The following is a 57,671-nucleotide window of genomic DNA, read 5'->3' on the forward strand; positions in this document are numbered from 1 at the left end:
AGCCAAGGAGTTGCGGATACGAATTGTCTTCCTAAGACCGCTTGGCCTCCGACTTCAAAGAAGTTTTCCTTGGCAGAAAGGATAACTTCTTTGCGGGTCTGGCGGCGTTTACTGGAAAACTCACTGTCGGCAAAAGTCAGTTGCTGGCTCATCCGGTTACTCATTCTGGGTTCAGGTTACAACACGATGATCTCACATCTCGGACTTATTCGCACCTTCCTTAGATTAAGTTGAGGGGGAGGGGAAGAGCTTCAACGGCAGGGGAATAGGTGCCTTTGCTGGGTAAGGATACAGTTGATTGCCGGTTAAGTAGCAATCTATTGAAGTGCGCTTGCCGCTGGGCATGCTTAGAGGTGAAGAGGATAACAGCCGTTCAAACATAATTGTGACAGTAATCACTTTATAAACGCAGAAGTTGTCAAATGGCTACATTTTTGAATAAAGCCAATTGTTAAAACTACATTATGTTGTTACATTTTAGCAGGTTAACTCATCATGGATGATTAAAATTTGAACCAATTGGTGATGCGCAGTGCAGATGATGCACAACTTATGACTGATATAGTGATCCGCTGGGAGCAGGCACCCAAACAGGTTGAAGCTCAGTTATACCAGTTTGCCTACCAGAAATTTCGAAATGTCGCGTCTGAGGTCCGGACCAAGTCTTTGGCTGAGTTTGATGACAATACCTGGCTGAGGATCTCGTGTAACACGACGTCACTCGTCCATGATGCCTTTATTCGTGTAGCGCAAAGCAGGGATGTCACAATTGGAAACAGTAGAGAGCTCTTCATGCTGTTTTCACAGGTCATCTATTCAATTCTGATTGATAATCTGCGCAAGTCTCAGGCAAAAAAAAGACAAATTGAAACTGCTGTTGAGCCACAAACCTTGTCTGCTTTCCAACAATTGTTTGAAATTGAGCACGTGCTAAAAAAACTGTCGCTTGACTATCCTAGGCAAGTGTCTGTTTTTATATACAAATATGTTTGTTTGAGTTCATTGAAAGAGATTTCCAGCATGTTGGGCATTTCTGAATCTTCGGTCGACAAGGACCTCTCTTTCATCAAGAAATGCTTGTCTGTACACCTTAACGATTAAGCGGGATGGAACCTGGATGTCTTCTCTTTACGCACATTATTCACGCCTGCTGGAACTTACCGCTGCTGAACAAGAGAGCTATCTGCAAACACTGAAGCAAGATGACAACGACTTGTATCAGCGCCTGCGTATTATGCTTGATATACAGGAGCTTAATGCAACTCAATTATTTAAGGCTGGTCTTGAACAGGCTTCACAGGGAATGGCCGATGTGCTCAGTGAAGGGGATATAATCGGTAAGTACCAAGTCATCCGCCGGATAGCCCAAGGTGGCATGGGGCATGTTTATCTTGGCGAACGTCAGGATGGTACCTATTCCCAAGTGGTAGCCATTAAGGCGGTGTCCCTGTCTCTAATTTCGTCCGAGGCTGGCTCAGTATTCAATTATGAAGCTCAGGCCTTAGCTTCTCTTAATCATCCAAATGTGGTGACTATACTTGATGCCGGTCAGGATAGTCGCGGGGTTGCCTATGTGGTGATGCCCTACATCAATGGTGAGTCCATCACCGAATACTGCAACAAGCTGGATTCAGCCGCTGAAAAAATCAGGGTGTTTATTCAAGTATTGGATGGCATTGTGCACTCTCATGCCAATCAGGTGCTACATCGAGACATCAAGCCCGATAATCTTTTGGTCGACGCTGAAGGGCGGGTGCATGTCATTGATTTTGGCATCTCAAAGCTGATGGGCGGACAGGGTAGCCTCAGCCATTCTTATCTCAATGCGATGTCGTTTGATTATGCTTCTCCCGAACAAAAATCCGGAGAGAGAATTACTGTTGCATCCGATATCTATAGTTTGGGCAAGGTGCTTAAGGTGTTACTGCCCGGTGATGCGATAATCGGCTTGATCGCCGCCAAAGCATCTGCCGATCGTGTTGAAGACAGGTATCAAACGGTGGCAGAGTTCAAGACAGAACTGCTCAACTATCTTAATTGCCTTCCAATTCTTGCTAATCCCAGCCGGTCCTACAATGCGGGTTTATGGTTTAAGCGGTATCGGTTTGCGGTGGCCATGACCGTAGGACTTGGGATTGCCGCTTCTGTTACTGGTTACCATTACTACGGGGTTAAGTTGGAGTCAGTGCAGCAGGCGCAGCTGGCTGACAGTAACTTGAAGTTGGCTGAGGCTATGCTTGCTCAGGTTGACGTGAAAGTAGTGAGTGAAATCGAACGACAACGTGCATTGGTGGCGTCAGCAAGTCAGGTTCAGCTTGAGCTGCTTCCTAAGGCACAAGCTGTGCGCTTCACGCTTTCATTGACGGAAGCTAATAAAGTAATTGGTGATTACACCAATGCCAGGGTTGAGAATGAAAAGCTTCTTAAGCTTACAGCAGGGCTGCCCGAGTATGCCATTGAGCATTTGATAGCATCAAAAATCCAATTGGAATTGGATATTCTGGACAATCACCACAAGGACGCAGATAAGCGGCTGACAGCGTTAATTGAAATGGCTTCGGCGCTGCCTGATGCCCGTGATGCCAGATTATTTGCATTAGTGGATTGGGAAATTGGTACAGCCCCTTTGTCAAACCAACAATACCATCAGCTGTTTGCATTAGTGATACCGCATTTAGAGCCGAATGATATAAATCAGGCCATGCTGTTGCAGCAGGTTAACATCATCTCTGCATCTGATGTACTTGACCAGGATAAGTTACAGCAGATGGAGGCGCTGCTCGACAAGAGTGAAAGCAATATCGCGGCCGTGTCGGCCAAACGCTGGGCAAGTGTGTTGCACGATTGGTATATTATGTCCAATCTTCAAGGAAAACAGTCTGTTGAAAGTCTAAATAATCGCATCGTCAGCAATACTGGGCTGTTAAACTCGCTATACGATAACAAACACCCATCGGTCTATGTGCTGGCGATTTTGGCCAAGCAATCCGCTTCTGTTAATCGATTTAAGCTCGGCGATATCATTGATGAAATTTACACGAGCGTCGATCCCGATTCGCTACCGGCTGTGTATCGGACCAACTACTTCATCATCGAGCTGACAAACGCAATCAACGAGAGAAGGTTCGCCAATGCCTATCAGGTAATGGTAACCGTGTCTCCTGAGTTATCGAGTTACGGTGAAAACGCGCTGAATTACTATTTGCAGTTTTCGGTGTTCGCGAATGCCTTCGACAAGCAAGGTCTATATTTGGCGCAGTTGCAACTATTGAGGGAGCATTATAAGGCTAAAGGCAATATCGGGCATGCCGGTTACTTCTCCTACTCTCTGTGTAGCAGCTCAGCCAAACAATTCGCACCGAATGAACAGGACATACAGACTGGGGTAGCGGCATGTGATGACGCTATTGAGTTTTATAAAAAGCACTACGGTGAAACCAGCAATTTTTATGTTCTGTCGCTGCTTTCCAAGCTCCATAATCACATCAAACTTGGTGATATGGATAAAGTGCGGCAGCTTACCGAAGAGTTGAATAAAAAGTCAGGTTCTGCCTATCCGGCAACTCAGGTGAGCTATCTTAAAATCATGACGTTGGCACATTTGGCCTTGGGGGAATGGGACGTCGCAGATAGGTTGATAAGCCAGCTTGCAGGTCTTAGTAATGTCAGTACTTATGATTTGCTGTTGGTAAAGCTTGAGCGTCTACAGTCCGCTGGTGATAGTTTTGATCTGAAAACTGAAATCGGTAATGTTGGTGCGTTGAACTGTGATGGGCTTACAAAGGATCAGTTGTACCGGTTTAAGAAGTACACCAGCGATGGAGAGTTTGACGCAATGGATCTCTGCCCTGGCTCGCTGAAGTGGGATGATATTGTTAAATCCGAGGATGAAGCACTCAAAATCTACAGTTCCGCAGAGGCGTTTATTCCGTACCTCTAACGGTGTTAAACGGCGTTGATTGCCGTTGACTTTTATGGGTTAAAAAGTTCAGTCAACGGCAAAAATCTTTCCGAAGATGGTTTTTAATATTCTTTAATAACAACAGGTTAAAGAGTAAGAAATGATGGGTTATGTTCGGAATATTTAAATAAGCATTTGAAATATAACATTTTTTCAAGGGATTTAAAACCCATGGACTCCAGGGATACGTTACCGGCCAGTACCATGAGGTCAGCCCAAGAGATCTGGCTGCCATACTTTTGTTTAATTGGCCAAAGTAGGCGGCGTGCCTTGTCGAGACTGACGTTATCAGGCCAACTGTTGAGAGGTTCAAAACGTTGCTGACCACCACTGGCACCGCCGCGACCGTCAAAGATGCGATAAACACCGGCACTGGCCAGGCCATACGGATAAAGAAAGGGCCATAGTGACCATAGTCGGCGGGCCACCAGTCCTGGGAAGTGGTTAACGTAGTTTTGATATCGGCTTTGACGGCGTCCAAATCCAAAGAGCCAAAGGCCTTGGCATAATCATAATCGGCGCCGTAGGGATTGGATTCAGCGCCGTGCTGGCGCAGTGGCGATAGATCCAGTTGCTGCGGCCACCAGTAGGCGTTGGTTGTTGCGGCCTGAGGCTGAACAGCCGATTGCGACTGCGCCGCTTGGGTAGCGGCTGCGCCAAAAACCATGGCAACAGACAGCGCCACCGCGGTCAGAGATGGGATACTTGATTTCATGTTGGAAGTCCTCTTCCTTGGTGAAGGGCGTGGGATAAGCCACTTTCTCGATTCAAGTGCCGCGAATGCTTGCGCCTTTGGTTAGCGCGCCTTAACAAACGGGCACAGTTAAACAGCGACGAATATGGCCTGTCGCTGTTCATTCCAAGGTAGTGAGGAAACCTATTCTCGACTAACGATTAAATCAGATTGTCGTAATCTAAAAAGAAGCAAACACTAATTTAGGGCGTGGCATTCTGTCGTTGTCCAACTATTCTCTGACGGCTCACTAACCAGTTGAAATTACAGCCATTTCTGCCATCTAAAAAACACAAACCTGCTACTAAACCATTCTGCTTAACCACTCTCTAAGTCAAAGATTGGAAGTCAGTAGTTGCATGAGTTTTCAAGCCCAGTGTTGAGCGTTAAAAGACTTGGCCTGTCTGTCTTTGGCTGAGAGTAATGGCTCACCCAGTGCGGTATTCAGCGGCCAGTCTATCGCTAAGTCAGCATCGTTCCAGACAATGGCACCTTCATCGCCGGGCTGATAATAATCACTGCACTTGTATATCACCTCGGCCGGTCCCTTGGTCACGTAAAAACCATGGGCAAAACCCGGTGGGATCCACAGCTGACAGCGGTTCTGTGCCGATAAATGCAAACCGTGCCACTGCCCAAAGGTGGGAGATTGGGGACGAATATCGACGGCGACATCGTAGATCTCACCGCTGATAACCCGAATTAGCTTACCTTGGGGATATTGGCGCTGAAAATGAAGTCCCCTAAGCACTCCCACGCCAGAACAGCTGTGATTCTCCTGCACCAGAGCAACTGGAGCTTGGCCGCTATCCATCAAGGCTTTTTCAAAGACAGAGGCTCGAAAGCACTCCATAAAATAGCCCCGATTATCATTGAAGATCTCGGGCGTAAACAATATCAGGCCGGATAAAGGGAGAGATTGAGCTTTCATCAAGAGACACAAAAAACGATAATTGGAGGGATTGTAGCAGGAGTCGCAGTCATAGGACGATAGCCTTTCGATTGCATCGCGTAAACAAGCCGGTTACGTGACTGAATAGGCTCTGAACCATAACCCAGATGGTGTGACAAAAGCCTTACACCCGGCAAATCAGCTGTGCTAGCCTGAAGGCCAACTTAGGTAACTTAAGGGAATAAACCATGAACAAGTCCACTATTTTTGCGCTGCTGATGACAAGTGGTATGGCGCTGGGTCTGGCTGCTTGCCAAGATCAGGACAGCCAATCTCCAGGGACAAACGGCCCAGCAGAAACCGCTACGGCCCCGGCTGAACAAACAGCCCAAATACCTATGGGTGATACCAGTCAAAACTCGCTGGACTGGGACGGAAGCTATAAAGGACTGCTTCCCTGTGCAAATTGCTCAGGGATAGAAACTACGCTAACGCTCAAAGAAGATAACAGCTATCGCCTGCAGCAAGTGTATCAAGGTAAGGACGAGAGCATATTCAGCGAAACCGACAAGTTCACCTGGGATGCCAGCGGCAGCAAAATCACCCTGGAGGATGGCAGTAAATATCTGGTAGGGGAAAATCAGCTGTTTATGCTGGACAGAGAAGGCAACCGCATCACCGGCAGCCTGGCTGATAACTACAGGTTAAATAAAGAGAACTAAATACGCCGCATGAACACTGCAAAATGATGAGATAAATCCATAGCGCGTTTCAGATCTGAAGCGCGCTATGGCTCTTTTATTAATAAAAGGCTTTATACCAATCGGCAAAGGCTTTGACCCCTTCACGGATCCCAACTCTAGGCTTATAAGCCACGGCACTATATAGATCTTCGGTATCAGCCCAAGTGGCCTGGACATCACCATCTTGCATAGGCAACATAATTTTTTCGGCTTTTTGCCCGAGCGCAGCTTCAAGCTCACTGATAAAATCCAATAAGCGAACCGGGCTGCCATTACCTATGTTATAAACACGATATGGCGCACTGCTGGTTGCCGGGGTCCCCTGTTCTACCGTCCAATCACTCTGCCGCGTAGGCACTTTATCTGCCACTCTGATGATGCCTTCGACGATATCATCGATAAAGGTAAAATCGCGGCTCATATTCCCCTGATTGAACACCTTGATAGGCCTGCCAGAGGTAATGGCATCTGCGAACAGCATAGGCGCCATATCCGGGCGTCCCCGTGGGCCATAGACAGTGAAAAACCTCAGTCCTGTTGCGGGCAAGCCATAAAGGTGCGCATAGCTATGTGCCATCATCTCATTAGCTTTCTTGGTCGCCGCGTAAAAAGACACCGGATGGTCGACCGAATCAGTCGTCGCGAACGGCATCTTCTTGTTGAGACCATAAACCGAGCTGGAAGAGGCATATACCAGATGTTCTATGCCATGATGACGGCAGCCTTCCAATATAGTAAGCATACCGATAATATTGCTGTCCGCATAAGCATAAGGGTTTTCAATTGAATAGCGAACACCGGCCTGAGCCCCCAAATGGATGACCCGCTTAAAACCACCTTTGGCAAAGAGTTCAGCCATGGCCTCCCTGTCGGCCAAATCAAGCTTTTGAAATTGGAAATGGTTAAAATCAGCCAGCTTTTGCAATCTGGCCTGTTTTAAACTGATATCGTAGTAATCATTGAGATTATCGATACCCACAACTTCGAATCCCGCTTCACACAAACGTTCGCAGACACGGGCACCGATGAAACCGGCTGCGCCGGTAACCAAATATTTCATACCGATCTTCTCATTTAACTTTCCGTTTACGCAAGCCGCTTTCAATCATTACCAAACAGATCCCGGGTATAAACTTTATCCGCAACATCTTTTAGTTCATCAACCATACGGTTGGAAATAATGACATCTGAAACTTTTTTAAATTCATTAACATCGCGTATCACCCTAGAGCGGAAAAACTCATCACTTTCCAGCACAGGTTCATACACCACCACTTCAATCCCTTTGGCCTTAATTCGTTTCATCACGCCTTGCACTGCCGAAGCGCGGAAATTATCAGATCCGGACTTCATAATCAGTCGGTATACGCCAACTACTTTGGGTCTTTTGGCAATGACGGAATCGGCAATAAAGTCCTTACGGGTTCGGTTGGCATCAACAATTGCCGCTATCAGGTTGTTGGGAACCTGGTTGTAGTTAGCCAGTAGTTGTTTGGTATCTTTAGGCAAACAGTAGCCACCGTAACCAAATGAAGGATTGTTATAATGACCGCCAATACGGGGATCCAAACACACCCCCTCTATTATCTGCTTTGGATCCAGGCCATTGGTTTCCGCATAAGAGTCAAGTTCATTGAAATATGCGACTCGCATAGCTAAATATGTATTGGCAAAGAGCTTAATGGCTTCAGCCTCCGTACTACCGGTAAAGAGTACGGGAATATCTGGCTTTAACGCTGCGTCAACAAGCAATTGAGCAAATCGTTCGGCTCTCTCTGAGCGTTCACCAACAATAATTCGAGAAGGATAAAGGTTATCGTACAAAGCCTTACCTTCTCGCAAGAACTCAGGTGAGAATATGATATTGGCCGTACCATGCCTGTTTCGCAATGCTCTGGTAAAACCAACAGGCACAGTAGATTTAATGATGATACAAGCGGCAGAATTAACCGCTATCACATCTTTTGCCACGGCTTCTACCGTGCTGGTGTCGAAGTAATTGGTCTTGGGATCGTAATCCGTTGGCGTAGCAATAATCACATAATCTGCGCCCCGATAGACCTCTTTGTCCGTTGTGGCAGTTAACTGCAACTTATTGCTCACCAAGTATTGCTCAATAAGCTCATCGGCTATGGGCGAGCGACCGGCATTGACCATTGCCACTCTTTCTGATGAGATGTCCAACGCCCACACCTGATTATGTTGTGCCAGCAAAACTGAGTTTGACAGGCCAACATAACCGGTTCCAACAACTACTATCTTCATTTTTTTCCCCCACTGCTTACGCTGTACGCTAACTTAACACAGTGATGAAACCAGAGATATACGCCAGTTTAGCCCCCAAAGAAGATTAGATTGTTGGTTGCTTTGCTAATTATTGACAAACGCCGTCCACTGAGGCCATAGCACAGCAGGGAGAACCGAACCATAGCGCAGTAATGAGCACGTACTTTGCCATAACGAGAAGAAAAATCTCCCAATTACAGGGTTGGAGCTTAAAGCACGGAACTCATCATTGTTGTCAGTATGTAAAAACTGCTCAGACCGAAGACAAAGCTTTCATGCAGTTGTTTCAGCGCAGCGGCAATTCGACATCCGCAAACATCTGCTCTATCAGCTGTGCATCACGCAATGCCACCGCCTTCTCCACAACATCTCGGGTCAGGTGCGGCGCAAACCGCTCAATAAAATCATACATGTAGCTACGCAGGAAACTGCCCTTTCTAAAACCTATCTTGGTGGTACTGTGGGCAAACAGATGACTGGCGTCTATGGCGACCAGATCCTTATCGATTACAGGATCAATCGCCATGGAAGCTATCACTCCTACGCCGAGCCCCAATCTGACATAAGTCTTGAGCACATCGGCACTTGTGGCACTGAAGACGACCCTGGGCTCAAGCCCGGCACCATGGAAACCCCGCTCAATTTCCGAGGCCTTATCAAAACCGAACACATAAGTGACCAGGGGGAAGCGCGCCAACTCTTCAATGCTAATCTGACTGCGGCTGGCCAGCGGGTGATCCCGAGAAACCACCACAGAGCGATTCCAGTGATAACACGGCAGCATGATGAGATCGGAATAGAGATGCATCGCCTCGGTGGCGATAGCAAAATCGGCGTCACCTCGGGCGGCGGCTTCGCTTATCTGCGATGGCGTACCTTGATGCATATGCAGATTTACCTTGGGATAACGCTCAATAAACTGCCGGATAATCTGTGGCAAAGCGTAGCGGGCTTGGGTATCTGTGGTGGCAATGTTCAGTTCCCCCTGATCGGGCTTGGTGTATTCTTCGGCCACCTTCTTGATACTTTCGACTTTACCAAGGATGTCGTTGGCAATTTTGATAACCTGCTCGCCGGCCGGAGTCACATGGGTCAAGTGTTTGCCACTACGACCGAAGATCTGGATCCCCAGTTCATCCTCCAGCATACGTACCTGCTTACTGATCCCTGGCTGGGAGGTATAAAGGTTTTCGGCGGTCGCGGAAACATTGAGGTTATGATTGACCACTTCTGCAATATATCTGAGCTGTTGCAGTTTCATCTTTAGATCCTTGAACTTCGGCCCCATTCAGGAGCAGAATTGAGTGTTGGAATACCGGACATCTATAATTAATGGTTATAGTATAAAGCAATAACTAAATCAAACAGGAATATAGCCGCGAATGCGAGCTATCTTCAGGACAGATACCTGGTGCTGGGCTAAGATAACTAGGCTAGTTTATTGATTTATTGTAGCATTAACAGAATGATAAAATTTACGGACAGGCTATGGCATTTACTCTTGTACTGCTGCTGATAGGTGCGCTTCTTCTGCTGGTTATCGGTATCAATGTTATTCAGCAACAAAAAGAGCGAGTCGAGGCCGAACGTCGTACTGAGTTGGCTCGTCAGCGAGCGATTTTGGACGAAACTGAAGAAGTTCTCTCCAATACCGGTATGTTTCCCTGCTCTTCACAAATCGTTTTGGTGCTCTACAAGCGCATTCAGGATGCCGCAAGAATTGCCGTTACCCTGAGTAAGGCCAACCAGAAGAGTGACTATGAACGGCGGCTAACCGACCTTGACGCGCTGATCACCAATCTGCAAAACAGTCCCCAACAAACACCTGCGATAGAGAGTTTTCGTCTGCCGGACAATGACCGTCAGGTATTGGTGCTGGTGCAGACTTTGAAAAAACTCAAGGCGATTTTGCGTGCCGAGCATAATAAGGGCAAAGTCGACCCTACTGTTTTTTCCACTGAAGAAGGCCGTATCGACAGCCTGCAACTCAGGATCAATGTCGAAAGTATGCTATCCCGCGCCCGCGCCGCCAGTTATATGAAACAATACGGTTCATCGAGGCAAATGGTGACCAAGGCCCTCGGCACCTTGCATACCATCAAGGCGCAAACCCCGAACGATCCTTTCATTGCCCGCAAAGTGGATGAAGCCAAGCAACTGCTCGATGAAATCATGGGGGCGCAAAAGATGGCTCAGCCCAGTGCTCCAAAACCTAAAAGCGATGAAGATGATATCGATGTGTTGTTCCAGCCTAAGAAAAAATGGTAAGCCGCCAACTGACCTAAAGTAGCTTCAGACAAACAAAGTTCAAAAAGCACCTTCAGGGTGCTTTTGGCTTAATCCAGTCCAATCAAGTCTCTATTAACCCAATCCCCTCTCAGCCAAATCCATCTTGAATAGTCCAAGCGGGTAACCGTTATTTCCAATAACAGTCAAACATGGGCCACCGGAAACAAGAAAGCCCTGCAACAGCAGGGCTTTCTTAACTCAGGTTTTTACCTGAAACTTAACTCTTGGCTTTCTTTTTCTTGCTGTTTTCAGCAAACCACTTGCCATCACGATAATGAGCAACCCAACCGGTCGCCTTACCGTCAACTTCGCTGGCCACATACTGCTCTTTAGTCTTACGACTGAACTTCACCAGCGCCGGGTTGCCTTCGTCATCTTTCACCGGCGCATCAGCCAGGAACTGATATTTGGGCCACAGCAACTCGCGGTACTCCACCAACTCAGAGACCAATGGTGCACGGGTCTCTCGGGATCTGGGGAAAGTACTTGCAGCCAGGAAAATACCCGAAGCCCCATCACGCAACACGAAATGAGCGTCTGACTTGCTGCACTTGAGCTCAGGCAAAGGAATTGGATCTTCCTTAGGTGGCGCAACTTCACCATTCTTGAGCAGTTTACGGGTGTTCTTGCACTCGCTGTTGGTGCAGCCAAAGTACTTACCGAAACGGCCGTTCTTCAACTCCATATCACTACCGCAGCGGTCACACTCTATCACTGGGCCTTCGTAGCCTTTGAGTTTGAACTGCCCCTTCTCGACTTCATATCCAGAGCAGGCAGGGTTGTTACCACAAACATGCAGCTTACGGGTTTCATCCAACAGGTAGCTATCCATGGCAGTACCGCAGATGCCACAGCGATGCTTGGCCCTGAGCGCCTCGGTTTCAGCATCTTCGCTCTCGCTAATAGCTTCTTCACCCGGAGTCAGGTTCAACGTGGTCTTACAACGCTCTTTGGGGGGCAGCTCATAACCGGAACATCCCAGGAACACACCTGTAGTACCGGTACGGATCCCCATTTGGCGACCACAAGTAGGACAGGTTATGTCTGTCAGCACCATCTGGTTGGGGCGCATACCGCCCTCTTCCGGTGGCAGCTCAGCATGTTGCAACTGCTTGGTGAAGTCTTTGTAGAAGCCATCAAGCACCTGTTTCCAGTCGAGTTGCCCCTGAGCGACATTATCCAGGGTCTGTTCCATACCGGCGGTAAAGTCATAGTTCATCAGGTTGGCAAAGTTTTCCACCAGACGTTCACTGACAATTTCACCCATCTTCTCGGCGTAGAAACGGCGGTTTTCCACTTTCACATAACCACGATCCTGGATGGTGGAAATAATAGTGGCGTAAGTAGAGGGACGACCTATGCCGCGCTTTTCCAATTCTTTAACCAGAGAGGCTTCACTGTAACGCGCCGGAGGCTTGGTAAAGTGCTGTTTAGGATCCAGTTGTTTCAGATCCAGTTTATCGCCCTTGGCCAGATATGGCAGAGTGACTTCTTCTTCATTCTTGCGTTTGACCGCAGATTGTACCCGGGTCCAACCATCAAATTTCAACGTACGGCCACTGGCCTTCAACTCAAACTCACCGGCCTTAACCGTGAGTCTGGTGGCATCATATTGAGCCGGAGTCATCTGACAGGCAACAAACTGGCGCCAGATAAGCTCATAGAGCCGCTGAGCGTCACGTTCCATGTCGGTCAATGACGCAGCATGCACAGAGACATCTGAAGGGCGAATCGCTTCGTGAGCTTCTTGTGCGCCCTCTTTGCTGCCATAACGAATCGGTGCATCCGGCAGGTACTTATCGCCGAACTCTTTGGCAATCATGGTTCTGACGTTATCCAGCGCTTCTTGGCTCAAATTGGTAGAGTCGGTACGCATATAAGTGATATGACCCGCCTCATAAAGACGTTGGGCCATCATCATGGTCTTCTTCACTCCAAAACCGAGACGGGTACTGGCGGCTTGCTGCAGTGTCGAGGTAATAAAGGGAGCGCTGGGCTTGCTTTGAGTAGCCTTGTCTTCGCGGCCAATTACCTCATAACTGGCCGATTGCAGCGCTGCCACCGCAGCCAGCGCCTGGGATTCATTGACCGGCTCAAATGCTTTGCCGTTTTGCTTAACCACTTGCATGGTCAGAGCATCATCGGTAGCAGTCGCCAATTGTGCATGCAGATCCCAGAACTCTTCCGGCACGAAGGCTTTGATTTCGGCTTCCCGCTCAACTACCAAACGCACGGCTACCGACTGAACCCGTCCAGCAGAAAGGCCTCTGGCGACCTTTTTCCACAGCAGTGGCGAAACCATAAAGCCCACGACTCGGTCGAGGAATCGCCGAGCCTGCTGAGCATTGACCATATTGTTGTCAAGATCACTGGGTTTGCTGAAAGCATCCTGAATGGCGCTCTTGGTGATCTCATTGAACACCACCCGCTTATAACGCGAATTGTCGCCGCCTATCACCTGCTGCAGGTGCCAGGCAATCGCTTCCCCTTCTCTATCCAAATCCGTCGCGAGATAGATTTCATCGGCAGAATCGGCCAGCGCTTGCAGTTCTTTTACCACCTTCTCCTTACCAGGCAGAATTTGGTAGTTGGCTTTCCAGCCGTGCTCAGGATCAACCCCCATACGGGCAACCAGAGCCTTTTTCTCTTTCACCTTCTTGTACTTGGCCTTTTCTTCAGGTGACATCTTACGCACTTCAGCGGCGCTTTTGGCCTTGCCGTTGGCGTCGGCGGAGGAGGAAGTCGGCAAGTCACGTATGTGACCCACACTCGACTTAACGATGAATTCTTTACCAAGATATTTGTTGATAGTCTTGGCTTTAGCCGGCGATTCGACAATAACTAGCGATTTACCCATAGTGTGATTTGCGCCAAACGATCTCAGAACGGTGAAAATTGGCACCATATATAGAGGGTTGTCCACGGACTTTCAAGTTAATCCCTCTTTTATGTGTACCGGCGACTCAATTTTTAAGCAGGGTTAAAAAATTGTACAAAATAATATTGCGTAATTAAAAACTAATATTTCATTATTTCACGGCAAGCAAGTAATAGTTATGCATTTGTGATGAAAAAGCACTTTTTGCAGCCTTCCTGGTCGACTTGTGAAGCCTTGGGGCTCAAGTATACTGGAGCCAGTCCAAGGCCTGGATTGGGCCTCTATAACAACCTCAAATACCCCAAAAGGACAAGCAATGAAGCATTTTGAAGCGAATTTTGACGGATTGGTGGGCCCCACCCACAACTATGCAGGCCTGTCGTTCGGCAATGTCGCCTCCCTGAACAATGCCGCCCAGGTAGCCAACCCTAAGGCAGCGGCCAAACAGGGCTTGCAAAAGGCCAAGGCCCTGGCCGACATGGGGATGGTCCAGGGCATGCTGGCGCCGCAAGAACGCCCTGATCTACATACACTACGAAGGATAGGTTTTAACGGCACAGATAAAGAAGTCTTGCAAAAGGCGGCCGAGCAGGCACCAGCTGTGCTCAGAGCCTGTTGTAGTGCTTCCAGCATGTGGACCGCCAATGCCGCAACCGTATCCCCAAGCGCCGATACCCATGATGGCCGCGTTCACTTTACTCCGGCCAACCTGGTGGATAAGTTGCATCGCTCAATTGAGCCGCAAACCACTGGTAACATTCTCAAGGCCATTTTCAGCGACAGTCGTTATTTTGTACACCACCAGCACCTGCCGGAACACAGTAGTTTTGGTGATGAAGGTGCTGCCAACCACACCCGCCTATGTCAGGAATATGGTCATGCCGGAGTCGAAGTCTTTGTTTACGGCCAGGAAGCTACCAACCCTCAGGCCATAAAACCGAAGAAGTTTCCCGCCAGACAAACGCTGGAAGCCTCTCAGGCTATCGCCCGTTTACATCGTCTCGATGAAGACAACACTGTCTTTATTCAACAAAATCCTGAGGTGATAGATCAAGGCGTATTCCACAATGATGTGATCGCTGTCGGTAACCGCAATGTGCTTTTTCATCACGAGCAGGCCTTTGTCGATACCAAGGCCAAGCTGGCAGAGATCCGGGCCAAGCTGGAAGGTGATATCCATTTCATTGAAGTACCGACCGCCAAAGTCAGTATTCAGGATGCGGTCAAATCCTACCTGTTCAACACTCAGTTATTGAGCATGAGTGACGGCAAAATGGTTATCATAGCGCCAACCGATTGTGCCGAGAATCCGGCGGTAAAAGCCTATCTGGATGAATTGCTGACTCTGGATACACCAATCCAGAAAGTTGAATATTTTGATGTTAAACAAAGCATGCAAAACGGTGGTGGCCCGGCTTGCCTTCGCCTGAGGGTCGCCATGAATGATGCCGAGTTGACAGCCATCAATCAGCATGTACTGCTCAACGATAACCTGTTTACTCGCCTCAACGCCTGGGTGGACAAACACTACCGCGATCGCTTGTTACCCGCAGACTTGGCCGACCCACAACTAATAGTCGAGTCCCGTACCGCGCTGGATGAACTGACTCAGATAATGAAACTCGGCAGCGTCTATCAGTTCCAGCGATAGTCTTTAACTCAGCTCTTACATTGCAACTCACATCTAGACCCAATTGGCCTCATGAACTGAGGCCAATTTTTTTATGGGTTCTGGAACGATTGCGAAACTCTTGTCGCATCCACTTTATGCCAGTCAGGTCTTGATGTCTTCCGCTGTCGACAATTTTAGCGTACTCAAACGTCATTACATAGCCACAGCTACTCTTTGCTATCTTCCGTCATGGCAGCTCTCTTCGCTCCCTAGTTAACCGTTTCCCCGTCGCTGACTGCCATTAGCGATCCCTCTAAGTTCAATCCCTTCCAAAAGTCGTGCTGGAGTTGCGCGATTCTCTCATAACTAACTGCTTCCTGACTTTTATACAGAGCACCAATAAACCGATCCATATCTGCAACCAATGTGTTTATCCGGCTGATAGTGTTTGGGTTGGTCTTAGATACAGACAACATTATCCTCAAATCGTATCCAAGGAGGAATGTTCCCTGCCTTTCCATATCATACTCCAGCTCTTCTGCTGGGATAAAAGACTCCCATAATCGGTCTTCTTGAACATGTTGATATTGATGCATGATAGTTAAAAAATCAGCTGCATCTTTATTTGTCTCTATTCCACGATCAAGCCACGCAATGAGCTTTAGTAGGGCCAGACCAGCCAAAGATGCAACTTTAATCAGATGCCCCTGACCAATGTCTACTATTAACGCAGCGTCATAAGCCTCTTGGAACCCTGCCACAGACATTGTCACCGCATGTTCAGGTGGCCATTGAATTTCACCAGCGCTATCCGCAATATCACCAAAAGGAATAATATCAATCGGCATACCACTGTGGGGATCCTGAAGTCGATGAATGTAGTTTTCTATTAAACCCACATCCTTCAAAGCCTGTTTTACCATGCAAAATGCTTCCCAATCTTGAACTAGAATACCAGTATCAATATCTCGGGTTTGACGACCGGGATCCCGGCCAAACACATGGTAAAGAACAATGTCTCGCGCGGTGGCACCAGCAATAAAAAACTGTACACCAGTTTTTTCTGTCGTCCTGGCGATTAACGCTAATAGAGGCTCAAAACCTGGCTTCAGGGGGTGTTTTAAGGTGTAGATATTGCTCATTGATTATCTTCGCGACCTCGTGATTTCGACTATCGTTACTTGCAAGCAATTCTGCAACAGCCAGTAAGGCCCTTAAGTTGTTATTAATTGATAAGTCCTTTCCCCAAAAAGCAGGTACCAACCAGAGCCTACCCGTTTGATCAGGCTTTGCCTTCAACGAAGCTATCTTTTTTTGTAATGGTTCAAAAGTGTAAAGTAAAAAATCATAAGGTTGCAGATAATGTGTCAGTTCATCGGCAGCGACTTCACCTCCCCATACATCATCTGGCGCCACAGGAAGAAGCCTCCAGTCATGGGGAGCATTCAGCTTTATACCACCCAGCTTTGGTCTCAGTACTGTGCGGTAGTGTTCAATCCAAAGATGGTAAAGAGCTTCTTTGTCCAGAATACGCCGGGGATTGCCCAAGCTGACAAGCTTCTCAGAAGACAAATATTGAAATCCCTTGCTAACCATACCTAATGAAATATTTGCCATATCGGCAATAGTACGAAACGGTAGGTGTAAAACCTCATCCTGTACCAATAAGGCAAACAACAGCTTCATAAAACCCAGTCCAGGCTTTCCCTGATGCTTACTGGAACTGACCTGGCTATTTCTCCCCTCAACCCACAAATTTAAACCATTACAGTTCACTCTGGCATTACCAGCTTCATCAATGAAATTAATAGCGTTGCTGGAACAAAAGTCAGCGAGAAAAGAAGACAACCGGTTGCAAACCAACAAGGTATCGGGCCGAGCTGAATCGAGCAGCGGTATTAGGCTTTCTTTGCGATGGATACGCTTTATCTCGACATCAAACTGGTAACGTTTACCATGTGTTATCAAGGTTATTTCAGCGTCAGTGTAAGGCTGGTCATCTGGCTTTTGGTCAAATATAAACTCACCTTGGATATGCGGTGGCAAGTTGTCCATAGCAAGCATTAGCAAGGTAGCTTCCTTGTTCACAAGAGACCCCAGTTCATGAATCATGAACAAATCATAGTCATGAACAAGCAGATCTGCAAGAGAATTGGTGAAACTTCAATACATTCTTCTTCGAAAGTACTCCGAGCTCTAAAGGCCACTATTCGTAATTTAATTCGTCCCTTCACTTTGCAAATGGAACTGAAATGCAGATCTTCTGGCATCTTGCATATTGATGACATAGAAGTTTCGAGGAAAATACTCAGTTGATGTCTCGCTAAAGGTATTTAATCCGTACAGTGAGATTTTTTTTCCTGTTATTTTCGTTGGCACAGGGATGATGCTGGTAGGTACACGAAAGACCTTAACAACTGAACTATCGGGTAGCAGGATCTTCAGCGTAAGAAGATGATCGTCGCTTTCCACTTTAAGTAATTTCCCGCTGATATCGATTCCGCCATGCTGGTGATCAGAAAGAGACGGTTGCATCTGCTTGCGTAGTTTTTCTGTCCAAGCCTGGCATGAGCAACGACAGGAACAATGAGAACAGTACGAGCCAGGACAGGCTAGCTCACATACTGAAAGTGGGATATTCCGTGGCAAAAGTCGATTAATATTTTTGATAATCGTAGTAACCCGTTCAATCAGGTCTGTATTCAGTGTCCCTTCCCAGCTATCACTGCTCCCCGTCAGAACTAAACCAATATCCATATCAGGTGCCTGCTCTTTTACCATTATTCCATAGGCCGCAACCTGCAACAGGCTGGCTTCTTTCGGCTGGTTTTGTTCGTCTGTTACCTTTCCGGTTTTCAAATCAACTATGTTTAACCGACCGGGTCGCTCCTGATATATGAGGTCGGCCCGCCCATGCATGTCGAAATCACTGCTGGTCAGCATAACCTCCCGGCCAATGGGTAATGTTTTTTTGTATGCAGGAAGCCCTTTTACAAAAACAGGCGGCAGAAGCGATCTAACGTAGCGTATCTGGGTAACAAGCATTTGGCGCGACACCAGCCCGGCAATGCCGTGACGATCATAGATCCAGTTTGCTACTGACCCGGCGCGTCGATTGGCTGTCAGCGCGATCGTAAAATCATTTTCCAGTTGCCTGAGGGTATAATTCCCGAAAGCGGCCTCCCTGTGGATGACTGAATTGACGCGTTGATGTATTACCTGGCCCAGAATCACTCCCGGATGCAGCGGTAAACGAGTGTAAGAATGAGCTTCACTTTCCAGCAGGTATTTCGCCGGGCAAACGGCGAAACACCCTAACAGGGAAGGAAGCACCGGACGAGTACGCGATAGCGTCATTTCATTCATTGCATTATCACTCCTGAGATGAGGACGCCAGAGTTCGTAATTTCGCCATTTCTGTCCCCATGCGGCGGGACAATGCAAAAGTATTCGTCGCGTCTACGTCCACCTCGTATGAAAATGCCTCAAGTTCGGGGTTTGCTGCAAATGCAGCATCGGGATCCCAGAATGGATGTAGTACGGCAGCCCAGCGCCCTGTCCCGGTGCGGATCACTGGTATATTCCCCCTCACTTTTACGTCACTGTCGCTGTATAGCGAAGCGGCCTCTTTGGCTAATCGTAGGGCATTTTCCGGCCAGTCAGACACGCCCGAAGATGTAAAATCACCGTTCAGCCCGGCGTTATAGGTTTGATCTAGAAGAAGTTGAATAACATCCAGTCCCAGACGCCAGTCCAGCAATCCGTGATACGGCTGGTTTCCGTATCGGTGCAGGCAGTGATAACACCCCTGAAAGCATCGTTCGCGATGATCGGGTTGCAGGAACTCAGCCAGTGGGTAGGCCGTTTTGTTATTTAAAATATTCTTCATGACCTCAAGGATAATGAGAGAACCTGATTCACCCTTCTGCTGTAGCCGTTCACATAACCCTGAACCATTAACCAGACGATCGGCCATTTGCAGAACCGGTACCGACCTACCGTTTTTCAGCATTTGAACGCGGGGTTCTAGAATTTCGATTTCTTCAGGATCAATATCCAGTAGCTCTTTTGATGCGTAGTTAACAATGATAAAAGACGCAGAGAGCGCAGCAGCTCTGAATGCCGGAGTTAGAGTGGAATATTGTAGTCGGAGGCCAGGCGGGGTTTGGGCAACCATCAGCGCAAGTAGATCAGTCACTTTAGGCGCGGCAAGATAAAATGTGTTTCGGGTTTCTCCCCGATCGGTAAAGCGGTTTTTAACTAGCAGGTCGGCCTCAATAATTTGACTATCCATCCAAACTTGATTCGCCCAAAGCGGTTGGTAAGTCCCTTGTTTTCTGAACGGGACCGATAGGCTCCCCTGTATTGCGCTGAAACCACGCCATGTTTTATCGGTGTAAATTCCCCGATTTAGGCGGTGAAGACATGCCTGCGGCTGAAGCTGTATCGCCACATTAACGTCAGGCTCTGGCATTGCAGAAAAAGTGTAGGCTTCTGCAATTGATACACGGCTGGCCGTAGTCAAAATCTGATCAAAATCCTCTTTGGCCGATTTGGGCTCCAGCGTGGTTATAAACCCATAAGGAACATAGCATTGATAGCGTTCCGCTTCATCCATAACGGCACCGCAGATAGTACATTCAGTAGCTTGCGCGTTTGCAGGAGCCCAGATGTTGCACACCGGACAGGCGGTCATTGTTCTGAGTTCACCCGGTTCGCAGGCATTTGAATAAAATGAGCGTGGACTTTTTCTGCTCTGTTTAAGCATTCCACTATAACCTGCCGTAAAGTAGCGTCGCTTGTCCTGAACCAGAATTTTTCCGGGGGCAAATTCCTGTATCGCAATATCCAGATCGCGATCCATACTGGCAAATTCGATTTCTTTTTCGCCTGTGCTGACAGGCCTTGTCAGCAAAAGGCGTGATCGAGTCGGCATGCCATACATTGGGAATTTTCCGTGTTCCGCCAGCGCTTCTGCTAGCCCTTTCGCCTCCATCGCACTGTCATTCAGTGCGGCGTTAATATCCTGAATCAGTTGCTCCGGCGTCAAAGGCTGAATAATTCTCTGGAACAAATGGTGGTCTTGCTGCGTGCAAGTCCGGGCAAATTCATCGCGCGCCGGGATGGTTGCTTCGATGGCCTGTCGGATTTTTGGCAGCCAGTCCGTTTGGTTTTCTTTCAGCCAGTGCACCGGGAAAAACTCACCATGGTTATCAGGGGCGTACGCGTAGTCGTCAACCGGCCATGGCTGCGCTGCTTTTTCCGTTTGCAGCCTTAACCATTTGAATGCCGACACCAGCCAGATTTTTCGTACCAGTCTCTGGCAGATCATTTCCAGCTTTGTGGTCAGAAACGGTGGCGGAGGGAGATCGCCGGTAATTTTTTCCGGATGGCGGAAGTAAAACAGATCGTGACTCTTGCTGCGACATGCGGTTAACACGAATGAAAACGCCTGCCCACGTCGTCCGGCACGTCCGACACGCTGTTGATAATTAAAGCGCTGTGGTGGCATGTTGGCCTGAAAGACTGCGCGTAAATCACCGATATCCACACCTACTTCCATGGTAGTGGTTACGGAAAGCACATCGACTACGCGAGCGGCCCGGTCAAGGTCTCGATCGGGGGGAAAATCTTTCATTCCTTCCGGTAAAATATCATCGTCGTCGGCAATCAGAATACCTTTAAACCGGCGCAGCCTTGCCGCCGGGTTTTCGGTCATTCCTGTCAGTTCCTCGGAGCGCATCCGGTGAATACCAGAAGAATGTGAGAGGCGTTTGCCGAGATAGTGTTGCATCTGGAGCGTTTTTGCCTCGCTGCATGGCGTTTCTGGTAAAGGAGAGTAGCAGCGAGTACAGATTCCCGCGCCGGTGTGCATATGTATACGCCCACAACGAGAGCATCGCCAGACGCGATCGGTAGGCTCTGCCAGCCGAAAGTGCATTTTACCAATATCAATAATGCCGCCCTGATGGCCCGCCAGATCCATTCGCCGGAGAAAACTATCCATTAAAGATAAAGGCTCGCCTCCCGAGCGCTGGCATATTGCTTGCGTAAAGCGGTACAGGCGGTTTCTGTGATTGATTTCGCGCGCTTCACTCCAGGGTGTTTCCTTTGTTGTGTATTGTGAAGGGGTAACCCGGTATGCGTCCGCCAACACACGAAACATTGCGTCATAAATCGCGAGCTGTTCCCGTGAGTCGTTTCCGGTAATTGGGAGGCAGGAATAACCCCAACCGGACTCTTCCAGCGCGAAGTAGGTTTTACTAAATACGCTTTCTCCCACCAGCCGTTTCAGATCGCGTGAAATCTCCTGTCGTGCCACCAGCAGATTGTCTTCATAGGATGGAAGCGCCTTCCAGCACCACGCCCCTTGCGCGTTCTTTTCAAAGAGCTGTTGCCATGCAAAGGTCAGCGTGCCTTCTTCATGTTTTTCAGGAGCGGGAACCGGCGCGATACCAGTACGATCGGAAGGGTGAATGCCCGCATCTACCTGCGCGCTTAACAGCAGACCAAGCGGTTGGCCGGCATCCGGTGATTCAGGTTCGAGTATTTCACGGAGAGGTATGCTGTCCGCTTCAGGTTTTGATAATAACCTTCTGATTTTCTTTCGTTCATCAGCAAGTCGATCCAACTCATCCTCTTCTTCATCCGACCTTACGTTGAGGTTAATCAGTACTTTGTTCCGGTTCTCTATCTCTACCTGGCGTATTTTTAGTTGGTTATGGGATGGTTTATCAGCCGCAATGGACTGTAGCGAACGTACAACAATTTCTCGTCTGACGTCGTCATGATGACCCGATTCCAGATCGAGCGCCGCCCTGGCGGCGTCCTGACGACTGTCTGAAAACGTTACCAGTTGCTCACGGTTACCTGATTGCTGTAGTTCTGCCATTAGCGAACTGGCCAGTAGCTGTGTAGTTTTCGAAAAACCGACGCGAAAGCTACGGATTGGAGAGAGCTTACCTTTGCCGTATTTGTAGGATGTACCACATGCCGGACACTGAAAGGGGAGCGCCGTTCCCGGCGACTGGCTTGATGACTGGCCTCTTTCCGGGGTGGTAAACTCACCGGGTTTAACATAATAGAACCAGCCCGCGATATGGTTTTCCGGTAGCGATTTTAAGAGCGGTATAGGGTGTTGAATGGTGGCGGTAAATGGATCGTAACTGGCTTTACCCCATGTACCGAAAGCATCATCGTCATTTAACGTTTCGTTGCCTTTCGGCCAGAAACGTTCGACGACGGGCATAAATAGCGCGTATTCTTCGGCAGAACGGCGTTCTACCATGACTGATTTTGCGTGTTCCGGCAGTTGTTCCGTATCCGGGTCGTTGGGTAAAAGTTCAATTCGACTTTCCGAACCAGAAAAGACTGAAGGTTTACCACCCAGAAAGAGATTACCGCAACATTCACAATAGAGTAATTCGACACGCCGCGATGTTTTATCTTTGCCGTAACGTAGGCCGGACTCTACGGTAAGATCGCCAAAATAGCGGTGATTGATTTCTTGTGCAGATGCAGCGCAGGGCGCAGGTAATGGCGCGGCATATAACCCTTCAAGGGCACGCAAAAAAGCATGCGCGCGGAAACGTGGCGCACCGATATCATCAGGAAAGGCATGTGAAAACCATTGCGGCCAGTCTCCCTCAGTCGAGCGTAACCAGATTAATGCCCGGAGCGCTTTTTCACTATGGGGCTGGGCGCTAAACAGGCGTGAACTGAGCATTTCGATTGATGTGGCTCTCGGTGAATGATCGTCCGTATAGCATCCACTTTCAAGCAGGTTGGCTGCCTGTAAGACGACACGTTGCGCCAGTTGCTCTGTAGAGGTTTCACTGACAGCCATTCCCATGCTGCAGGCGACATCCTGCCAGTGTTGTAATGATGTAAGTGGTGCTTTCTGTAACCGACTCACTGCGTCATGAAACGCCTCCAGATCCCCCTGGAAAAGAGACATATTGCCCGGGGGAAGGGGGTCACCTTTGATAATACATTCTCTCCAGTCGCCGGAAGAGGCACCTGAAGGTAACCCCCGCTGACCGAACATCCCCCATAAATATTCGACGCTTTGATCACCTTCAGGCCCTTCAACAGGTAAAGAGGCGCTGGAGGCCAGAATACGCAATTTGTGTCGGTGTTTTTCCTGATCCAGCCCCAGCCGGTTGATCAAATGCTTAAGCAAGTAGCTGACTTCGGTACCGGCGGTTCCTCGCTGTAGATGAAGTTCATCAAGGATAAGATAAAAATAAGCATCAGGGTCGCGCTCAATCCACTGTCGGGTTTGTTCAAAAATAGGATCGTCCACTTCACGAACCAACATCGTTGAAAGCATGCTGGTGTTGGTGATCAGAATATCGGGCGGTGTCTTTTGCATTTCCCAGCGGCTGAGAACCTCTCCGCCTGCGCTTCTGGGGAAATTAAACGATAATTCTTTATTCTTACTCTGCTGCGCTTGTCGTACCGCCTCATGATGGGTCTCTTCTGTTAATTGCATATATTCACGTAGCTCAGTGATTTTTTTAGCCGCGCGCTTTTTCTCATCTTTTTCTTCACTGAGTCGGGGATGTTTGAGCCAGCCAGTTACTTTAGTTGCGCTGGTATAACGGCCAAAGAAGATCCGGTTGCCGCCGAAATGCGTATCCATGACATCATGAGCTTCGCTGGAATCCAGCGCTCGTCGCATACGAACCAGTTGATCTTCTACCAGGGCATTCATCGGGTAGAGGATCAGCGCGCGTACCGCTTTCGGACGTGCGACGGCCTCATGGTCGCGCATAAAAGTGGGCTGTTTATCCGCTACCTTATGCCACCACGGTTGCCAGTGCTTCAGCGCCGGACTTTGCGGCCAACCAGTGGCTTCTTTTGCGATCTGCGCCAAAACCGGCAGTAAAAATGATTCAGTTTTACCAGATCCGGTTCCGGAGGTGACGATGCCTGGCTTCCCTGGCTGTATCCCTCTTTTCAGCATGTCCAGTTGATGAGTATAAAGGTTAAACCGCCCCTTAGTTGGGTCCGTTTTATTGCGGGGCAGAAGTCCACCTAAACAGAGGTCGATGAATGCCGCCCTTTGTTGCGCATTAAACCCTGGCAACCATGTTTCCCCCTGAACATCATTTCGTAATTCACTGATAGTTAAGCCATAGTGCTGATATCTGTGCATGGGCTCAAGAAATAGAGCGGCGCATAATGTCCCTTGCTGTTCCAGTAACGCTCGCCGTTCAGATTGTATGTCTGATGAATCAATACGGAAGGCCGTTTCAAGGTACGAAATATAAAAATCTCTTATTGATTCAAATGTTTCCAGTGGGTTATTCATTATTATTCCTTTGCTTAGAGCTGGAAAAGGTGCTCAAGTACGCTTGCAGATTCACCGGTCTTCATTTCCTGAACATATGGCCCCAATTCCGGGGCAAGAACGTCAACCGTGGTCGCAATATCTTGTGCTGTATTACGGCCGAGACCGTAAGCCAGACGGGCAACGGCTTGTGCTTGTTCATCAGAGAGTGAAGAGAGTAGCGCTGCTTTTAGCGCTTCCCATGGCGCACAAGCCGGGTGCTCCGGATGGTGGTTGTTCACACACATTGTCTGCCATAGTTCTGGGGTAATACGAGAAGGCGTGATGTCAGTATTTTGCTCAAATGGCCGTTCATCCGACCATATATTCTCTGCCAGAAACAGGGGGAGCTGGTGAGCAAGAGGAGCCTGTAATGGAAACGTGCTTTTCCCGGTGGTGAATGTGAGTAAAAAAAGTATCGGGTGTCGGATGGGCAAATGTCGTAGAGCCTGCGACCGATCAGTCCAACTGCATGCGGCAGGATGGGTAGTTCTGAACAAACACTCGTGGAGTTCAGGGAGTAGCGTTTCTGGCGGAGTGCGGTTAAAACCACGCAACTCAACAATGCTCACCAGTCCTGCCTCTTGTTGCTTGGTCAAAAAATCGCCCAGTGTCATGGTATAAGTATTGCCAGATAAGCGGATCAGCGTGGGGGAGTTCATTAAATCGCTGAAGCTAAAATGATCACTATGTACAGACACTTCCCCCCAAACATTACCGGCTAAAAGGTTCGCTAATGAGGCGATAGTCTTTTTTGTCTGTTTTCCCAGCAATCCAACCGCGGGTGTAATACTCGCAGCGGCAATCAGGCTGGATAATAAAGATTCACTTAGTCCCGTCGCCAGCGCCTGTTTTTCGATAGCCGATGATAGTTGATGCTTACGAGTCAGAGCATTCGTCTCTGCTAATGGAAAATTAGGATTTGCTGATTTGGCCACAGATTCTGGTGTTATTCGTTGTTGGGCAGGTTGCTCCTGCGCTGCTTCATTTTTGATTATTGCCCGTAGTAACGCTGTCTGGGCTAGCGTTTCCACTCCCGCTTGAGATGCGGCTTCGAAGGTCTTTTTAATCCGTTGTTCCAGTTCATTTTCTTGCTGGCGTAGTGCTTTATTAATGCGATCGGTTTCCTTTTTAAGTTTTTTCTTCTGATCGGCTATTTCATTTTCAAGCTGTATTTTCTTTTCAGATAATACCATTATTGATTGTTTAATCTGGTGCTGTTCGTTTTCGTAACGAGCCAGTATTTCCTGTTTCTCAAAATTAATTTTCGCCTCAACCTCAGGTAAAGTCAGTAACTGTTGAGTCGTATCATTAAGAAAGGATCTCGTATTTACTATCTGTTCCAGATGAGATACTGCACGAAGATAGGATGCCTCATTATCAGACTCATGTTCAGCAATAAAATGTGTTAAGTTTTGTAGCTGCCCTTTACTGAATTGAGGGAAATTTTTTGCTGAATCAGTTCGTTTAAGCAAGCGTTTAATCCACGTGCCAGCCTCAGCGCAATCATATTTTTCACTCACCTGAGGGAGTTCAGTGATCAACGTGAGGGAATGAGAACCAAGCAGTGTTTGAGAGACCTGACGGTAACTCTCCAGCGGCATATCAAAGTCATATTTTTTAGGATCAGGCAAGTCACCCGGTAACCTCAGGGAGACGCCATCACTTAGCTGAAAAATGATCGGTGTATCGTTTTGTGGTTGGTAGCTAAGTAACCATGCCCTGACAGCGTCAGGTTCATCGGAGGCATGAGGCAGTGTTACGACAGGATAAACACGCGACAGGTAGTCAGTAATGACATACTGCGCGGGTTTATCAGACTGCTGATATCGGGCTTTCCATATTGCCATTTCACCCCGAGTAAATTTTTTGCTGAAATGGTTCTCAAAACCAATGGCTTCACCACCATGAGGAAAAAGATCTTTTACCAGTTCCTCCGGGAGGTCTCGTAGGTTGCCATTAATTAAAAGACTAATCGGTGTAACAAAAAAAGCGCCGGACGTGGTTAACGCTAACACTTTTCCAATGAACATAACTTCATCCATCGCAGTGTCGATTTCGTTGGAAACAACGGGAGGAGCCTGTATTACACTGGTACAATCCATTGTTTTAAGGTCGTTACTGGCTTCAAACTGATCGATAAGTTCACCCAATTTTCGCGCCAGCGGTAAAGAATGTTCTGATAGCTTTTTCCGCCATCGATTATCGGCTGTACGCGTTCCCCTAAGTACGTCAACCAATCCCCCAACAAACAGTGGAATAGTGCGCCCTGGCATAGGAATTTCTTTACCCTGACTAATTAAGGTACATTGTTCAATGTCTACATCAGTGACATTTATTGTCAGGGAGTCAGAAACACCATGTTGGGATAATTCAATCTGTTCGCCGTTCAGGAATTTCGTTATAATTTCAGGGCAGTCAGAAGAAATATAAAATCCAAGAATTGTGCGCCATAGCGGTTTACAGAGCTCAGGACCTTCCGTGTTGCTTTCTGCTTCTAACAGATCCCTAAGAACGGTTTGTGGGTCATTTTGTTCAGAAAACGTCAAGTTTTCACGAAACCAATCAGACACAACAGGTTTGGCCTTAGGTGGTAATGTACGGAGAAAGTGTAGCCTTTTTTCTGGTCCTTTCGGTAAATTATCTGCTTTAGCGCCATTTCTGATGAGCCTTTGTTTACACTCTTGCAAGCATTTGATCAATTCATGAGATTCTGTACCGAAGTAGTACATTTGGCCTAGCCGGTCGCTGATAATATTTTTCTTTTTAGCCATCTTAAACGTTCTCCTTACTACCTGATTCTGTAAAATTATTGTAAGGTTCTGCGCAGCTTGCGTGTTGTGAGTGCTCTGTTCCGTCGTGCCAACGCTCGTTGGCACGACGGGAAGGCCATTACATTGTTCCAGAGTGGTACTTTGCCCCCTGCAAATAAGTAGCCACCATTCTCTGTTATCGACAAGCATCCATGAGCAACGTGGATCCACCACTGTAAAACGGCGGGCGGTAACACAATGATTTTCGTTGACCAGGACCAGTCACTATCGCTTTTTTGCATACCAAGCACTTCTCCTGAACATATCACCTGAGCCATTAATGCCCAGGAGAAGCTATCGGTTTGCCAGTATCCGGCGTTCTGCCGAATAAAATAACGATAACGCTGTTTTTCCTGACATCGTATCAATAAGTTATTAGTCGTTTGAGTTAGCAGCTGTTCTTCTGACCATTGGTATTTTTCAGCTTGCCAAATCGACACATGGAGATCCGGGGATAAAACCGGAATAAACTGCATTTGAGACAGCTGTTGCAATACTCCACTCAAAGCATTTACGGGGAAATCGTCGTGATTAACCAAACGTAACCCAAACGGCTCAATGAAATCATGGACACGCTCTCTGGATGATAGATGCAATTCAATACACCCCATTGAACAACCGTTATCCTCAACTAACCGACGCCCTATTCGTTCACCGTTATTAAGTGCTTTTTGTAGAAGGTTACGTTCACTTCTTGTAAACATCCCCAGAATTCGGGCAACAATTCCCTGATCAGTGGCATCAATGGAAATGGTTCTTTCAGCTAATGAGACTAACGAATATGGTGCATGACGTCGTTGTACTGCACAAAGCCAGCCAGCGGCAAAGAGCATGCGACGCAATTGCCATTCGGGTATCCTCGTTACCTTTGATACGGGTTCAATATGTTGTTTTAATTCACCAAAAGGCAATGTGCTACGGCGTTGAAAACGCAAGGCCAGTGCCTCAGCGATCCAATCAAATGCTGCGGGTATATTATGTAATCCGGTATATTTACATGTTACAGGAAGGCAATTTTCATACTGCCATAACATCTGAGGAACACTCAATGGCATTATTTTCTCGCGTTTCAGTGAGGGGAACACTGCTATATCCCCTAATGCCATTAATACTCCCGATGGTCCATCAGTCAGCCAATCATGTGGTTCTGTAATTTTACAATAAGTGGCGTAAGGCGCATGATCTAATACGTGTACATCAAAGTTTACAGGAGCATCTGAATGCGCCAGCATAAGTTCATAGCGACAAAATGCCTGACCAGATATTTCCATCAGTTCTTCTGGTGGAATAAATAATCCTTCAGCCCCCTGAGATAGCGAGCCATGGGTTAATTCTTCTCCGTCTTTATTACTAATGACATAGCATCCTCTTAGTACTTCAGGCATATAAATAATGGGGGAGCTAGCAGGATTAAGCAGTATAGCCTGCCCAAACCGCGCTGCGCCTGACATACGAGGTTGGGCAGGCCGCCATCCCTGTATTAGAAAACGACGTGCTTCTTCTGGCAATAAACGGGCTATCTTATCCAGCGTTTGACTGTCAACTTTATCGGAAAAAACTATCGACCATTTGGTAGATTTAATATTCCGACGTTGTGCTCTTTTGCCAGCCTTTTTCAAGGCTGTAAAAATACAGTTTGCATATTTATGGTGAAGTATCAAATAGAGTGGAGAATTATCATAATATTCTCCTTCTGAACTAATATGAAAAAAATTATCACGAAAAAGCGGTAAACACCCAGACCGCAGTGCAACTCCCACTCGTGATTTATAGAGATAACCATTCTGTTTTTTTAATAATAAATCTATGGAGTTTAATGTGGTGCTTATATCTTTCTCGTAATATATGTTGTTATAATTATCTGTTTCATTAGGCAATGAGTAATAACGCTGAATTTCTGAGATGGTAGCAGCAGCATCATCCATAAGAAGATAAATCTCTGGATTACCTGAATCGTTAAATTCCAGGTGAATACAATACTTGCCATTTTCTTTGAGCTGTTCTCTCTCTGTATGTACCGTGATATCACGAACTGCGCCCCAAAAAGGAGAGTCATAGGCCTGCTGCATGGCAGCCTTTGAAAGTAATGATCTGAACTTAATAAATTCCTGGTTAAAAACTTCGCCAAAACAAGATATATGTTGATGTACTAACTTGTTAACTGACTCAAAGGTTGAGTGGCTATCTAATTCATTGTTGACGAGTATGTCACGTAAGAAAACCTCATCTTTATAGCAGGGGAAGGCAATTCTTTTGGAATACCCAATCAATCTTTCATTTTTTGATGGTTCTGGGAGTACTAAACGGGTGCAGTTTTGTTTTCTACTACTCCATCTTTCTAATCTCTCCCATAAGTTGGGTAATTCAGTAAAAATAAATTCTTTCTTTTTATCAAAACCAAGCAGTACAGAAAATCGGACCCGAAAATTCCCTTCGTCATGTGTCTCATCATCAGCACTGGCAGCAAGTAATGTTAAATATAAAACGGCAAAATAAGTAGGGTATCCTTTTCGTTGCTCTAAAATATCTAACCGTGACTCATCCCTGAGAGCAGCCTGGATTTTAGACGCCTCTTTTCCAAACGAAGCCAGAAAACTTCGCTTAGCATCCTCTTTGCTTCGTGGACCTGCAAGTTGCTCAAAAATGCGTCCCGTAGTATCAATTCGACTTAAAGTTGAGCCCGTATACGAAGACTCAAGAAAGACGATCTTTACTAGTTCAGCGTTCCATTGTTCTAAAGTAACCGGGAAAGAATCATCCATACTCACCGCCTAATTACCGTTCGCTGTCATCTTTTTCAAACCTGCACCAGAAAACAAATGCCGAAAAAGTACCTCAGCCAGTAGTGGAGGAACGGCATTACCAATTTGGGTAAATTTTGACTCGACATCTCCTACTGGTTCAAAACCCTGTGGAAAAGTTTGTATTCGTGCACATTCCCGCCATGATAACCGTCTTGCCTGTTCCAGTTTGGGACGAGAAGTATCCGCAGTTAGATGTTCATATTCATCAGAAAAATCCCAGCGCTGCTTCCAACCATTCTCCAGGTTTGACCACGTTAACTTCATCACCGGGCTGGCAGGATGTAATGTCACATGACGCCAGTTAGCGACGACGGTGTAAGCAGGGCTATCCCATTGAGCTTTGCGGTTTCGGGACATGAAATACCATGAGAAATGTCCTTCAGGATCGTGTGGTCGTTCGTAAAACTCACCTTCAGGCCATAGAGGTAAATCCCTGATAGCCTCACCATGCGAAATATAGGGTTTTAAATGAGGATTCTTTTTTGTCGCTTTGCCATGTGTTTCAGCAGGAAATTCAAAGTATTGCCCCAGATCGTTTCTGACACCAATGATAAACAAACGCTTGCGAGACTGAGGCACGCCATAAGCCCTTGCGTTTACCATATGATAGCTGACCTGGTATCCGGCAGCTTTGTATGCCGTGAGCTGTTGTTCCAGAAAACTACCGGCCCCCAAATGTTTCAAGCCCGAAACATTTTCAGCAACAAAATACTTAGGCCGAACGGTCTCTAATACCCGTAGAAAGTGTTTATAAAGGTTTGTTCTGTCGTCATTGTTTGGTTTTCTGTTACCTGCCATTGAAAATGACTGGCAGGGATAACCACCAACAACAATATCAACATTCGGAAAAGACTGAATTTGAGAGATATCGCTGTGTCTGATATCAGTATCTGGAAAATAGTTGTTTAATGTTTTGCAAGCATTCTCTACAACATCGTTGGCAAAGACGATGTCTCCACCGGCTGAGGTAATTCCAAAATCCATGCCTCCGCAGCCGGAGAATAGCGAAAGTACTCGGATATTATCATTGTCTCTTTCAAAAATACTGTTCATATACCCATGCCAAAATTCTTTTATAACAGAGCAAAAACTCTCAATGAATTATCAAATTATCCATAAAATCATGGGGAAAGATTATACAGTAGCACAACAAATCTTACATCAGCATGTTTGATTTTTTCACCCTGACCTTTCCCCCCCGAATTTAAGACCATGACATTGATCAGATTTCCAATACACTGGAGCCAATGGAGATCTCAACATGAAGAAACGTTACACCGAAGAACAAATCATCAAGGCCACCAACAGCATGAGGCAGGTTGCAAGATTCTTGGAACAGTTGATGGAAGAGCGCGGCAAGCCAAGCAAGGTTACCTGTAACAACCGGGGAGAATTTACCAGCAAGGCAATGTTTTTCAGGAGTAAGGAAACGGGCGTCACACTGGGCTTTATCCAACCAAGAAAGCCGACGCAAAATGCCTTTGTGGTAAGCTTGATGAATGGCAAATTCAGGAATGAATGTCTGAACCAGCACTGGTTCAGAACCTAGAGGAAGCCAGATACGAAATCAAGCTGTGGCGAGAACACTACAATCGTGTTCGCCCACATAGTTCGCTGAACTATATACCGCCTGTTGCGGTATTCAATGAATTACGCAAGGTAACCTAATTTGCGAGTGGTGCACTACGGAGTTGAATTCGCGCTTACTTTTAGACGTTTTCCTATCTCCCGATAACTGAAACCCTCGCGTAAATAGGCCTTAATCTGGTATCGTTGTCCCTCGATCAACTGCTTGTAATTCATGGTAACTACTCATGTTTGTTTGGCGACTACAGAGTATCACCAACAGGCAGTTGATCTCTCCTCACAGTTTAACCATGAGTGGTGCACTTATTATCTGAATTTGGGACTCGCTTTTGCGTACCATCGTCAATAACAGTAGCTTTACCGCTGCCCGGAACGATGGTGATGTACCAATACGCCCCATGTACTGGTACATGATCCTGATTTCTTCGGGCGTCAGGGTTCGATCTCTCGGCTCAAATCTGGCAATGCTGGAAGGCCTCACCAGGTCTGCCGGGTTCTCGACTTTCTGCCCTCTCTCAATCGCCCATCGATACACCTGGAGTACAATATCACGTGTGTGTACAGCCGTTGCGGGCGCTCCACGCTCTACTATAGCGTCAGTTAGTGCTCGCAGATCTTCATGGGTGATTTCGGTCAGCTTCTGATTGCCAAATTTGCCCTCTAACTCTCGGGCATAGACTGAGCGACGCATATCCCGGGTAGAATCGGCCATCTGATAACCACGCAACCATTTCTGAGCCCAGGCACCAAAGGTTTCAGCATCTTTCGTTCTCGCCTTCGCACGTGCTTTCTCTTTGGCCGGTGACTTTCCATCAGTAACCATTCGCTTCGCTTCATTGAGACGCTCACGCGCTTCTGCTAACGTGATGCCTCCTACTCCATAGCGACCAAAGGTAATGGTTTCTTGTCTGCCATTGATCGAGTAGTTATAGCGAAAAGAAATAGAGCCCGCAGTGGTCACAGCAACATAGAGGCCATCACGGTCATTGACTTTGTAAAGTTTATCTTTGGGTTTGAGATTGCGTAGCTTGGTATCAGTCAGCATATTTCGACCTATTATTATTGTTTGATACCATGCTGAAAACCCCCTGGAAAACTAGAAATTAATCCTTATAAAACAGATAGATATACAAACTCAATGCCATACCCCATCAAAAAAACTCAGCATGGTATCGGGCGTAATCCATGGCATTACCGATGAATCATACCCATCAAAATACCACGGTCAAACCGTGCTTGGCGTTGCCAGACATTGCCAAAAATGACTAAGCCAAAAACAAAAAAAGTCCGCAATTACGCGGACTTAAGTATGATTTAGTGCTTGTTAATGCCAGACCTTTCTTAAAGGAGCATTATTCCCACTCAATCGTTGCCGGTGGCTTGCCTGAGATGTCGTACACCACGCGGGAGATACCGTCGATTTCATTGATGATGCGGTTGGACACCCGGCCGAGGAAGTCGTACGGCAGGTGAGCCCAATGGGCAGTCATAAAGTCGATGGTTTCCACGGCGCGCAGAGACACAACCCAGTCGTACTTGCGGCCATCGCCCATCACGCCTACGCTGCGAACCGGCAGGAACACAGTAAAGGCCTGGCTGACACGGTCGTACAGTTCGGCTTTGCGCAGCTCTTCGATGAAGATGGCATCGGCGCGGCGCAGCAGATCGCAGTACTCTTTCTTGACTTCGCCGAGTACCCGTACGCCCAGGCCTGGGCCTGGGAATGGGTGGCGATAGAGCATGTCGTAAGGCAGACCCAGCTCCAGGCCAATCTTGCGTACTTCGTCTTTGAACAGTTCACGCAGCGGTTCAACCAGACCCAGCTCCATATCTTCCGGCAGACCGCCGACGTTATGGTGTGACTTGATCACATGGGCCTTGCCCGTGGCGCTGCCGGCAGATTCGATGACATCAGGGTAGATGGTGCCCTGGGCCAGCCACTTGGCGTTAACGCACTTACCGGCTTCTTCGTCGAAGATTTCCACAAATACCCGGCCGATGATCTTGCGCTTGGCTTCAGGGTCGTTTTCGCCTTTGAGGGCATTGAGGAATCTGTCTTCGGCTTCAACCTTGATGATATTGAGACCAAAGTGGTCGCCGAACATCTCCATCACTTGCTCGCCTTCGTTCAGACGCAGCAGGCCGTTGTCGACAAACACACAGGTGAGTCTGTCGCCGATGGCGCGGTGCAGCAGCATGGCAGTAACAGAAGAGTCGACCCCACCGGAAAGCGCCAGGATTACTTCGTCGTCACCTATCTGCTTTTTCAGGCGCTCAACGGCGTCTTCGATAATGGAAGCGGGTTTCCACTTGGCTTCACAGCCACAGATTTCCAGCGCGAAATGCTCCAGCATGCGCTTGCCCTGACGGGTGTGGGTCACTTCAGGGTGGAACTGCACGCCATAGAAACCTTTGGCTTCATTGGCCATGGCGGCGAATGGGCAGGTTTCGGTCTTGGCAACCGCGACAAAGCCTTCAGGGATGGCCGAGACTTTGTCACCGTGGCTCATCCATACATCCAGCAATGGACGACCGGCTTCATTAACGGCATCTTCGATGTTTTTGAACAGTGCAGATTCGGCCAGCAGTTCGATTTGCGCGTAACCGAACTCGCCCTCGCCTATGCCCTGAATAACCTTGCCGCCCAGCTGCTCGCTCATGGTCTGCATGCCGTAGCAGATACCCAGTACAGGCACGCCTGCGTTAAACACATACTCAGGGGCTCGGGGAGAGTTGTCAGCGGTGACACTCTCGGGACCACCGGCCAGAATAATGCCCTGAGGGGCAAATTCGCGGATCTGCTCTTCACTGACATCCCAGGCCCAGAGTTCACAGTAGACGCCAATTTCGCGGATACGACGGGCAATCAGCTGGGTATACTGGGATCCGAAATCAAGGATCAGTATCTTGTGCTCATGAATATTGCTCATTGATAACCTTTATCTCTTTAGTTTGATTGCAGTGCCTGCCGTAACAGGCACAGTTTTTATCTGCTTATAAACCAAGGGCGACACTCATGCCGCCCCGAATTTATTAAACACCTGAACGGTAGTTCGGCGCTTCTTTGGAGATAGTCACATCGTGAACGTGGGATTCGCCCATACCGGCTGAAGTCACCTTAACGAACTGGGCCTTTTCACCCAATTCCTGAATGGTGGCGCAGCCTGTCAGGCCCATACAGGAGCGCAGACCGCCCATGTACTGATGGATAATCTCTTTGATTTTGCCTTTGTAAGGAACACGGCCTTCGATACCTTCAGGTACCAGTTTGTCGGCAGCGTTGTCGCTCTGGAAGTAGCGATCGGAAGAGCCCTGAGACATGGCGCCCAGTGACCCCATACCGCGGTAAGACTTATAGGCACGGCCCTTGTAGAGTTCAGTTTCACCTGGAGATTCATCGGTACCGGCAAACATGGAACCTGCCATGATGCAAGATGCACCAGCGGCCAGCGCCTTGGCCAGATCGCCTGAGAAACGGATACCGCCATCGGCAATCACAGGGATACCCAGATGCTTAACGGCAGCAGCAGCATCGGAAACCGCAGTGATTTGCGGTACACCCACGCCGGTAACGATACGGGTAGTACAGATGGAGCCAGGGCCAATACCGACTTTAACCGCATTCACACCGGCTTCTACCAGCGCCAGGGCGCCTTCGGCGGTCGCCACGTTGCCGCCAACGATTTGCAGATCCGGATACTTGGCACGGGTATCGCGAATACGCTGCAGAACCCCTTCAGAATGGCCGTGGGAAGAGTCAATCAAGAGTACATCGACACCGGCTTTGACCAGCGCATCAACACGTTCTTCGTTACCGGCACCGGCACCAACAGCGGCACCAACACGCAGACGACCCAGCTCATCTTTACAGGCATTGGGCTTACGCTCGGCTTTCTCGAAGTCTTTAACTGTGATCAGGCCCTTGAGCTGGAATTCATCATTCACAACCAGCACTTTTTCAATGCGGTTGGAGTGCATCAGCTTTTGTACTTCATCCAACTTGGTGCCTTCAGGTACAGTCACCAGACGCTCTTTCGGGGTCATGATTTCAGAAACCAGGCGGTTGGTATCGGTCACGAAGCGCACGTCACGGCCGGTGATAATTCCCACCAATTCGTTGGCGTCATTGATTACCGGATAGCCGGCAAATCCGTTCTTTTCGGTTAATACCTTAAGCTCGGCCAGTGTCGTGGAAGGTGTTACTGTCACAGGCTGTTGAACCACACCTGCTTCATAGATCTTCACTTTACGAACTTCTTCGGCCTGCTGTTCAATACTCATATTCTTATGAATAAAGCCCAAGCCACCTTCCTGCGCCATGGCGATTGCCAAACGGGCTTCGGTCACTGTGTCCATTGCAGCGGACACCAGGGGGATATTCAGTTCGATTTTGTCGGTCAGACGGGTCTTGAGATTGGCGGTATTAGGGAGAACGGTCGAGTGGGCCGGAACCAGCAGCACATCGTCAAAGGTAAGCGCTTCTTTAATTAATCGTAGCATTGCAACATCTCCCCGGGGGTTAGATTGAAGGTGAAATATTGCGGCGGCATTATACCTTGCAACCCCGGGGTGGTAAATGGGAAAATAGAGAAAAATTCCAATTTGAACGCAAATTCCATGCCAGAGCTCAAAAAACAGGTATATACCGTCTCCCGCCTCAATGCCGAAGTACGTGCCTTGTTGGAGGGAAACCTCGGCAGAATTTGGCTCAATGGTGAAATTTCCAACTTTGCCAGCCCAAGCTCGGGCCATTGGTATCTGACTCTCAAGGACAATCATTCGCAAATTCGCTGCGCCATGTTCCGTGGTCGCAATCAGAACGTGACCTTCCGCCCGGTCAACGGCCAGCAAGTGCTGGTGCGTGCAGCCCTGAGTGTGTATGAGCCTAGGGGCGATTATCAACTGCTTATCGAAACCATGCTGCCTGCCGGTGATGGCTTACTGGCGCAGCAGTATGAAGCGCTGAAGCTGAAACTCGCGGCCGAAGGCCTGTTTGCCGCCGATACCAAGCGGCCACTACCGGCCAACATCCAGCGCATCGGGGTGATCACCTCCCCCACAGGCGCCGCCATTCGCGATGTACTGCATGTGCTGAAACGCCGCGATCCTTCCATCGAAGTGGTGATCTATCCTTCCCAGGTTCAGGGCAGTACCGCCGCCAACCAGCTTATTGAGGCGCTCACCTTGGCCAACCAGAGGCTGGAGGTGGATCTGTTACTGCTGACCCGCGGCGGTGGCAGCCTGGAAGATATGTGGTGTTTCAACGATGAAAATCTGGCCCACGCCATCTACAACAGTGCCCTGCCGGTAATTTCAGCTGTGGGTCATGAGGTAGATACCTGTATCAGTGATTATGTCGCCGATCTGCGTGCCCCTACCCCATCGGCCGCCGCCGAACTGGTATCCCAGGATGTCGATAATAAACGGCAAAAGCTGACCACTACCATGGCCAGGCTGCGCCAGGGCTGGCAACACTGGCACTTGGCCAAGCGCCAACAGCTGTCGCTGCTGGATCACAAGTTGCAGCGCCAGGATCCCAAGCGGCGGCTGGAACAGCTGGTACAGCAGTTTGATGAGCAGCAACTGAGAATGACGGCCGCCATCAACAATCGCCTGCACCGGCTGGAACACAGACAGCTGCAGCTCAAGAGCCGCCTCGAAGCCCAGAGCCCGACCCACAAACTGAGCCTGGAAGGCAGCAGATTGAATTATCTCGGTCAACAGTTGCAGGACGCCATGGCCGATAAACTGAAAGAGGCCAAGGCGCGCCTGGGTGCCAGCGCCCATTCGCTGGAAAGTGTCAGCCCGCTGTCGACCCTGTCCAGAGGTTACAGCATAAGCAAGAACGAAGCCGGTAAAGTCCTGGAAAACAGCGAGGACGCCGTGGTCGGCGAGCAGATGCGCACCCAATTGAAACAGGGCGCGCTGCTTTCAAGAATAGAAGCCATTATTGAGGAATAGCATCAATCAGATAAAGGCTCTTCGCTGGAGAAGGAGCCCAAGTTAAAAATACCCGTGAATCGTTAGCAAATGTTATTCCAGTTCACAGGCCCTTTATTAAACACAACTCACTGAATTAAAGTGCAATATTGGTCATCAGAAACAACAAAGCCGGGTTAAACCCGGCTTTGTTTTGCGAAAACCCTATCAGGCTTTCTTGTTCTTGATGTGCGCCATCATCCGCTTGCGGCGTCTTTCCTGGCTCAGGGTCAGTTTCTCCCCCTTGCCTTCAAAGGGGTTGGCCCCTTCCTGGAAGCGCAGCTGGATGGGCGTACCCACAACCTTCAGCGAGCGGCGGTAGTAGTTCATCATATAGCGCTTATAGGAGTCCGGCAGCTTGGATACCTGGTTGCCGTGTACTACCACGATTGGCGGGTTGTAACCACCAGCATGGGCATACTTGAGTTTGACCCGGCGACCATTGACCAGAGGCGGCTGATGGTCGTCCTGCGCCATCTGCATGATCTTGGTCAGCAGCGAAGTGGATACCCGTCTGGTAGCACTGTCGTAAGCTTCTTCGATGGACTCATACAGATGACCCACGCCTGTGCCATGCAGCGCCGAGATAAAGTGGATGCGGGCAAAGTCGATAAAGCCCAGACGACGGTCCAGCTCACTCTTGACCCTTTCCTTGACGTCGTTGTCTATGCCGTCCCACTTGTTGACTGCAATCACCAGCGCCCTGCCGGCGTTGAGGGCAAAGCCCAGCAAACCAAGGTCCTGCTCGGCGATGCCTTCACGGGCATCAATAACCAAGAGCACCACGTTGGCGTCTTCAACCGCTTTCAGGGTTTTAATCACTGAGAACTTTTCAACGACTTCATGCACCTTGGCGCGGCGACGCACCCCGGCAGTGTCTATGATGACGTACTCGCGGCCTTCACGCTGCATTGGAATATAGACGGAGTCGCGGGTGGTGCCCGGCTCATCATAAACCACTACCCGCTCTTCACCGAGGATGCGGTTGGTCAGGGTCGACTTGCCCACATTGGGCTTGCCGATAATTGCCAGCTTGATAGGCAAGTCCTGCAGTCTGGCCTGTTCGGCTTCGGCTTCCTCTTCTGTGTATTGACGCTCGTCAACCTTCTCTTCCTCGGGCGCATCAGGATTAATCCCCATCGCCTCGGCAAAAGGAGCCAGCGCATACTCAATCATATTGGTAACGCCGCGGCCGTGAGCCGCCGCCATCTGATACACCTCACCCAGGCCCAGGGCCCAGAATTCGGCGCAGGCGGAATCGGCATCGATACCGTCAATCTTGTTGGCCACCACGAAGGTGGTCTTTTGCCGACTGCGAAGATGTTGGGCTATGGCCTGATCGGCCGCGGTCAAACCGGCGCGGGCATCGGTCAAAAACAGCACTACATCAGCCTCTTCGATAGCCGCCAGCGATTGCTCGGCCATCTTGGTTTCTATGCCTTCTTCGGTGCCGTCAATACCGCCGGTATCCACCAGGATGAATTCGTAACCTGACAGATAGGCACGACCGTATTTACGATCCCGCGTCAAGCCTGGATAATCCGCCACCAGTGCATCACGGGTGCGGGTCAGACGATTGAACAGGGTCGACTTACCGACATTGGGTCGCCCTACCAGGGCCACTACAGGAATCATCTTTTTGCCTCTTTAAAACTTCTCAATAAAAAGCCCCCGGAACACACTCCCAGGGGCTTGGCAGTATCAAAGCCTGGGATCAGGGCAGAGTTACTGTGGCAATTTTGCCATCCCGGGTTTGCAGATAGATTTTGTCGTCAACCACCAGAGGTTGACTGAACAAGCCCGAGCTGTCGATCTGCACCCGGCCCACAATTTGGCCGTTGCTGCGATCGATAAAGTGCAGATAACCTTCAAAGTCACCCACAACCACATAGTCCTGGAATACTGCCGGAGCGGTCAGATCCCGGTTGGTCAGATCCGAGTTACTCCAAAGCTCCAGACCGTTACGTCTGTCCACTGAGTATACACGGCTGTGATCGTCCACCAAATACAGACTCAAGCCCGCAGTGTCCAGCTCGTGGAAACTGGAGTACTTGCGCGACCAGACAATACGGCCGCTGCGCATTTCCATGCTGACCAAATTACCGTTGTAGCTAACGGCGTACAGGTTGTCACCCAGCAACAGCGGCGTCATATCGACATCGGCCATACGGCTGAACTCGTTGCCGCCTTTGGGGGTGTAAATTGGTTGCTCCCAAGCGGGTTGGCCGTTGTTCTTGATAATAACTGCGACCTTGCCATCGGCCGTACCAACAAAGAAACCACCCTGGGCATACGCCGGAGAACTGCTGCCGCGCAGAGTCAAGTTTGGCAAGGAAGCTTCATAGCTCCAAAGTTTTTCACCTGTGTCGACATTAAAGGCATCCAGCGAGCCTGAGCTACTGTTAACCACCACCATGTCTTCGGCCACTGCGGGCAAGGACAACAGCTCGCCTTCAGCTACGGCGTGCCAAAGCACTTCACCAGTTTCGGCATCAAGCGCCGCCAACAGGCCACTCTCTCCGCCGACAAACACCTTGTTACGGGCCGCTGTTACGCCGGATGCCAAGCGGGCACCCTTATTCTTTTTCAGGGCACCATCACGGAATGCCTCACTGAAGTCTGTGCTCCAGACCTTCTCGCCGCTGGTCTCGTCAAAGGCAGTTACTTCACCGTAACGATCGGCAACAAAGATTTTGCCGTAGCGCACTGCGGGACGCAGACGGGAGTAATAATCACCAACGCCACTGCCAACCGAAGCACTCCAACTGACCTCTGGGAATACGCTGGCGTTGAGCTCCAGCAGCGGGCTTACAGGTTCTTCTTCCACATCGCTGGAAGCGCAACCTGTCAGTGCGCCTATGGCCATGCCACAGGCCAAAAGAGTTTTACACCACGACTTCATTGGCCTTCCTTATGCCTGATTCAGGTTATCGAGTTTCATCTGCAGCGCCGGACTGGTTGTCACGCCGCCATTTTTAACGGCTTCCTGGTAAGCGAGTCTCGCCTTATCGGTTTCCCCTTGACGCAGTAGCAGATCACCTTTGAATTCATCTCTTTGGGTAGCAAAGGCACTATCTTTGACCTGCTCCAGCGTGGTCAAAGCGGTAGCAACCTGGCCCTGTTCAGCCTGAACTCGTGCCAAACGCAGCGTGGCAACCGCTGTCAGGGCATCACCCGGCTTGGCGGCAATCACGGTTTTGAGGGCAGCTTCAGCTTTTGGCAGATCGCCGGCCTCTACCGCGCTCTTGGCAACAATCAATTGCATCAACGCCGAATAACCGGCCTGAGCGTGCTGCTTGTCAAATTCGGCAGCGGCAGCCATCACTGTGGCTTCATCACCGCCTTGCATCAAGGCCTGGTTAAAAGCCTGAGAGGCGGCTTCGGCACGTTCCACTTTGACATCGGAATAATAGTTCCAGCCATAGAGGCCACCCAGGCCAATTACGGCACCTGCGACTATCGAAACACCATAGTCTTTCCAGAACTGCTTGATCGCCTCAACTTGTTGTTCTTCTGTGCTGTAGATTTCCACCCGCACTTCCCCTCTAAATTATTTAATCAGTTCTGCCAAATAGTCGGCCAGGGCCTGGCGTTCAACATCCTGCTGAGCCCCATCACCCCGCAGCGGTTTCACCGCCACCTTATTATTGGCCAGTTCGGTCTCACCGATAATCAGCGCAAAACCCGCGCCGCTCTTATCAGCTCTTTTCATCTGTTTCTTGAAGTTGCCACCACCGCAGTGACTCATCACCTTGAGTTTGGGCAGCTTCTCGCGCAGTTCCTGGGCAATTTTCATCGCCTCGATTACGCAGTCATCGCCCATGGCGGTCACGTAGACATCCACTTCGGCAGCAACATCAGCGTTCAGCTCCAGAGTTTCCAGCAGCAGAACAATCCGCTCCAGTCCCATGGCAAAGCCCACTGCCGGCGTTTCTTTACCGCCAAGCTGGCTCACCAGACCATCGTAACGACCACCGGCCAGTACTGTGCCCTGAGCGCCCAGGCTGTCGGTGACCCACTCAAATACTGTGCGGTTGTAATAATCCAATCCGCGTACCAGGCGTGGGTTAACCCCGTATTGGATGCCAACGGCCTCCAGGAGTTCACACAAGCGGGCAAAATGTGCCTTTGAGTCTTCACCCAGATAATCCATCAGCGCCGGGGCATCGGCCAGCAAAGCCTGAACCTGCTGATCTTTCGAGTCCAGCACTCGCAGTGGGTTACTGTACATGCGCCGCTGGCTATCTTCGTCCAGCTTGTCTTTATGCTGTTCGAGGAAGACCACCAGCGCCTCACGATAGGCGGCGCGCTCGTCGCTGTCACCCAGAGTGTTCAGCTCGAGCGAAACGTGTTCGGTCAATCCAAGCTTCTGCCACAAAGAGGCAGACAACATCAGCACTTCGGCGTCAATATCGGCGCTCTTGATGCCATAAACTTCAACTCCAAACTGATGGAACTGACGATAGCGCCCTTTCTGTGGCCGCTCGTGGCGGAACATGGGGCCCATATACCACAGACGCTGCTCCTGGTTGTACAACAGGCCATGTTCGTTACCGGCACGAACTGTCGAGGCGGTGCCTTCCGGACGCAAGGTGAGGCTATCACCGTTGCGATCGGCGAAGGTATACATCTCCTTCTCGACAATATCTGTCACTTCCCCTATCGAACGCTTGAACAGGTCTGTGTTCTCAACGATAGGTGTGCGGATTTCACTGTAACCGAAAGAGGCAACCGAGGCGCGCAGTACCGCCTCAACTTTTTGCCATACGGGGCTTTGGGTTGGCAGAATGTCATTCATTCCGCGAATCGCTTGGATCTGTTTTGCCACTATCTCGACTCGTTTTGCTCTGGGGCTAAAAATTCAAAAATGCCAGCCATTATAGGCGCTTCACCGGCAAACGTAAAACTGGCCAGCGCTGGCCAGTTCACATTCGTGTCATCAGGATCATTCGGCTTCTTTGACTGAAATACGGTTTTCCATCATTTGCGCCTTGGCGCGAATTTTGGCTTCGAGGGCATCGACCAGATTGTCGTTGTCGAAGCGCTCTTTCTGACGCTCGCCTTCGTCATAATAACCACTCTTGCGGTTACCACCGGTAAGGCCAATATGAGACACCAGGGCTTCACCGGGGCCGTTGACCACACAACCTATGATGGAGACATCCATGGCTGTGGTCACATCTTCCAGGCGTTGCTCCAGTGCATTGACCGTGCCTATCACGTCAAACTCTTGTCTTGAACAAGATGGACAGGCGATAAAGTTAATTCCGCGGGAGCGAATACGCAGCGACTTGAGGATATCGAAACCGACTTTGATCTCCTCTACAGGATCGGCTGCCAGCGATACTCTCAAGGTATCGCCTATGCCTTCGGCCAGCAGCATACCCAGGCCCACCGCCGATTTAACGGCGCCGGCACGGGCACCACCGGCTTCGGTGATCCCAAGGTGCAGCGGCTGTTTAATCTGTTTCGCCAGTAAACGGTAGGACTCCACTGCCAGGAACACGTCCGATGCCTTCACCGAGACCTTGAACTGGTCGAAGTTGAGCCTGTCGAGAATATCCACATGGCGCATTGCCGATTCCAGCAAGGCTTCCGGGGTGGGCTCTTTGTATTTGTCCATCAAGTCTTTTTCAAGACTGCCGCCGTTTACCCCGATACGGATTGGGATATTCTTGTCTCTGGCAGACTCAACCACGGCGCGGATACGCTCTTCATTGCCTATGTTGCCTGGGTTAATACGCAGACAGTCGGCGCCGTATTCCGCTACTTTAAGGGCAATGCGGTAGTCGAAATGGATATCGGCCACCAGCGGCACCTTGATCTGCTGCTTGATAAGCTTGAACGCCTCGGCAGCATCCATGGTAGGCACAGACACCCGTACGATATCGGCGCCCACGGTTTCCAGCGCCCGAATTTGCGCTACTGTGGCTTCTATATCTGTGGTGCGGGTATTGGTCATCGACTGCACGGCGATAGGAGCGCCATCACCTATGGGTACATTGCCGACATAAATACGGGTGGAAGGACGGCGTTTTATGGGATTTTCACTGTACATCGTATTCTGCTCTGTTGACTCGGCGCCATGGATGCGCCACTTCAATTATCCTGCTTGATGCTATTATGCCTGTGGCAGGGTCAGTCTGGCTACCCGGCCACTGGGGAAATCGGCAAGGCTCACGGCCTGGCCGTTAAATGTCAGACTTACTGTCTGCGGTGCGCCCAAGACCAGTTTAAAAGGCGCCTTGCCCTGTACATTAATGCTTTGCCCTGACGATCTCAGGCCATCAATCAAGGTCTTGCCGTTAGCATCTGTAAGTTTAATCCAGCAGTCACCGTCAAGCTCGATACCGACAGAAGCCTGCGTTGCCTCTGTTGGCAACGGTTGCTCGGTCATATCAACATCTTCGTTAACAACACCAGAGCTGGCTTCATCAGTATTGTTATCCTCAACAAGACTCTTATCTACTTCAGCGGCTGGTGTTTCGGTTGAAGTTTCTGACGGAAGTTCGGTTTCTTCCATTTGTGCCTGACGCGATTCAAACTCTCTGGCCTGCTGTACCTCTTCTGCCGTCGGTTTGGAGAAATCGACATCGGAAACCACAGAAGGTTTTTGCAGCCACCACACCACCAGCAGGGCCAGCAACAGAAAACCGATAAGGTAAGTCACCAGCATCAAGCGGCTGTCGGTAGCCTGACGACTGGTCTTGCGCGAAAAGCTCTGCATTGCCGGCTCGGTCACCTTGGGGACCTGCCGCGCCAGACAAGCGTTGATAGTTTCTTTATCCACGCCTAATATGCGGGCGTAATTCTTCACGTAGCCACGAACATAGGTGGAGGAATCGATATTGCTGAAACAGTCTGCTTCAATATCGGCCACTATGCAGGGGCGCAAGTGCAGCCTGGTAGCCGCATCTTCTATAGTGATACCTTTTTGTTCGCGTGCGCTTTTCAGTAATGACCCGAGCGTATCCTCTTGCCCGGGAACCTTTTGGCTCTCGTCTTCATCCTTGTTGACTTGGTTATTCAACTCTGTCATCAGTGCATACTTGCCCGGTATTGTTTAGCCTGGGGAGACGCCGGAAATTTGGCCTGCAACAATATTCCATATCGCTTGGCGGCCGCGTCATCATTTAACCCTTGCTCAATGCGAATGCCCAACGCCAAGCTTTCCGCGGTTTCAGGAACGACTCGGTGGAGGCGTTCCAATTGCATTCTGGCCGCGGCGTAGTTTTGGGCGTCAAGCTCCAATTCTGTCAGTTCCAGTAATGAGACCTGTCTTCTGGGCTCATACTTTAGCGCCATCTCAAAATAGTGTCGCGCTTTTTCTCTTTCCCCGGCATCCCGACTGCAAATACCCAGATTTTCATAGCTGGAGGCAGTGCGGGTATATCTGGGGTTGTCGATTGCCTTCAGGAACATCTTCTCTGCCTTGGCATATTTCTGCTGCTGACAGAGAAATACCCCAAAGTTATTCATCGAGTCGCCGCTGGCATTGCGGGTGTCTATGGCGGCTTCATAAGCTTGCTCAGCCTTCACCACTTCACCCACGGTTTGATAATAATAAGCCATGGCAATATGCACATCCTCAAGGTGAGGGGCGTATTCCATGGCTCTGTCTAGATTATATTTGGCTTGTTGGGAGTTACCCTTTTGCAGATAGGTCAGACCTAACTGCGTCCGTTCCTTGGCGGCGGCAATTTTATCAAACTGGCGTTGCGAGACCGGAATGTCCGTGCCGGCATAAGTTCGCTCGGTCACACATCCGGGCAACATGGCCCCTAGCAGTAACGCAAGCGTTAAACCTGGCAATCCGTGCTTCATTGGCAAACCTATAAATCTGGACAAACAAAGAGTTAATCCATTGTGACCGAAATTTGATTGGCTTGCATGCGTTTTTTCGCCAGACGCTTGGTTCTGTCACGTATATCACCGGCCAACTGGCCACAGGCAGCATCGATATCATCGCCGCGGGTCTTACGCACTATTACTGTCAGACCGTATTCCATCAGCACTTTGGCAAACCTGTCGATACGGGAGTTGGAAGAACGCCCGTAAGGAGAACCCGGATAAGGATTGAATGGGATGAGGTTGACCTTGCAAGGGGTATCCTTCATCAGTTTGGCCAACTCATGGGCTTGCTCTGTGCTGTCGTTGATATGATCCAGCATCACATATTCCAGTGTGACCCGACCGCGGTTGGCGTTGGACTTTGCGATATAACGGCGAATAGCGGCCAAAAATTCGTTAAGCGGATACTTCTTGTTGATAGGCACCAGCTCGTTACGCAGCTCGTCATTGGGGGCATGAATACTGACCGCCAGCGCCACATCGAGGGCGTCGCCCAGCTTATCCAGCGCCGGTACTACACCGGATGTGGAAACCGTTACCCGCCGTTTAGACAGGGCAAAACCAAAGTCATCCAGCATAATATCCATCGCCGGGATCACGTTGGCCAGGTTCAGCAAGGGCTCACCCATGCCCATCATCACCACATTGGTGACCGGGCGCTCACCGGTTTCCTTCTGGAAGCCGAGGAAATGGGATACCCGCCAGATTTGGCCGACAATTTCAGACACTGTCAGGTTACGGTTAAAGCCCTGTTGCGCCGTGGAACAGAAAGTACACTCCAGCGCACATCCCACCTGAGATGAGATACACAGAGTCGCCCTATCGTCTTCCGGAATATAGACGGTTTCCACTTCCTGACCTTCGCCAACATTAATGGCAAACTTGATGGTGCCATCGGCCGACTTCTGATAGCTGGAGATCTCCGGCGCCACCACTTCACAGCGCTCTTTCAACTTGGCCCGCAGGTGCTTGTTGATGTTGGTCATCTGGTCAAAGTCACTGATCCCGAAGTGATACAACCACTTCATCAGCTGTTCGGCACGAAACGGCTTATCGCCCAACTCGACGAAAAGCTCACGCATTGCCTTACGATCAAGATCCAAAAGATTGATCTTTTTTTCACTCATTTGACTTTCCTCAACACCAAAACCTGCAGCAGGGCGGCGAATTATACAGATAGGCCGCCACTATAGCCAGTAATTCAGCGGTTCCCCTTATACCCGACTTTACCTCTACCATGCATAAAATTAAGCTTCAGCTCACAAGCTCTATGATAGAATAGCGCCGGGCTAATGTTGGCCTTTGCATCGGAGTGATAATTCCCCCCTTATGCTAACGCTTATCGTTATTGTATTGGTCGCCATCGGCGTCTCTTTTCTCTGTAGTGTGTTTGAAGCCGTGCTGCTTTCGGTGACTCCCAGCTATATTGCGTCGCTGCGCCAGTCCAACCCGGATGCTGCCGAACGTCTTCAAAAACAGAAAGACAATGTCGAATCTCCCCTGGTCGCTATTTTGACACTCAACACCATAGCCCATACCGTAGGTGCGGCCGTGGCTGGTGCTCAAGCTGCCAAAGTGTTTGGCGATGAGATGTTGGGGGTATTCTCCGGGGTACTGACCTTCCTCATTCTGTTCTTTTCCGAAATTATCCCCAAAACCATAGGTGCCAACTACTGGCGAGCCATGGCCCCCAGTGTGTCTGTGGCGCTGGTGTGGATGGAACGCATCACCCTACCGCTTATCTGGATGTCCAATAAGGTTACCCGTTTGCTCGGCAAAGGTGACTCTGGCCAATATATCCGTCAGGAAATGAGCGCCATGGCCAAGATAGGTCATGAATCCGGTGAACTGGATGAGCAGGAAAGCAAAATTCTGACTCAGATGTTGAGCGTCAAGGAGATGCCGGTTACCGCCATCATGACTCCAAGAACCGTGATGTTCACTCTGCCGGCCGCACTGACTCAACATGAATTTGTCAGCCAGCATATCAATAAGCCTTTCACCCGGGTGCCTATTTTCGACAAGGATCACGACGACATCATAGGCTATGTGAACCGTACCGATGTGCTGCTGAGTGAGCGGGATAATCCCGATGCACCCCTTGGGAACCTCAAGCGCAATTTGGTGATAGTGCCGGAAACCGCCCGCATCCTGCCGCTGTTTGAGCTGATGATCAAACGCAACGCTCAGATAGCCATGGTGGTGGACGAATACGGCAGCGGTCAGGGCCTGGTGACACTGGAGGACATCATCGAATCCTTGCTGGGGCTGGAGATTGTCGATATCAATGACCCTGCCACCGACATGCAGCAACTGGCAAGGCGACTTTGGAAACGCCGCATGAAAGACAAGGGGATCCGCCTCTCGGATGACAGAGAGCCGGTCAGCGAATCCCAAGGGCTCTGATTTCAGATTATTAATTCAGCGCTTTAATATAAGTGTCATCCTAGTGGGAGATAGTGTGACAGGCTAACAACCCAGCCATCAGTACAGTCATCATTTAGGGGGAGCTTAGGCTTCCCCTTTTTCATCCGCCTCTGGAGGTGTACAATCCCCGCTCGCAGAATGAGGATGATATGCACACAGATTATGTTTTAAGACTTGCCCATCTCAACGATACCCACTCACACTTGGATCCCAGCCGGGTTCAGTTCAAGATTGACTCTCAGGGACGCGAGTTTGATCTTCACAGCCACAGTGGTGGCTACGCGCGGATCTCGGCTCAGGTCAAGGCCGCAAGAGACGCTGCCCAAGCACAAAACCAGCCTTTTATCCTGCTCCACGGCGGCGATTGTTTCCAGGGCACCTTGTATTACAGCCAGTTCAAAGGCCGGGCCAACGCCAAACTGCTGAAGATGTTGGCACCCGATGCCATGGTCATAGGCAACCATGATATTGACGATGGCAACGCTCTGCTGGCCGGTTTTATCAAAGAGGTTGGCTTCCCTGTGCTGGCGGCCAATATGGATCTCAGCGGCGAAGCTGAAGATAAGCCCGGGCGTCTTCGAGGGCTGGACAACCTCTATGATCTGGATACCGCCTCGGGTATCGGCCGCAGCCTGATAAAGCCTTTCCACGACAAGCAACTGGCCATAGTCGGTATTACTCTGGATCAAATGAAAGCCATCGCCAGGCCGGATCCCGATACCGAGTTTGCCGATGCCTTTGCCACTACCAGGAAGACTGTTGAAGCCCTCAGGGCCAAGGGCATAGTGCATATCATAGTGCTGAGTCACTTAGGGTTGGAGCAAGACAGGTTACTGGCCGAAACCATCCCCGGGATCAGCCTGATAGTCGGCGGCCACACCCATACCCTGATGGGTGATTTCCGCGGTTTTGGCCTGCCATGCCTGCCCTATGGTGAAAGCGTCAACGGCGTGCCTATCCTCCATGCCGGCAAACATGCCGAAACCCTGGGGCTCGCCGACATTCATTTCGATGATGCAGGCCGGGTGACCCGGCTCGAAGGCAGTAACCTCTTTATGCTGGACCGTCAGTTTCTGCTGAGCGGCCCACAGGCTGCCACCGAAGCCGACTATCAAGCCGCCAAGGCGATATTGGAACAACACCCAGGGATCCACTGGGATGATACCGATGAAGCCATGGAGCAAGTGATAGCCACCGAGTTCCGCCCGGCGATCAGCAGCATGGAAAATCAGGTGCTGGCTCTGGTACCCAAGGCCCTGGTGCATACCCGCCTGCCAAGCCGCACCCTGCCCCACGGCAGTGAAATTGCGCCCTGGGTCAGCCGGAGTATGTTTCTCGAGTCCAGAGCCAAAGACCAAAGAGTGGACTTTGCGCTGCATAACGCCGGTGGCGTGCGTCAATCCGTGCCCCAGGGACAACTGACCAAAGCCGATGTGCTCGGACGTCTGTTGCCGTTTGAATTGCCACTGGTTAAATATGAAATCGCCGGGGAACACCTCTACCAGGCGCTGGAGTCGGCCATTAACGCCGCGACCGACAACGGCGTGCGTGGCACCGGCGCCGGCAGTTTCCCCTATACCTATGGGCTGAGATATTTCTATGATGGCCGCAAAGAGCAGGGAGAAAGACTATTACGGCTGGAGCTGTTGCGGGCCAATGGCCTGTGGCAAGCGCTGGCGCCAGAGCAGCACTATGTTGGGGTATCCACCTGCTACACTACGGCCGGGAAAGAGGGCTATGAGCCTCTGCTGCAAGCCCGCTGGCAGGAGTCGATGCCGTCGCTGACATTGCCAGGCGCCTTCATCAACTTCCTGAAAAAGGCCCCCAAACTGGATGAATTGCTATTGCCCCATGTGCACTATACCAGCCATAGGGCCGAAGCGGCCGGCGAATAAGCCGGCACATTCAGAACGCTTGTCCCTTGCCCTTACACTGACAAAGCAACCATTCAAGATCATAAGCTATGATCCTAAATCCAGGTTATAAGCCATTTTATAAACCGCTTTTATAAACTGCTCTATAAACCAAAGTCACTGCCTTGCAGGCGCTCGGTAAACCAGCCAAGCGCCTTTCCCATCTCCCCTTTTCGCCAGGCCATATAGATGGGCAGTGAAGGCCTGGGCAAGGCCACTTCGCGCTGCACCAACTCACCTTTGGCCAAGGCCTCCCGGATCAAATGCAGCGGCAAAAAGCCCACCCCTATTCCCATCTTCTGTGCGGTGATCTTGGCTTCCATCGACGACACCCGGATAAGCTGGCGACTGTCAAACACCCCGCTGGAGCGCTGACTCAAGGAGCGCGAGGTATCGGCCACTATGATGGATGGAAATTGCAACAAGGCTTCAGAGGCTATCTCAGTGTCAAATTGTGCCAAGGGATGCTCAGGCGCCACAACAAACACAAACTCCAGCTCGCCGAGCTTTTGCAGTTCGTACTGACCTCTTGGCAATTCACCCGTGACGCCGATGGCGATATCGGCGCGGTTGGAATAAAGCGCATCCCAGCCGCCGCCAAGGGCCTCATGGGTCACGCTGACGGTGAGCTGTTTTCCCAGCTCGGTGAATTCCTTAATTAATGAAAGCAGCGGCGCCTGTGGCAAGACGGTATCCAGCGCCAGGGTCAGTTGCGCCTCCCAGCCGGTTTCCAATTGCCTCACGGCATCCTCAAGCCGGGCGGTGGCCGCCAGGATCTCCCGCCCCTGGGTCAACACCAAACGCCCCACTTCGGTAAGTTGAGCCCGAGTGCCCTTACGTTCAAATAATCTGCTTCCCAGCTCGCTCTCCAGCTTTTGAACCTGATAGGTCAAGGCAGATGGCACCTTGAAAAGCGCCTCGGCCGCTGCCGAAAAACTACCTTTTTTATCTATAGCATCCAATACTTTAAGCGCATCCAGGCTAATGACAGAGTGCATGATAAAACCTATGTTCAATTTTTTTGAAATTCAATATCAAAATGTTCCGATTTTCAACCACAAAGGTCAAGGATAAACTGCACAGCAACTGGACAGGAAAGCCTATCCACCCTATTCAAATTCATTGAGGACACCATTATGAAAGACCTGATTATTAAACTGCTCCGCACCGATGCCGGTTTCGCTCCTCTGGCGCTGCGCCTGCCTATAGGTATCACTTTTATGGCTCACGGCGCCCAGAAGCTCTTTGGCTGGTTCGGCGGTTACGGCCTGGAGGGCACAGGACAATGGATGGCCTCTATCGGCCTGACTCCCGGATATTTGATGGCGCTGATGGCCGGCTCCAGTGAATTTTTCGGTGGTCTGCTGCTTATCATAGGTCTGTTGATTCGCCCCACTTCCGCGGTGTTGGCCTTCACCATGTTGATGGCGATAGTCACAGTGCACCTGGACAACGGTTTGTTTATGTCCAACAACGGTTACGAGTTTGGTCTGGCATTGCTGGCCGCCACTGTATCCCTGGCGATTTCCGGCGCCGGTAAACTGTCCATCGACAGCATGATTGCCCGCAAGACCCATTAAGGAACCCTTCTTGCCAAGCACACATCTTGCTTTAAGCCATTCACTGCTGGAGAACTGAATTATGATTTATGTACGTCATGCCGATGAACGCGGCCGGGCCGACTTCGGCTGGCTCAAGAGCCAACACAGTTTTTCATTCGGCAACTATTACGATCCAAGATTTATGGGGGTCTCTGCCCTAAGGGTCATCAATGATGACAGAGTCGCGCCAAGCGCCGGCTTTGATACCCACGGTCACAAGGACATGGAGATCATCAGCTATGTGATTTCCGGCACCATAGCCCATAAAGACAGCTTTGGTCACGTGAAAACCCTGCCGGCCGGTGAGTTCCAACTTATGTCTGCCGGCACGGGGATCTATCACAGTGAGTACAATGCCTCGGCAACTGAACCACTGCATTTCTTGCAGATCTGGATCCAACCGAGCAGCCAGGGTGGCACCCCGGGTTATCAGCAAAAAGCCTTTGCCCAGAGTTCGGCCCTGACCCCGGTCGTCACTCCCGATGGCCGCGATGGCACCCTGTCCATCAAACAGGACGCCAGCGTCTACCGCCTGGAGCTGACCGCTGCCGAGCAGACAAGCTTCAAGCTGGCAAAGGGACGTAACTTTTATGCTCAAGTGGTGGAAGGTGAGCTGCAATTGGCGGGTGAAACCCTGCAAAGTGGCGATGGCATTCACATCAACGAACTTGAGGAGTTTGCCATTAAGGCCAGCAACAAGCGTGCCGTAGCCCTGGTGTTTGATTTGCCATAACAAGCAGCATTTCTTGGCGTTTGTCCATAGGCCGCCTTGGTACTTCACTTGGGTGATTTTCCAGGGCGGCTTGGGTTATAACGGCAGCTGCATACTGAAATTGGTCAGCACTTCCCCGTGACGTTGATGCTGATTGCGCTTCAAGGTTGTAAAGCCCTGCTTGCCGAAAAACGCTTTGGCATAGAAAGAAGCCTCTACCCTCAAACACTGCACCCCGGAATCGACGGCGTATCTCAATAACTTCCGGTAGAGCTCGGCGGCAATCCCCCGGCGCTGGGCCTTGGGGTGAGTAAAAAGGCAGTCTATCTCGGCTTCACCCGGCACATTCAAAGGCTTTAGGTTAATAAATCCGAGCAAATTGCGACCATCGTCGGCAACCCAGAGCGCCGTCCCATGCAAACGATTCCGCCACTCATCTTCGCTGCGCTGTGCAGGCGACCAAGCTTGGCATTGCGCCTGGCTGTAATGCTCAGTACTGGCGTTTACCACCAGATGAAACAGCTCGGCGATGGCCGCGCTGTCCTCGGGGCGACCTTGGCGAACAATAAAGCCGTGCTCGGCTTGAATGGGCGTTGGTGAAATCATAGGCGGCTTAGCTTTCGTGCTCCAAAGGCGGCAGTATCAGCTTCATAAAGTAGCTGCCGAACATTTGACCGGATTTTTCCTGGTAGCTCTTGTGACGCAAACGAAACCCGGCGCGTTCAAACACAGGTTTGGACAGCGCCGAAGCATCTGTTGTCAGGTGATGATAGCCTTGGGTAAGTGCCCACTTCTTGGCGGCTTCAATCAAGGATGATGCAACACCCTGACGCTGGCTATCGGGTGCCACATAAAGGCAGGCTATGTAACCTCGCTCACGGAAGGTGGTCTCCAGCAACACAAAGCCCACACATAGAGGACTTTGCTCACAGCCCTTGAGCATCACCCAGGCCTGAGCCCGTTTGAGCCTTAGCTGCCAGTATCGCCCTGAGCGCGGCGCCGCCGACCAAGCCAGACGCTGAGCCGCACTATAGCGGGCATCATCTATGGCAGTAACGGCACTGTGGTACAGATTGGCTATCTGCTCCCCCAAGTGCCTGTGACGAGAATGAGAGTAAACCTCTACCCGCAACATGAGAATTGGTACCAACACAGTTGAATTGCAGGCATTTTGCCCGACATTTGTGCTCAGGCAAAGCCCTTAAGCGCAAATAAAAAAAAGCCGCGAACAGAGTCGCGACTTTAACAGAGAGTGGATGAAATCACTTCTTATCGATTTCACCAACAAACATCAGCTTATCAAAAGTCCGGTTGAGGGTCTTGCTGGTGAAGTTGTTCATCCACATCTGCTCGGTAACCTGCACCTTATCACCCTTGGCCACAGCTACCTGAGGGCCTGCCGCCCAAAAGGTCTTATCGGCTTCTTTAATCTGCACATAGGTATAACCGCCACTGTTCATGGTGTCGACCACTGTGCCTTCATGTACCGCACCTTGTGCCCAGGCTGAAGATATACCCAGAGCCAAAGCCGCGGTCGCCAAGATCTTTGCCAATTTTGCCATTGTCTGTTGCTTCCTGTTGTCGTTGGAAATACTACGCCATTAAAACATGTGTTATTTCATAAATCGCTAATAGGGTTCACACTTTTGACAGCTTCAAGGACGCAGCAAGGGCCGCAGCATAGACTCAAGACCATTGAGCTTCACCTCATAGATAAGCGCCAATTGCTGCCCAAGTTTGCCCTCAGGGAACCCCTTGGAGTGAAACCACACCAGATAAGGCTCGGGAAGCTCCAATAACTTGCGTCCGGCGTACTTGCCAAAAGGCATGGTCTGATTAATCGCTTCCAACAACTGCTGTTCCGGCTGCATCTTCTCTCCGTTTCAGGCTAAAGTTGCCAGTATACTCCGGAAAAGTAAACTTGAGTGGAAAGCCTGCCAATCTGCATTGCTCATCCGGAAAGCAGTATTAATCAAGTTTGAACGAACAAAGATGAAAATTGGTGAACTGGCTCAGAAAACCGGCCTGGCACCCTCGCAGATCCGCTTCTATGAAAGTATGGGGCTGCTGAAAACCGTCAACGTAAAGCCAATGGTTATCGCAGCTATCCTCCCGAGGGCAAAATGATAGCCGATGCAAATGGAGGCTAAATCAGACCTTTATAGATATTCCGCTGACATCAGGAGCGCCTCAAGGCGCATATCTGCTGAACAGGGCCTGGGGGCAGCAAGAGAAATCGCCAACCTTTTTCTGGGGGAAATTCAGCAAAGTATAGGCGACCCACTGCACAAATAACTGCCGACTTGATAACTCAACCAACGCAGCGTTAGCCTGGTCCCAAACAGAGAGGCAGGCTTTCAATTCAACCTACGCTTCTCAGCCAAAGATTTCCCGGCACACTGTGGCCGCCTGGCTTGAACCCCAGGCGCTGCGCCAGGACTTCGTCCCCCGGAAGCACTTCCAGCATCAGTTGCCATTTAGGCGAGCCCAGAAGCGATAATCGCTCAATGACTGTCTCCAACAAAAAGCTGTCGAGTCCAAGATGGCGAAACTCAGGCAACACCAGAAAATCCTGTAGCAGATAGTGTCCCGGCTCCCGACAGGATCCAGCTGCTGAGCCACTTCGCACCAAAGCCAGCGCCACCAGTTGTCCCTCCTGCAAATTTTCCCCACCGGAGCTTTCCCTGATACATAAGGACAGCAGCGGCTTGGCAGGCAAACAACTGTCGTCCAAGCCATGCACAGGCAGGCCAGCCCTGTCTCTAAGCAACAAGAGTTCATGGATTGCCAGACAACACTCTGCAACTTCAAAGCGACTGGTCTGGTTGAGTACTTGGCCCATAAATGCCTCCTTGCATAAATGCAGATGGTTGGAACGTCCAGATAAAAGTCTGGGGAGTATCCCAACATGGCAGAGTTCTGTGGCAAAGAAATGACAGTTGCTACGCTCACCGAGCGGCATAAAGTAATAAAAGACTACTCCCTGCTCGGCCCATAGACACCCCAAGCGTTTGATTAACAGCCCAATCGACAAAGATCACATTTATTTATATCTTTTAAATCTAAAAAAAAACTTTTAATTCCTATATATAGTATTGGCGACGTCATAAAAGAGACTCTGGTGGTTCGGTTCCGGGCACAGTTCAGTTTTAACAAATAAATGACGCGGCAACATTTCTTTAACGATATAATTTTATTGATAATTTCTCCGGCTCCCTTACTCATAGATAGCACCGCCATTATTACGACAACCCAAGGGGCAACGCCAAAAACATGACGCGGCAAAATCAATAAAAATCAATAAAAATCATCAAGTTGACCAAAAACAATTTAACTTTTACATTTGTTTTACCGTTCACTGTTCACCTCCGTCAGCGACAGCCTTGGAGAGCCTTAAAGCAACGACACGGTAAACATCAAGTTGGGAACACTCCCGAACAAAGGAAAGTTGTAAGCCATCAGGGAAAGAGCAAATAACTTAAGAAGCAAGCTTTCAGAGGGCAAGACAATGATCATACTCGTTGGCGGTGAAAAGGGGGGCAGCGGCAAGAGCTGCCTGGCACAAAACATTGCCGTTTTTCTCACTGTGGAATGTGGCGCATCGGTGATCATGGTGGATTGCGACCCTCAGCGAACCACCTCGGACTGGATCCAGGCCCGCAACAACGACAGCAAGCTAGCCGGGATCAACTGTGTTCAACTCTATGGCAAAATTCGCAACGATCTGCTGAGCCTGGAGCAACATTATGACTATGTGATAGTCGATTGCGGTGGTCAGGACAACCTGGCGCTGCGTGCCACCATGTCAGTGGCCTCCCATGTACTTATGCCCCTCAGGCCCAAGCGCCGCGATCTCAAGACGGTTAGCCATATGGATGATATAGTCGCCACCTGCATGATGATAAACCCCAAAATGCGCGCCTCTTTTGTTATCACCCAATGTCCTAACCTACCCAATCAGGCCAGCCGTATTCTCGAGGCCAAGGAAGTCTGTAAAACCTACGATATCAATGTACTGGATGCTATCACCTACAGCCGTAACATCTATGACGACAGTGAAGAGTCCGGCCGTTCGGTAATCGAATTCGACCCCAAGGGTAAGGCCGCCAGCGAGATCCGTGCCATCGCCTGCGAAATGCTGCAGGCACAGAATGCCACTGAGATCCGCAGCCGTCTGATGACCAACCAACTCAACAGCATGAGGACTCAGTATGGGACTGGCCGATCTGAAGAAAAACGTTACGCCATCTGAGGCCGATGCCCGTAAGCGTATGTTGGCCATGCAATCCCTCGATGAGTTTATCGACGGCGCCATCTATTACGCCATGGGACAAACACAGCAAGCGGCGGCCACTATGCCGGTTGAACAGCGGTATTCCAATGCAGCTTCCACCAATCAGGAAGCGACTCAGCAAAAGCTGATACCCAAACGCCGCCACGAACCTTTTCGCAAGGCGACTTTTACCCTGAGTGAAGCGGCCATCAGTCACCTGGCCGAAATGGCCAGCGACTGTGATATTGCCAAGTCACGCCTGATACGTTTGCTTATCAAGCATCATCACAGCCTGGCGCCGCGAGAGCGCCGCGAGTTGGAGCAGAAGTTTATGCCGGACTAACTCTTTCCCTTGAACTGCGTGGACTGTTTGACACTCCCACCCTTTGCTGACAGCCGATAACAGGTTTCAACCTCTTTGCTGTCAGCTTTTTTTTGCTTGTTTTTCATGCGCCGAGCTTGAGTTATTCCCACTGAGCCCCCACAGATCGGATTAGACGCTTTAGCCATGGAGCCGGATCATGCTGGCCATTCTAATCACCCTTACCGCCGGCGCCAGCGCCATAGGCTGGATCCTCAGCCAATCCTGGCGGGATCGCAGACGCAGAAACAAAATACGCGCCAAGCCTTTTCCCAAGGAATGGCGCACTATTCTGAAAAAACGTATGCCCTATTTCCGTTCCCTGCCCAGTGACTTGCAACTGCAGCTCAAGAAACACATCCAGGTATTTCTGGCAGAAAAACAGTTTGTCGGTTGCGATGGGTTGGAGATAGATGATGAAATCCGCGTGACCATAGCCGCGCAAGCCTGTCTCTTGTTGCTCAATCGCCAAACCGACTATTACCCTAACCTGAGACAAATTCTGGTGTACCCATCGGCCTTTATTGTTCGCCAGCAGCAGCGGGATGCCAATGGCTTGGAATGGCACAGCCAAAGGTTATTGGCGGGAGAATCCTGGGGTCAGGGGAAGGTCGTCCTTTCC

General features: G+C 49.8%; 43 protein-coding genes and 3 pseudogenes (1 of these 46 running past the window's edge). 15 read left to right on the top strand and 31 right to left on the bottom strand.

What is annotated here, in order from left to right; translation table 11 throughout:
- The first annotated feature begins 510 nt into the window (after positions 1 to 510).
- Both CX651_RS11670 and CX651_RS11675 read left to right on the top strand, forming a co-directional pair.
- A complete protein-coding gene (locus CX651_RS11670; protein ID WP_229839787.1) occupies positions 511 to 1,101 on the top strand; it encodes an ECF-type sigma factor in 591 nt (196 codons plus the stop codon).
- Positions 1,102 to 1,117: 16 nt separating this feature from the next.
- Positions 1,118 to 3,940 carry a serine/threonine protein kinase gene (locus tag CX651_RS11675; protein ID WP_101056184.1) on the top strand — a complete coding sequence of 941 codons (2,823 nt, stop codon included), beginning with the start codon at positions 1,118 to 1,120 and terminating at the stop codon, positions 3,938 to 3,940.
- Positions 3,941 to 4,119: 179 nt separating this feature from the next.
- Here the strand turns inward: CX651_RS11675 and CX651_RS11680 are convergent.
- Positions 4,120 to 4,676: pseudogene (locus CX651_RS11680) on the bottom strand (peroxidase family protein); the annotation flags it as partial.
- Positions 4,677 to 5,061: 385 nt separating this feature from the next.
- A complete protein-coding gene (gene rfbC, locus CX651_RS11685; RefSeq protein WP_101056186.1) occupies positions 5,062 to 5,625 on the bottom strand; it encodes a dTDP-4-dehydrorhamnose 3,5-epimerase in 564 nt (187 codons plus the stop codon).
- A 209-nt stretch (positions 5,626 to 5,834) separates the two neighbouring features.
- Here rfbC and CX651_RS11690 point away from each other — a divergent pair, with 209 nt between their 5' ends.
- A complete protein-coding gene (locus tag CX651_RS11690; RefSeq protein ID WP_229839788.1) occupies positions 5,835 to 6,308 on the top strand; it encodes a copper resistance protein NlpE in 474 nt (157 codons plus the stop codon).
- A gap of 79 nt (positions 6,309 to 6,387) precedes the next feature.
- On the opposite strand, the gene CX651_RS11695 is transcribed toward CX651_RS11690, so the two are convergent.
- The 3 genes from CX651_RS11695 to cysB all read right to left on the bottom strand — a co-directional run bounded on the left by CX651_RS11695 (position 6,388) and on the right by cysB (position 9,876).
- Complete coding sequence (locus tag CX651_RS11695; protein ID WP_101056188.1) at positions 6,388 to 7,389, bottom strand: NAD-dependent epimerase; 1,002 nt, start codon at positions 7,387 to 7,389, stop codon at positions 6,388 to 6,390.
- Positions 7,390 to 7,430: 41 nt separating this feature from the next.
- Positions 7,431 to 8,594 (bottom strand): nucleotide sugar dehydrogenase, encoded by a 1,164-nt coding sequence (locus CX651_RS11700; RefSeq protein WP_101056190.1) that lies wholly within the window; start codon positions 8,592 to 8,594, stop codon positions 7,431 to 7,433.
- A gap of 307 nt (positions 8,595 to 8,901) precedes the next feature.
- A complete protein-coding gene (gene cysB, locus CX651_RS11705; protein ID WP_025011034.1) occupies positions 8,902 to 9,876 on the bottom strand; it encodes an HTH-type transcriptional regulator CysB in 975 nt (324 codons plus the stop codon).
- A 227-nt stretch (positions 9,877 to 10,103) separates the two neighbouring features.
- Between cysB and CX651_RS11710 the strand changes: the two genes are divergently transcribed.
- Positions 10,104 to 10,883, top strand: coding sequence for a hypothetical protein (locus CX651_RS11710; protein ID WP_101056191.1), 780 nt, complete (start codon positions 10,104 to 10,106; stop codon positions 10,881 to 10,883).
- Positions 10,884 to 11,121: 238 nt separating this feature from the next.
- On the opposite strand, the gene topA is transcribed toward CX651_RS11710, so the two are convergent.
- Positions 11,122 to 13,761 carry a type I DNA topoisomerase gene (gene topA / locus CX651_RS11715; RefSeq protein ID WP_101056193.1) on the bottom strand — a complete coding sequence of 880 codons (2,640 nt, stop codon included), beginning with the start codon at positions 13,759 to 13,761 and terminating at the stop codon, positions 11,122 to 11,124.
- Positions 13,762 to 14,098: 337 nt separating this feature from the next.
- On the opposite strand from topA, the gene astB reads away from it, so the two are divergent.
- Positions 14,099 to 15,433 (top strand): N-succinylarginine dihydrolase, encoded by a 1,335-nt coding sequence (gene astB, locus CX651_RS11720; protein WP_101056194.1) that lies wholly within the window; start codon positions 14,099 to 14,101, stop codon positions 15,431 to 15,433.
- 230 nt (positions 15,434 to 15,663) lie between these two features.
- Here the strand turns inward: astB and CX651_RS11725 are convergent, their stop codons facing one another.
- The 7 genes from CX651_RS11725 to CX651_RS11755 form a co-directional block, all read right to left on the bottom strand.
- Entirely contained in the window at positions 15,664 to 16,536 is an 873-nt protein-coding gene (locus CX651_RS11725) for a hypothetical protein (protein WP_101056196.1), read from the bottom strand.
- The gene (locus CX651_RS11730; protein WP_101056229.1) at positions 16,490 to 17,482 is read right to left on the bottom strand and encodes a type IV toxin-antitoxin system AbiEi family antitoxin; all 993 of its coding nucleotides are present in this window, start codon (positions 17,480 to 17,482) and stop codon (positions 16,490 to 16,492) included. Before CX651_RS11730 ends, CX651_RS11725 begins: the two co-directional genes overlap by 47 nt.
- 129 nt (positions 17,483 to 17,611) lie before the next feature.
- On the bottom strand, positions 17,612 to 18,760 hold the full coding sequence (locus tag CX651_RS11735; RefSeq protein WP_101056198.1) for a PD-(D/E)XK nuclease family protein: 1,149 nt from the start codon (positions 18,758 to 18,760) through the stop codon (positions 17,612 to 17,614).
- A 7-nt stretch (positions 18,761 to 18,767) separates the two neighbouring features.
- On the bottom strand, positions 18,768 to 24,710 hold the full coding sequence (locus CX651_RS11740; RefSeq protein WP_101056199.1) for a DEAD/DEAH box helicase: 5,943 nt from the start codon (positions 24,708 to 24,710) through the stop codon (positions 18,768 to 18,770).
- A 14-nt stretch (positions 24,711 to 24,724) separates the two neighbouring features.
- Entirely contained in the window at positions 24,725 to 27,502 is a 2,778-nt protein-coding gene (locus CX651_RS11745; RefSeq protein ID WP_101056200.1) for a kinetochore protein, read from the bottom strand.
- A 35-nt stretch (positions 27,503 to 27,537) separates the two neighbouring features.
- A complete protein-coding gene (locus CX651_RS11750) occupies positions 27,538 to 30,303 on the bottom strand; it encodes a hypothetical protein (protein WP_101056201.1) in 2,766 nt (921 codons plus the stop codon).
- Positions 30,304 to 30,312: 9 nt separating this feature from the next.
- Positions 30,313 to 31,398: a DNA cytosine methyltransferase gene (locus tag CX651_RS11755; protein WP_071475487.1), complete on the bottom strand. Its 1,086-nt coding sequence runs from the start codon at positions 31,396 to 31,398 to the stop codon at positions 30,313 to 30,315.
- 202 nt (positions 31,399 to 31,600) lie between these two features.
- Here CX651_RS11755 and CX651_RS20125 point away from each other — a divergent pair.
- Positions 31,601 to 32,013, top strand: a pseudogene (locus CX651_RS20125) (integrase core domain-containing protein); the annotation flags it as partial.
- A 33-nt stretch (positions 32,014 to 32,046) separates the two neighbouring features.
- Here the strand turns inward: CX651_RS20125 and CX651_RS11770 are convergent.
- The 4 genes and pseudogenes from CX651_RS11770 to guaB form a co-directional block, all read right to left on the bottom strand.
- Positions 32,047 to 32,148 (bottom strand): annotated as a pseudogene (locus CX651_RS11770) (helix-turn-helix domain-containing protein); the annotation flags it as partial.
- 61 nt (positions 32,149 to 32,209) lie between these two features.
- Positions 32,210 to 32,977, bottom strand: a complete 768-nt coding sequence (locus CX651_RS11775; RefSeq protein ID WP_425272433.1) for a tyrosine-type recombinase/integrase — start codon at positions 32,975 to 32,977, stop codon at positions 32,210 to 32,212.
- Between the two features lie 307 nt (positions 32,978 to 33,284).
- On the bottom strand, positions 33,285 to 34,862 hold the full coding sequence (gene guaA / locus CX651_RS11780; RefSeq protein WP_028779200.1) for a glutamine-hydrolyzing GMP synthase: 1,578 nt from the start codon (positions 34,860 to 34,862) through the stop codon (positions 33,285 to 33,287).
- A gap of 103 nt (positions 34,863 to 34,965) precedes the next feature.
- The gene (guaB, locus tag CX651_RS11785) at positions 34,966 to 36,432 is read right to left on the bottom strand and encodes an IMP dehydrogenase (protein WP_101056204.1); all 1,467 of its coding nucleotides are present in this window, start codon (positions 36,430 to 36,432) and stop codon (positions 34,966 to 34,968) included.
- Positions 36,433 to 36,549: 117 nt separating this feature from the next.
- Between guaB and xseA the strand changes: the two genes are divergently transcribed.
- Positions 36,550 to 37,893 (top strand): exodeoxyribonuclease VII large subunit, encoded by a 1,344-nt coding sequence (gene xseA, locus CX651_RS11790; protein WP_101056205.1) that lies wholly within the window; start codon positions 36,550 to 36,552, stop codon positions 37,891 to 37,893.
- Between the two features lie 186 nt (positions 37,894 to 38,079).
- On the opposite strand, the gene der is transcribed toward xseA, so the two are convergent.
- The 8 genes from der to CX651_RS11830 form a co-directional block, all read right to left on the bottom strand.
- Positions 38,080 to 39,546, bottom strand: a complete 1,467-nt coding sequence (gene der / locus CX651_RS11795) for a ribosome biogenesis GTPase Der (RefSeq protein ID WP_101056206.1) — start codon at positions 39,544 to 39,546, stop codon at positions 38,080 to 38,082.
- A 79-nt stretch (positions 39,547 to 39,625) separates the two neighbouring features.
- Positions 39,626 to 40,813 (bottom strand): outer membrane protein assembly factor BamB, encoded by a 1,188-nt coding sequence (gene bamB / locus CX651_RS11800; protein ID WP_101056207.1) that lies wholly within the window; start codon positions 40,811 to 40,813, stop codon positions 39,626 to 39,628.
- 9 nt (positions 40,814 to 40,822) lie between these two features.
- Positions 40,823 to 41,443 (bottom strand): YfgM family protein, encoded by a 621-nt coding sequence (locus CX651_RS11805; protein WP_101056208.1) that lies wholly within the window; start codon positions 41,441 to 41,443, stop codon positions 40,823 to 40,825.
- A gap of 18 nt (positions 41,444 to 41,461) precedes the next feature.
- On the bottom strand, positions 41,462 to 42,739 hold the full coding sequence (gene hisS, locus CX651_RS11810) for a histidine--tRNA ligase (RefSeq protein WP_101056209.1): 1,278 nt from the start codon (positions 42,737 to 42,739) through the stop codon (positions 41,462 to 41,464).
- A gap of 117 nt (positions 42,740 to 42,856) precedes the next feature.
- On the bottom strand, positions 42,857 to 43,969 hold the full coding sequence (ispG, locus tag CX651_RS11815) for a flavodoxin-dependent (E)-4-hydroxy-3-methylbut-2-enyl-diphosphate synthase (protein WP_101056210.1): 1,113 nt from the start codon (positions 43,967 to 43,969) through the stop codon (positions 42,857 to 42,859).
- 63 nt (positions 43,970 to 44,032) lie between these two features.
- Positions 44,033 to 44,950 (bottom strand): RodZ domain-containing protein, encoded by a 918-nt coding sequence (locus tag CX651_RS11820; protein WP_101056211.1) that lies wholly within the window; start codon positions 44,948 to 44,950, stop codon positions 44,033 to 44,035.
- Positions 44,950 to 45,735, bottom strand: a complete 786-nt coding sequence (gene pilW / locus CX651_RS11825; RefSeq protein WP_101056212.1) for a type IV pilus biogenesis/stability protein PilW — start codon at positions 45,733 to 45,735, stop codon at positions 44,950 to 44,952. The genes CX651_RS11820 and pilW overlap by 1 nt, the downstream gene beginning before the upstream one ends.
- 32 nt (positions 45,736 to 45,767) lie before the next feature.
- Positions 45,768 to 46,889 (bottom strand): bifunctional tRNA (adenosine(37)-C2)-methyltransferase TrmG/ribosomal RNA large subunit methyltransferase RlmN, encoded by a 1,122-nt coding sequence (locus CX651_RS11830; RefSeq protein WP_039035076.1) that lies wholly within the window; start codon positions 46,887 to 46,889, stop codon positions 45,768 to 45,770.
- Positions 46,890 to 47,091: 202 nt separating this feature from the next.
- Here CX651_RS11830 and CX651_RS11835 point away from each other — a divergent pair, with 202 nt between their 5' ends.
- Together CX651_RS11835 and CX651_RS11840 are read left to right on the top strand one after the other, a co-directional pair.
- Positions 47,092 to 48,168, top strand: a complete 1,077-nt coding sequence (locus CX651_RS11835) for a CNNM domain-containing protein (protein WP_101056213.1) — start codon at positions 47,092 to 47,094, stop codon at positions 48,166 to 48,168.
- A gap of 170 nt (positions 48,169 to 48,338) precedes the next feature.
- A complete protein-coding gene (locus CX651_RS11840) occupies positions 48,339 to 50,084 on the top strand; it encodes a bifunctional metallophosphatase/5'-nucleotidase (RefSeq protein ID WP_101056214.1) in 1,746 nt (581 codons plus the stop codon).
- A gap of 122 nt (positions 50,085 to 50,206) precedes the next feature.
- Here the strand turns inward: CX651_RS11840 and CX651_RS11845 are convergent, their stop codons facing one another.
- A complete protein-coding gene (locus CX651_RS11845; protein WP_101056215.1) occupies positions 50,207 to 51,100 on the bottom strand; it encodes a LysR family transcriptional regulator in 894 nt (297 codons plus the stop codon).
- 138 nt (positions 51,101 to 51,238) lie between these two features.
- Here CX651_RS11845 and CX651_RS11850 point away from each other — a divergent pair, with 138 nt between their 5' ends.
- Together CX651_RS11850 and CX651_RS11855 are read left to right on the top strand one after the other, a co-directional pair.
- Positions 51,239 to 51,682 (top strand): DoxX family protein, encoded by a 444-nt coding sequence (locus CX651_RS11850; RefSeq protein ID WP_025009758.1) that lies wholly within the window; start codon positions 51,239 to 51,241, stop codon positions 51,680 to 51,682.
- 61 nt (positions 51,683 to 51,743) lie between these two features.
- Complete coding sequence (locus CX651_RS11855) at positions 51,744 to 52,436, top strand: pirin family protein (protein WP_101056216.1); 693 nt, start codon at positions 51,744 to 51,746, stop codon at positions 52,434 to 52,436.
- A 75-nt stretch (positions 52,437 to 52,511) separates the two neighbouring features.
- On the opposite strand, the gene CX651_RS11860 is transcribed toward CX651_RS11855, so the two are convergent.
- The 4 genes from CX651_RS11860 to CX651_RS11875 all read right to left on the bottom strand — a co-directional run bounded on the left by CX651_RS11860 (position 52,512) and on the right by CX651_RS11875 (position 54,286).
- Positions 52,512 to 53,021, bottom strand: coding sequence for a GNAT family N-acetyltransferase (locus CX651_RS11860; RefSeq protein WP_101056217.1), 510 nt, complete (start codon positions 53,019 to 53,021; stop codon positions 52,512 to 52,514).
- Positions 53,022 to 53,028: 7 nt separating this feature from the next.
- Complete coding sequence (locus CX651_RS11865; protein ID WP_224866739.1) at positions 53,029 to 53,568, bottom strand: GNAT family N-acetyltransferase; 540 nt, start codon at positions 53,566 to 53,568, stop codon at positions 53,029 to 53,031.
- A 109-nt stretch (positions 53,569 to 53,677) separates the two neighbouring features.
- The gene (locus CX651_RS11870; RefSeq protein ID WP_039035081.1) at positions 53,678 to 53,977 is read right to left on the bottom strand and encodes a hypothetical protein; all 300 of its coding nucleotides are present in this window, start codon (positions 53,975 to 53,977) and stop codon (positions 53,678 to 53,680) included.
- 93 nt (positions 53,978 to 54,070) lie between these two features.
- Positions 54,071 to 54,286 carry a DUF3820 family protein gene (locus CX651_RS11875; RefSeq protein ID WP_028779188.1) on the bottom strand — a complete coding sequence of 72 codons (216 nt, stop codon included), beginning with the start codon at positions 54,284 to 54,286 and terminating at the stop codon, positions 54,071 to 54,073.
- A gap of 121 nt (positions 54,287 to 54,407) precedes the next feature.
- Between CX651_RS11875 and CX651_RS11880 the strand changes: the two genes are divergently transcribed.
- Complete coding sequence (locus tag CX651_RS11880) at positions 54,408 to 54,542, top strand: MerR family DNA-binding transcriptional regulator (protein WP_229839789.1); 135 nt, start codon at positions 54,408 to 54,410, stop codon at positions 54,540 to 54,542.
- Between the two features lie 235 nt (positions 54,543 to 54,777).
- Here CX651_RS11880 and CX651_RS11885 read toward each other — a convergent pair whose 3' ends face one another.
- Positions 54,778 to 55,257, bottom strand: a complete 480-nt coding sequence (locus CX651_RS11885) for an N-acetyltransferase (protein ID WP_101056219.1) — start codon at positions 55,255 to 55,257, stop codon at positions 54,778 to 54,780.
- A 666-nt stretch (positions 55,258 to 55,923) separates the two neighbouring features.
- On the opposite strand from CX651_RS11885, the gene CX651_RS11890 reads away from it, so the two are divergent.
- The 3 genes from CX651_RS11890 to CX651_RS11900 form a co-directional block, all read left to right on the top strand.
- The gene (locus tag CX651_RS11890) at positions 55,924 to 56,667 is read left to right on the top strand and encodes an AAA family ATPase (protein ID WP_101056220.1); all 744 of its coding nucleotides are present in this window, start codon (positions 55,924 to 55,926) and stop codon (positions 56,665 to 56,667) included.
- Positions 56,627 to 57,031, top strand: coding sequence for a CopG family transcriptional regulator (locus CX651_RS11895; RefSeq protein ID WP_101056221.1), 405 nt, complete (start codon positions 56,627 to 56,629; stop codon positions 57,029 to 57,031). The genes CX651_RS11890 and CX651_RS11895 overlap by 41 nt, the downstream gene beginning before the upstream one ends.
- A gap of 178 nt (positions 57,032 to 57,209) precedes the next feature.
- Positions 57,210 to 57,671 carry the 5' portion of a M90 family metallopeptidase gene (locus CX651_RS11900; RefSeq protein ID WP_101056222.1) on the top strand. The gene runs 363 nt beyond the window's last position, so only the first 462 of its 825 coding nucleotides appear in the window; the start codon lies at positions 57,210 to 57,212; its stop codon lies beyond the right edge, outside the window.

The organism is Shewanella chilikensis, assembly GCF_002836945.1.
Classification (GTDB): Bacteria; Pseudomonadota; Gammaproteobacteria; order Enterobacterales; family Shewanellaceae; genus Shewanella; species Shewanella chilikensis.

What these genes read in the sequence shown, in the direction of transcription:
- CX651_RS11890 (WP_101056220.1), top strand. Translation starts at nt 55,924, where the DNA reads ATGATCATACTCGTTGGCGGTGAAAAGGGGGGCAGCGGCAAGAGCTGC.
- CX651_RS11745 (WP_101056200.1), bottom strand. Translation starts at nt 27,502, where the DNA reads ATGGCTAAAAAGAAAAATATTATCAGCGACCGGCTAGGCCAAATGTAC.
- astB (WP_101056194.1), top strand. Translation starts at nt 14,099, where the DNA reads ATGAAGCATTTTGAAGCGAATTTTGACGGATTGGTGGGCCCCACCCAC.
- CX651_RS11870 (WP_039035081.1), bottom strand. Translation starts at nt 53,977, where the DNA reads ATGGCAAAATTGGCAAAGATCTTGGCGACCGCGGCTTTGGCTCTGGGT.
- bamB (WP_101056207.1), bottom strand. Translation starts at nt 40,813, where the DNA reads ATGAAGTCGTGGTGTAAAACTCTTTTGGCCTGTGGCATGGCCATAGGC.
- CX651_RS11880 (WP_229839789.1), top strand. Translation starts at nt 54,408, where the DNA reads ATGAAAATTGGTGAACTGGCTCAGAAAACCGGCCTGGCACCCTCGCAG.
- cysB (WP_025011034.1), bottom strand. Translation starts at nt 9,876, where the DNA reads ATGAAACTGCAACAGCTCAGATATATTGCAGAAGTGGTCAATCATAAC.
- CX651_RS11775 (WP_425272433.1), bottom strand. Translation starts at nt 32,977, where the DNA reads ATGCTGACTGATACCAAGCTACGCAATCTCAAACCCAAAGATAAACTT.
- CX651_RS11845 (WP_101056215.1), bottom strand. Translation starts at nt 51,100, where the DNA reads ATGCACTCTGTCATTAGCCTGGATGCGCTTAAAGTATTGGATGCTATA.
- topA (WP_101056193.1), bottom strand. Translation starts at nt 13,761, where the DNA reads ATGGGTAAATCGCTAGTTATTGTCGAATCGCCGGCTAAAGCCAAGACT.
- CX651_RS11820 (WP_101056211.1), bottom strand. Translation starts at nt 44,950, where the DNA reads ATGACAGAGTTGAATAACCAAGTCAACAAGGATGAAGACGAGAGCCAA.
- CX651_RS11835 (WP_101056213.1), top strand. Translation starts at nt 47,092, where the DNA reads ATGCTAACGCTTATCGTTATTGTATTGGTCGCCATCGGCGTCTCTTTT.
- guaB (WP_101056204.1), bottom strand. Translation starts at nt 36,432, where the DNA reads ATGCTACGATTAATTAAAGAAGCGCTTACCTTTGACGATGTGCTGCTG.
- CX651_RS11700 (WP_101056190.1), bottom strand. Translation starts at nt 8,594, where the DNA reads ATGAAGATAGTAGTTGTTGGAACCGGTTATGTTGGCCTGTCAAACTCA.
- ispG (WP_101056210.1), bottom strand. Translation starts at nt 43,969, where the DNA reads ATGTACAGTGAAAATCCCATAAAACGCCGTCCTTCCACCCGTATTTAT.
- CX651_RS11740 (WP_101056199.1), bottom strand. Translation starts at nt 24,710, where the DNA reads ATGAATAACCCACTGGAAACATTTGAATCAATAAGAGATTTTTATATT.
- CX651_RS11885 (WP_101056219.1), bottom strand. Translation starts at nt 55,257, where the DNA reads ATGGGCCAAGTACTCAACCAGACCAGTCGCTTTGAAGTTGCAGAGTGT.
- CX651_RS11895 (WP_101056221.1), top strand. Translation starts at nt 56,627, where the DNA reads ATGGGACTGGCCGATCTGAAGAAAAACGTTACGCCATCTGAGGCCGAT.
- CX651_RS11840 (WP_101056214.1), top strand. Translation starts at nt 48,339, where the DNA reads ATGCACACAGATTATGTTTTAAGACTTGCCCATCTCAACGATACCCAC.
- CX651_RS11875 (WP_028779188.1), bottom strand. Translation starts at nt 54,286, where the DNA reads ATGCAGCCGGAACAGCAGTTGTTGGAAGCGATTAATCAGACCATGCCT.
- CX651_RS11735 (WP_101056198.1), bottom strand. Translation starts at nt 18,760, where the DNA reads ATGAATGAAATGACGCTATCGCGTACTCGTCCGGTGCTTCCTTCCCTG.
- CX651_RS11690 (WP_229839788.1), top strand. Translation starts at nt 5,835, where the DNA reads ATGAACAAGTCCACTATTTTTGCGCTGCTGATGACAAGTGGTATGGCG.
- CX651_RS11675 (WP_101056184.1), top strand. Translation starts at nt 1,118, where the DNA reads ATGTCTTCTCTTTACGCACATTATTCACGCCTGCTGGAACTTACCGCT.
- pilW (WP_101056212.1), bottom strand. Translation starts at nt 45,735, where the DNA reads ATGAAGCACGGATTGCCAGGTTTAACGCTTGCGTTACTGCTAGGGGCC.
- CX651_RS11725 (WP_101056196.1), bottom strand. Translation starts at nt 16,536, where the DNA reads ATGAGCAATATCTACACCTTAAAACACCCCCTGAAGCCAGGTTTTGAG.
- guaA (WP_028779200.1), bottom strand. Translation starts at nt 34,862, where the DNA reads ATGAGCAATATTCATGAGCACAAGATACTGATCCTTGATTTCGGATCC.
- CX651_RS11860 (WP_101056217.1), bottom strand. Translation starts at nt 53,021, where the DNA reads ATGATTTCACCAACGCCCATTCAAGCCGAGCACGGCTTTATTGTTCGC.
- CX651_RS11695 (WP_101056188.1), bottom strand. Translation starts at nt 7,389, where the DNA reads ATGAAATATTTGGTTACCGGCGCAGCCGGTTTCATCGGTGCCCGTGTC.
- CX651_RS11750 (WP_101056201.1), bottom strand. Translation starts at nt 30,303, where the DNA reads ATGGATGATTCTTTCCCGGTTACTTTAGAACAATGGAACGCTGAACTA.
- CX651_RS11855 (WP_101056216.1), top strand. Translation starts at nt 51,744, where the DNA reads ATGATTTATGTACGTCATGCCGATGAACGCGGCCGGGCCGACTTCGGC.
- xseA (WP_101056205.1), top strand. Translation starts at nt 36,550, where the DNA reads ATGCCAGAGCTCAAAAAACAGGTATATACCGTCTCCCGCCTCAATGCC.
- CX651_RS11850 (WP_025009758.1), top strand. Translation starts at nt 51,239, where the DNA reads ATGAAAGACCTGATTATTAAACTGCTCCGCACCGATGCCGGTTTCGCT.
- CX651_RS11755 (WP_071475487.1), bottom strand. Translation starts at nt 31,398, where the DNA reads ATGAACAGTATTTTTGAAAGAGACAATGATAATATCCGAGTACTTTCG.
- der (WP_101056206.1), bottom strand. Translation starts at nt 39,546, where the DNA reads ATGATTCCTGTAGTGGCCCTGGTAGGGCGACCCAATGTCGGTAAGTCG.
- CX651_RS11830 (WP_039035076.1), bottom strand. Translation starts at nt 46,889, where the DNA reads ATGAGTGAAAAAAAGATCAATCTTTTGGATCTTGATCGTAAGGCAATG.
- CX651_RS11710 (WP_101056191.1), top strand. Translation starts at nt 10,104, where the DNA reads ATGGCATTTACTCTTGTACTGCTGCTGATAGGTGCGCTTCTTCTGCTG.
- rfbC (WP_101056186.1), bottom strand. Translation starts at nt 5,625, where the DNA reads ATGAAAGCTCAATCTCTCCCTTTATCCGGCCTGATATTGTTTACGCCC.